This is a genomic window from Rhodococcus sp. NPDC049939 (assembly GCF_040656415.1).
Classification (GTDB): Bacteria; Actinomycetota; Actinomycetes; order Mycobacteriales; family Mycobacteriaceae; genus Rhodococcus_F.
In genome coordinates this window covers 57,672-115,342 of record NZ_JBFAMC010000007.1, presented here as the reverse complement: position 1 = coordinate 115,342, position 57,671 = coordinate 57,672, and the positions used below count along the sequence as shown (strand labels likewise).

The 57,671-nt window shown below is 64.2% G+C and carries 51 protein-coding genes and 1 pseudogene (2 of these 52 cut by a window edge); 17 read left to right on the top strand and 35 right to left on the bottom strand.

The window, feature by feature from the left end; translation table 11 throughout:
- From AB0I57_RS19540 to AB0I57_RS19515, 6 genes and pseudogenes are all read right to left on the bottom strand, one after another.
- Positions 1-804, bottom strand: partial view of an MFS transporter gene (locus AB0I57_RS19540; RefSeq protein ID WP_358339042.1) — the 5' portion only. It extends 390 nt beyond the left edge of the window; the window shows 804 of its 1,194 coding nt (coding positions 1-804); its start codon is at positions 802-804; the stop codon falls past the left edge of the window.
- Complete coding sequence (locus AB0I57_RS19535) at positions 805-957, bottom strand: hypothetical protein (RefSeq protein WP_358339039.1); 153 nt, start codon at positions 955-957, stop codon at positions 805-807.
- Between the two features lie 25 nt (positions 958-982).
- Complete coding sequence (gene hisB / locus AB0I57_RS19530) at positions 983-1,597, bottom strand: imidazoleglycerol-phosphate dehydratase HisB (protein WP_358339037.1); 615 nt, start codon at positions 1,595-1,597, stop codon at positions 983-985.
- The gene (locus AB0I57_RS19525; RefSeq protein WP_358339034.1) at positions 1,594-2,736 is read right to left on the bottom strand and encodes a histidinol-phosphate transaminase; all 1,143 of its coding nucleotides are present in this window, start codon (positions 2,734-2,736) and stop codon (positions 1,594-1,596) included. The genes hisB and AB0I57_RS19525 overlap by 4 nt, the downstream gene beginning before the upstream one ends.
- Positions 2,733-4,055 (bottom strand): histidinol dehydrogenase, encoded by a 1,323-nt coding sequence (gene hisD / locus AB0I57_RS19520; RefSeq protein WP_358339031.1) that lies wholly within the window; start codon positions 4,053-4,055, stop codon positions 2,733-2,735. Before hisD ends, AB0I57_RS19525 begins: the two co-directional genes overlap by 4 nt.
- Positions 4,056-4,223: 168 nt before the next feature.
- Positions 4,224-6,171, bottom strand: a pseudogene (locus tag AB0I57_RS19515) (acyl-CoA dehydrogenase family protein); the annotation flags it as partial.
- Positions 6,172-6,326: 155 nt separating this feature from the next.
- Here AB0I57_RS19515 and AB0I57_RS19510 point away from each other — a divergent pair.
- Together AB0I57_RS19510 and AB0I57_RS19505 are read left to right on the top strand one after the other, a co-directional pair.
- The gene (locus AB0I57_RS19510; RefSeq protein ID WP_358339028.1) at positions 6,327-6,956 is read left to right on the top strand and encodes a LysE family transporter; all 630 of its coding nucleotides are present in this window, start codon (positions 6,327-6,329) and stop codon (positions 6,954-6,956) included.
- 115 nt (positions 6,957-7,071) lie between these two features.
- A complete protein-coding gene (locus tag AB0I57_RS19505) occupies positions 7,072-7,701 on the top strand; it encodes a LysE family transporter (RefSeq protein ID WP_358339025.1) in 630 nt (209 codons plus the stop codon).
- A 16-nt stretch (positions 7,702-7,717) separates the two neighbouring features.
- Here the strand turns inward: AB0I57_RS19505 and nadC are convergent, their stop codons facing one another.
- Genes nadC through nadA form a run of 3 tightly spaced genes read right to left on the bottom strand, consistent with a single transcriptional unit; the run spans position 7,718 to position 11,192 of the window.
- Entirely contained in the window at positions 7,718-8,593 is an 876-nt protein-coding gene (nadC, locus tag AB0I57_RS19500) for a carboxylating nicotinate-nucleotide diphosphorylase (protein ID WP_358339022.1), read from the bottom strand.
- Entirely contained in the window at positions 8,593-10,158 is a 1,566-nt protein-coding gene (locus AB0I57_RS19495; RefSeq protein WP_358339019.1) for an L-aspartate oxidase, read from the bottom strand. Before AB0I57_RS19495 ends, nadC begins: the two co-directional genes overlap by 1 nt.
- Positions 10,155-11,192, bottom strand: coding sequence for a quinolinate synthase NadA (gene nadA, locus AB0I57_RS19490; RefSeq protein ID WP_358339016.1), 1,038 nt, complete (start codon positions 11,190-11,192; stop codon positions 10,155-10,157). Before nadA ends, AB0I57_RS19495 begins: the two co-directional genes overlap by 4 nt.
- 78 nt (positions 11,193-11,270) lie before the next feature.
- Between nadA and AB0I57_RS19485 the strand changes: the two genes are divergently transcribed.
- On the top strand, positions 11,271-12,002 hold the full coding sequence (locus AB0I57_RS19485) for an NUDIX domain-containing protein (RefSeq protein ID WP_358339013.1): 732 nt from the start codon (positions 11,271-11,273) through the stop codon (positions 12,000-12,002).
- A 977-nt stretch (positions 12,003-12,979) separates the two neighbouring features.
- On the opposite strand, the gene AB0I57_RS19480 is transcribed toward AB0I57_RS19485, so the two are convergent.
- From AB0I57_RS19480 to AB0I57_RS19465, 4 genes are all read right to left on the bottom strand, one after another.
- Positions 12,980-13,216 (bottom strand): hypothetical protein, encoded by a 237-nt coding sequence (locus AB0I57_RS19480; protein ID WP_358339010.1) that lies wholly within the window; start codon positions 13,214-13,216, stop codon positions 12,980-12,982.
- Positions 13,217-14,116: 900 nt separating this feature from the next.
- Entirely contained in the window at positions 14,117-14,353 is a 237-nt protein-coding gene (locus AB0I57_RS19475; protein WP_358339007.1) for a hypothetical protein, read from the bottom strand.
- Between the two features lie 1,105 nt (positions 14,354-15,458).
- Complete coding sequence (locus tag AB0I57_RS19470) at positions 15,459-15,695, bottom strand: hypothetical protein (protein ID WP_358339004.1); 237 nt, start codon at positions 15,693-15,695, stop codon at positions 15,459-15,461.
- A gap of 283 nt (positions 15,696-15,978) precedes the next feature.
- On the bottom strand, positions 15,979-16,578 hold the full coding sequence (locus tag AB0I57_RS19465; protein WP_358339001.1) for a TetR/AcrR family transcriptional regulator: 600 nt from the start codon (positions 16,576-16,578) through the stop codon (positions 15,979-15,981).
- A gap of 82 nt (positions 16,579-16,660) precedes the next feature.
- Between AB0I57_RS19465 and AB0I57_RS19460 the strand changes: the two genes are divergently transcribed.
- The gene (locus AB0I57_RS19460) at positions 16,661-17,473 is read left to right on the top strand and encodes an SDR family oxidoreductase (RefSeq protein WP_358338998.1); all 813 of its coding nucleotides are present in this window, start codon (positions 16,661-16,663) and stop codon (positions 17,471-17,473) included.
- A 3-nt stretch (positions 17,474-17,476) separates the two neighbouring features.
- Here the strand turns inward: AB0I57_RS19460 and AB0I57_RS19455 are convergent, their stop codons facing one another.
- From AB0I57_RS19455 to bioB, 3 genes are all read right to left on the bottom strand, one after another.
- Positions 17,477-17,992 carry a DUF2567 domain-containing protein gene (locus AB0I57_RS19455; RefSeq protein WP_358339075.1) on the bottom strand — a complete coding sequence of 172 codons (516 nt, stop codon included), beginning with the start codon at positions 17,990-17,992 and terminating at the stop codon, positions 17,477-17,479.
- A gap of 67 nt (positions 17,993-18,059) precedes the next feature.
- Entirely contained in the window at positions 18,060-18,287 is a 228-nt protein-coding gene (locus tag AB0I57_RS19450; protein ID WP_358338995.1) for a hypothetical protein, read from the bottom strand.
- 14 nt (positions 18,288-18,301) lie between these two features.
- Positions 18,302-19,315, bottom strand: coding sequence for a biotin synthase BioB (bioB, locus tag AB0I57_RS19445; RefSeq protein ID WP_358338992.1), 1,014 nt, complete (start codon positions 19,313-19,315; stop codon positions 18,302-18,304).
- A 177-nt stretch (positions 19,316-19,492) separates the two neighbouring features.
- On the opposite strand from bioB, the gene AB0I57_RS19440 reads away from it, so the two are divergent.
- The 3 genes from AB0I57_RS19440 (at position 19,493) to AB0I57_RS19430 (ending at position 22,759) form a co-directional block, all read left to right on the top strand.
- Positions 19,493-20,122 carry a TetR/AcrR family transcriptional regulator C-terminal domain-containing protein gene (locus AB0I57_RS19440; protein WP_358338989.1) on the top strand — a complete coding sequence of 210 codons (630 nt, stop codon included), beginning with the start codon at positions 19,493-19,495 and terminating at the stop codon, positions 20,120-20,122.
- A gap of 78 nt (positions 20,123-20,200) precedes the next feature.
- Complete coding sequence (locus tag AB0I57_RS19435; protein WP_358338985.1) at positions 20,201-21,331, top strand: lipase family protein; 1,131 nt, start codon at positions 20,201-20,203, stop codon at positions 21,329-21,331.
- A 297-nt stretch (positions 21,332-21,628) separates the two neighbouring features.
- On the top strand, positions 21,629-22,759 hold the full coding sequence (locus AB0I57_RS19430) for a lipase family protein (RefSeq protein WP_358338982.1): 1,131 nt from the start codon (positions 21,629-21,631) through the stop codon (positions 22,757-22,759).
- Between the two features lie 15 nt (positions 22,760-22,774).
- Here AB0I57_RS19430 and AB0I57_RS19425 read toward each other — a convergent pair whose 3' ends face one another.
- The 6 genes from AB0I57_RS19425 to AB0I57_RS19400 form a co-directional block, all read right to left on the bottom strand.
- Entirely contained in the window at positions 22,775-23,530 is a 756-nt protein-coding gene (locus AB0I57_RS19425; protein ID WP_358338979.1) for a succinate dehydrogenase/fumarate reductase iron-sulfur subunit, read from the bottom strand.
- 1 nt (position 23,531) lies between these two features.
- Entirely contained in the window at positions 23,532-25,466 is a 1,935-nt protein-coding gene (locus AB0I57_RS19420) for a fumarate reductase/succinate dehydrogenase flavoprotein subunit (protein ID WP_358338977.1), read from the bottom strand.
- A gap of 88 nt (positions 25,467-25,554) precedes the next feature.
- Positions 25,555-26,379 (bottom strand): hypothetical protein, encoded by an 825-nt coding sequence (locus AB0I57_RS19415; protein ID WP_358338974.1) that lies wholly within the window; start codon positions 26,377-26,379, stop codon positions 25,555-25,557.
- On the bottom strand, positions 26,376-26,657 hold the full coding sequence (locus tag AB0I57_RS19410; RefSeq protein WP_358338971.1) for a hypothetical protein: 282 nt from the start codon (positions 26,655-26,657) through the stop codon (positions 26,376-26,378). The genes AB0I57_RS19415 and AB0I57_RS19410 overlap by 4 nt, the downstream gene beginning before the upstream one ends.
- Positions 26,658-26,701: 44 nt before the next feature.
- The gene (bioD, locus tag AB0I57_RS19405; RefSeq protein ID WP_358338968.1) at positions 26,702-27,445 is read right to left on the bottom strand and encodes a dethiobiotin synthase; all 744 of its coding nucleotides are present in this window, start codon (positions 27,443-27,445) and stop codon (positions 26,702-26,704) included.
- Positions 27,442-28,584, bottom strand: a complete 1,143-nt coding sequence (locus AB0I57_RS19400; protein ID WP_358338965.1) for an 8-amino-7-oxononanoate synthase — start codon at positions 28,582-28,584, stop codon at positions 27,442-27,444. The genes bioD and AB0I57_RS19400 overlap by 4 nt, the downstream gene beginning before the upstream one ends.
- Before the next feature lie 77 nt (positions 28,585-28,661).
- On the opposite strand from AB0I57_RS19400, the gene AB0I57_RS19395 reads away from it, so the two are divergent.
- The 4 genes from AB0I57_RS19395 (at position 28,662) to AB0I57_RS19380 (ending at position 36,251) form a co-directional block, all read left to right on the top strand.
- Positions 28,662-29,954 carry an adenosylmethionine--8-amino-7-oxononanoate transaminase gene (locus AB0I57_RS19395; protein ID WP_358338962.1) on the top strand — a complete coding sequence of 431 codons (1,293 nt, stop codon included), beginning with the start codon at positions 28,662-28,664 and terminating at the stop codon, positions 29,952-29,954.
- Positions 29,955-30,005: 51 nt separating this feature from the next.
- Positions 30,006-32,282 (top strand): glycogen debranching protein GlgX, encoded by a 2,277-nt coding sequence (gene glgX, locus AB0I57_RS19390; protein ID WP_358338959.1) that lies wholly within the window; start codon positions 30,006-30,008, stop codon positions 32,280-32,282.
- A gap of 13 nt (positions 32,283-32,295) precedes the next feature.
- Positions 32,296-34,689 (top strand): malto-oligosyltrehalose synthase, encoded by a 2,394-nt coding sequence (gene treY / locus AB0I57_RS19385; RefSeq protein ID WP_358338956.1) that lies wholly within the window; start codon positions 32,296-32,298, stop codon positions 34,687-34,689.
- 176 nt (positions 34,690-34,865) lie between these two features.
- On the top strand, positions 34,866-36,251 hold the full coding sequence (locus AB0I57_RS19380; RefSeq protein WP_358338953.1) for a beta-1,3-glucanase family protein: 1,386 nt from the start codon (positions 34,866-34,868) through the stop codon (positions 36,249-36,251).
- A gap of 194 nt (positions 36,252-36,445) precedes the next feature.
- Here AB0I57_RS19380 and AB0I57_RS19375 read toward each other — a convergent pair whose 3' ends face one another.
- Positions 36,446-37,075 (bottom strand): antibiotic biosynthesis monooxygenase, encoded by a 630-nt coding sequence (locus AB0I57_RS19375; protein WP_358338950.1) that lies wholly within the window; start codon positions 37,073-37,075, stop codon positions 36,446-36,448.
- Positions 37,076-37,299: 224 nt separating this feature from the next.
- Positions 37,300-37,929, bottom strand: coding sequence for an antibiotic biosynthesis monooxygenase (locus AB0I57_RS19370; protein ID WP_358338947.1), 630 nt, complete (start codon positions 37,927-37,929; stop codon positions 37,300-37,302).
- A gap of 195 nt (positions 37,930-38,124) precedes the next feature.
- On the opposite strand from AB0I57_RS19370, the gene AB0I57_RS19365 reads away from it, so the two are divergent.
- Complete coding sequence (locus AB0I57_RS19365; protein WP_358338944.1) at positions 38,125-39,330, top strand: enhanced intracellular survival protein Eis; 1,206 nt, start codon at positions 38,125-38,127, stop codon at positions 39,328-39,330.
- A 115-nt stretch (positions 39,331-39,445) separates the two neighbouring features.
- Here AB0I57_RS19365 and AB0I57_RS19360 read toward each other — a convergent pair whose 3' ends face one another.
- Complete coding sequence (locus tag AB0I57_RS19360) at positions 39,446-39,634, bottom strand: DUF1918 domain-containing protein (RefSeq protein ID WP_358338941.1); 189 nt, start codon at positions 39,632-39,634, stop codon at positions 39,446-39,448.
- 145 nt (positions 39,635-39,779) lie between these two features.
- Here AB0I57_RS19360 and treZ point away from each other — a divergent pair, with 145 nt between their 5' ends.
- Positions 39,780-41,528: a malto-oligosyltrehalose trehalohydrolase gene (gene treZ, locus AB0I57_RS19355; protein WP_358338939.1), complete on the top strand. Its 1,749-nt coding sequence runs from the start codon at positions 39,780-39,782 to the stop codon at positions 41,526-41,528.
- Here the strand turns inward: treZ and AB0I57_RS19350 are convergent.
- Entirely contained in the window at positions 41,480-43,060 is a 1,581-nt protein-coding gene (locus AB0I57_RS19350; RefSeq protein ID WP_358338936.1) for an MFS transporter, read from the bottom strand. The genes treZ and AB0I57_RS19350 overlap by 49 nt on opposite strands.
- A gap of 125 nt (positions 43,061-43,185) precedes the next feature.
- On the opposite strand from AB0I57_RS19350, the gene AB0I57_RS19345 reads away from it, so the two are divergent.
- Positions 43,186-43,707, top strand: a complete 522-nt coding sequence (locus AB0I57_RS19345) for a TetR/AcrR family transcriptional regulator (RefSeq protein WP_358338934.1) — start codon at positions 43,186-43,188, stop codon at positions 43,705-43,707.
- Between the two features lie 7 nt (positions 43,708-43,714).
- Here AB0I57_RS19345 and ilvA read toward each other — a convergent pair whose 3' ends face one another.
- Both ilvA and AB0I57_RS19335 read right to left on the bottom strand, forming a co-directional pair.
- The gene (ilvA, locus tag AB0I57_RS19340) at positions 43,715-45,067 is read right to left on the bottom strand and encodes a threonine ammonia-lyase IlvA (RefSeq protein WP_358338931.1); all 1,353 of its coding nucleotides are present in this window, start codon (positions 45,065-45,067) and stop codon (positions 43,715-43,717) included.
- Positions 45,068-45,245: 178 nt separating this feature from the next.
- Positions 45,246-45,680, bottom strand: a complete 435-nt coding sequence (locus AB0I57_RS19335) for a nitroreductase family deazaflavin-dependent oxidoreductase (RefSeq protein WP_358338928.1) — start codon at positions 45,678-45,680, stop codon at positions 45,246-45,248.
- A 169-nt stretch (positions 45,681-45,849) separates the two neighbouring features.
- Between AB0I57_RS19335 and AB0I57_RS19330 the strand changes: the two genes are divergently transcribed.
- The gene (locus AB0I57_RS19330; protein ID WP_358338926.1) at positions 45,850-46,125 is read left to right on the top strand and encodes a hypothetical protein; all 276 of its coding nucleotides are present in this window, start codon (positions 45,850-45,852) and stop codon (positions 46,123-46,125) included.
- On the opposite strand, the gene dnaE is transcribed toward AB0I57_RS19330, so the two are convergent.
- From dnaE to lspA, 5 genes are all read right to left on the bottom strand, one after another.
- Positions 46,096-49,632 (bottom strand): DNA polymerase III subunit alpha, encoded by a 3,537-nt coding sequence (gene dnaE / locus AB0I57_RS19325; RefSeq protein ID WP_358338924.1) that lies wholly within the window; start codon positions 49,630-49,632, stop codon positions 46,096-46,098. The two genes, AB0I57_RS19330 and dnaE, sit on opposite strands and share 30 nt — an antisense overlap.
- Before the next feature lie 99 nt (positions 49,633-49,731).
- A complete protein-coding gene (rarD, locus tag AB0I57_RS19320; RefSeq protein ID WP_358338921.1) occupies positions 49,732-50,649 on the bottom strand; it encodes an EamA family transporter RarD in 918 nt (305 codons plus the stop codon).
- Positions 50,646-51,314 carry a hypothetical protein gene (locus AB0I57_RS19315; protein ID WP_358338918.1) on the bottom strand — a complete coding sequence of 223 codons (669 nt, stop codon included), beginning with the start codon at positions 51,312-51,314 and terminating at the stop codon, positions 50,646-50,648. Before AB0I57_RS19315 ends, rarD begins: the two co-directional genes overlap by 4 nt.
- 4 nt (positions 51,315-51,318) lie before the next feature.
- Positions 51,319-52,245 (bottom strand): RluA family pseudouridine synthase, encoded by a 927-nt coding sequence (locus AB0I57_RS19310; RefSeq protein ID WP_358338916.1) that lies wholly within the window; start codon positions 52,243-52,245, stop codon positions 51,319-51,321.
- Positions 52,242-52,793: a signal peptidase II gene (gene lspA, locus AB0I57_RS19305; protein WP_358338914.1), complete on the bottom strand. Its 552-nt coding sequence runs from the start codon at positions 52,791-52,793 to the stop codon at positions 52,242-52,244. Before lspA ends, AB0I57_RS19310 begins: the two co-directional genes overlap by 4 nt.
- A gap of 67 nt (positions 52,794-52,860) precedes the next feature.
- Here lspA and AB0I57_RS19300 point away from each other — a divergent pair, with 67 nt between their 5' ends.
- The gene (locus AB0I57_RS19300) at positions 52,861-53,814 is read left to right on the top strand and encodes a hypothetical protein (RefSeq protein ID WP_358338911.1); all 954 of its coding nucleotides are present in this window, start codon (positions 52,861-52,863) and stop codon (positions 53,812-53,814) included.
- The gene (locus AB0I57_RS19295; RefSeq protein WP_358338908.1) at positions 53,814-54,578 is read left to right on the top strand and encodes a sensor domain-containing protein; all 765 of its coding nucleotides are present in this window, start codon (positions 53,814-53,816) and stop codon (positions 54,576-54,578) included. Before AB0I57_RS19300 ends, AB0I57_RS19295 begins: the two co-directional genes overlap by 1 nt.
- A gap of 20 nt (positions 54,579-54,598) precedes the next feature.
- On the opposite strand, the gene AB0I57_RS19290 is transcribed toward AB0I57_RS19295, so the two are convergent.
- A complete protein-coding gene (locus AB0I57_RS19290; RefSeq protein WP_358339072.1) occupies positions 54,599-55,933 on the bottom strand; it encodes a DNA polymerase IV in 1,335 nt (444 codons plus the stop codon).
- A gap of 46 nt (positions 55,934-55,979) precedes the next feature.
- Positions 55,980-57,671 carry the 3' portion of an isoleucine--tRNA ligase gene (gene ileS / locus AB0I57_RS19285; RefSeq protein ID WP_358338905.1) on the bottom strand. It continues 1,473 nt past the right edge of the window, so 1,692 of the gene's 3,165 nt are visible here — the last part of the coding sequence; its start codon lies beyond the right edge, outside the window; it ends in the stop codon at positions 55,980-55,982.

Below are 57,671 nucleotides of genomic sequence, written 5' to 3'. Positions count from 1 at the left end.
CACTCCGATCCGGTCGGAGACGAATCCTGCCGTATACCGTCCGAGGAGTGTCGCCCCGCTCGAAACCGCGAGAATCACCCCGGCGAATGAGGCCCGATCGTCGAGTGCGATCGGCAGCAGGCTGGACAGCCCACCAAACGCGGCCGCAGCGACCGCAATCGCCAGCCACGGCGTGAGAAACACCCGCAGTGGAATGCGGCCGTCGGACACGCGGTCGGGGCGGGTCTCGATCGCGGGCAATCGTGCGATCGCCACCACAGCGACCACCGGAATCAAGGCCCCGATCACGAACACCGGGGTAGCGGACCATCGCTGCATGATCGCAAGGCCCGCTGGCAGACCCACCATCTGCGAGCCGGCGACCGCGATTCCCTGAGCACCCGTCGCTCGCCCGAGCATTTCGCGCGGCACGAGTTCGGCGACCAACGCGGACCCGGCGACGGTGAGCATTCCGAAGCCCGTCCCTCGCACGGCAGACACCGCGAGCACGGGAACAGCGTGGACCGAAAGCAAGAGCAGCAGTGAGGGTGGACCCAGCAGCACACACCCGATGGCAAGTACCCACCGGTGTCCCCACCGGCGCAAGAGCAAGGGCACTGCCAGTTGTGTAAGAACGGTAGCGGCCATGAAAACGGCGGTCACACCGCCTGCCAGTGCATCCGAACCGCCGGACAAAGAAACGGCCAACGGAACGACCGGAAGCAACACCGCCCAACCACCGAACGCGGCGGCGCCCATCACCATGGCCGTGGGTAGACCGGCTACGCGGAACAGGCTGGGGCGTGGTTCCACGTTGAGCAGCACCTATACCAGCCTGACAACGCCTGCCAGCGCCGCCAGCACGGCCAAAGCCAAGAGCACACCCGAGAACAGCTTGTTGATCTTCCACATCGAATAGGCGCCGCCCAACGCGATTCCGGCCGCGATGAAGAAAACGTAGACCAGGACGACACTCACGACCGGGACTCCATCACGAGAGGGATCACAGGCTGCCCTTGGTGGACGGCACGCCGGTGACTCGGGGATCCGGTTCGACTGCCTCGCGCAGTGCACGGGCAACAGCCTTGAATTCGGCCTCGGTGATGTGGTGTTGATCGCGACCGTAGAGCACCCGCACGTGAAGGGCTATGCGGGCGTTGAGGGCGATCGACTCGAACACATGACGATTGATCACCGTCGCGTACGGCACCCCTGGGTACCCACCGATGACGGCGTGCATGAGGTGCTCCGGTTCACCGGTGTGCACGCAGTAAGGGCGACCGGATACGTCGACCGCCGCGTGGGCGAGTGTCTCGTCCATCGGAATGAAGGCGTCTCCGAACCGGCGAATGCCCTTCTTGTCTCCAAGCGCCTGGCCGAGTGCCTGACCCAGCACGATCGAGGTGTCCTCGACAGTGTGGTGCGCCTCGATATCGATGTCACCCTTCGCGCGGACGGTGAGATCGAAGCTCGCATGGGAACCGAGGGCTGTCAGCATGTGGTCGAAGAATGGGACGCCGGTCGAGACATCGACGACGCCGGTACCATCGAGGTTCAGTTCGACGCTGATGTCGGATTCTTTGGTTGCACGTTTCACCTTGGCTTTGCGATCGGTCATGCTCGGTCTCCTGCACTGGTGAGTTCGGTGGCAGCGATTTCGTCGCAGGCCAATATGAAGGCATCGTTCTCGGAGGCTAGTCCGATGGTGACCCGAAGGTAGCCCGGAATGCCGACGTCCCGGATCAGCACCCCCCGATCGAGGTAGGCCTGCCAGGCCCGGGCGCTGTCGGTGAATTCTCCGAACAGAATGAAGTTCGCATCACTGGGTATGACGCGGAAACCCTTTTCCTCCAGCGCTTTCGAAACCCGAATCCGTTCCTCGGCAAGCGCATGCACGGTACCGAGGGTCTCTTCCGCGTGTCTCAGAGCCGCCCGGGCCGCTGCCTGCGCGATCACCGACAGGTGGTATGGCAGCCGAACCAGCAGAACTGCCTCGATGAACGCCGGTGCCGCTGCGAAGTATCCGAGCCGGCCGCCGGCGAATGCGAAGGCCTTGCTCATCGTCCGCGAAACCACGAGCTTCGACGGGTACTCATCGATCAGGGTCAATGCGCTCGGCTTATCCGAGAACTCGGCGTACGCCTCGTCCACGATGACGATGCCCGTTGCGGCATCGAGGATCCGGCGCAGGTCCGCGATCTCGATGCTGTGTCCGGTCGGGTTGTTCGGGCTGGTGACGAATATGACGTCGGGCCGCTGTTCACCGATCGCCGAGATGGCGGCATCCACGTTCAGGCGGAAGTCCGCGCGACGGAATATCGGCAGCCAGTCGGTCTGAGTGCCGTCCGCGATGATCGGGTGCATCGAGTACGACGGCACGAAGCCCATCGCGCTGCGACCGGGACCGCCGAACGCCTGCAACAGCTGTTGAAGGATCTCGTTGGACCCGTTGGCCGCCCACACGTTCTCGACGGTTACGGGAACGCCGGTCTGGCGGACGAGGTACGCCGCGAGATCGGTGCGGAGTGCGACAGCATCCCGGTCCGGGTAGCGATGCAGCTCCCGCGCCGCATTTCGAACGAACTCCGCGACATCGTCGACCAGCGCCTTCGAGGGCGGGTGCGGATTCTCGTTGGTGTTCAGCCGCACCGGGACGCTCAGTTGCGGGGCACCGTATGCGGACTTGCTTCGCAGGCTCTCCCGGATCGGCAGCGCCTCCACACCGATGGAGGCGCCCGGGATGTCCGCCGCCGTCACTGCAGTGCCTCGAAGCGCAGACGCACAGCCTCACCGTGCGCAGGCAGGTCTTCGGCATTCGCGAGGGTGATGACGTGACCGGAGACCTCCTTCAACGCGGCTTCGGAGTAGTCGACGACATGTATGCCCCGCAAGAAGGTTTGCACGCTCAGACCGGACGAGTGCCGGGCACAGCCCGCGGTGGGCAGCACGTGGTTCGACCCGGCGCAATAGTCTCCGAGGCTGACGGGCGCCCACGGACCGACGAACACCGCACCGGCACTGGTCACCTGAGCGGCCACTGCGGATGCGTTCTCGGTCTGGATCTCGAGGTGCTCGGCGGCATAGGCGTTCACAACGCGCAGTCCCGCCTCGATATCGGAGACAAGCACAACGCCGGACTGGGTACCCGACAACGCGGTAGTGACGCGCTCCCTGTGTTTGGTGATCTCGAGCTGGCGAGCCAAGGCTGCCTCGACGGCGTCAGCCAACTCGACGCTGGTGGTGACGAGGACACTGGCCGCCAACACGTCGTGTTCGGCCTGGCTGATCAGATCGGCGGCAACGTGTACGGGATCCGCGGTGGCGTCGGCAAGGATGGCGATCTCGGTGGGGCCTGCCTCGGCGTCGATCCCGACGAGACCACGGCACAGCCTCTTCGCAGCCGTGACGTAGATGTTGCCCGGTCCTGTAATCAAGTCGACCGGAGCTAGTTCTTCAGATGAGGTGTCGGTGCCGCCGTAGGTGAGCAGCGCAACTGCCTGGGCGCCACCGACGGCCCACACTTCGTCGACTCCGAGCAAGGCTGACGCGGCGAGGATCGTCGGGTGCGGAAGGCCACCGAAGCCGGATTGCGGCGGAGATGCCACGACCAGGGACCGGACGCCTGCCGCCTGCGCGGGCACCACGTTCATCACCACACTCGACGGGTAGACCGCCGCGCCTCCGGGCACGTAGAGGCCGACGCGGTCGACGGGAACCCATCGCTCGGTGACGGTGCCACCAGGAACCACCTCGGTGGTGGTGTCGACGCGCCGCTGATCGGCATGCACCTTGCGGGTCCGCTCGATCGCGACCTCGAGCGCGCTGCGGACGGCGGGATCGAGTTCGCGAAGTGCGCGATCCAGTTCGGACTGCGGCACTCGTACGCGCGCCGGCCTAACGCCGTCGAACTTCTCGCTGAATTCGAGCGCCGCTTCGGTGCCGCGCTCGCGGACCGCCTCTACGACCGGGCGAACCTGATGCAGGACCGCATCGACATCCACTCCACCCCGAGGCAATGTGGCCCGAAGTTCGGCCGTGGAAGGTGTACGACCACGAAGGTCGGTGCGGGCGAGCATGAGAGGTCCTCTCTGCGACTGGCGAGACAAGGGGTGGCGGACACGGCGGCATTCAAGGTGTGCACGTTCCCCAGGAATCGTGCACACCGATTATCCAGGATAGGCGCGCCATTCGAACCGGTCGACGGCAGAGGGCGGATTCGACGTACCTGCGAAGGGGACCGCGGATGCCTCACTTGCGGGTGGAACGCAAGAACCTCCGCGCCAGGTTCTCCTCGACAGACGGCCCGGGAGCCCATTCGGCGATCCACGGCCCGGTGCCTTCGCTCTGATCGATCACGCCGCGCTCCAGCCAGGCATACCGGCCCTCGAGGACGGACCGCGCGAGCTTGCGGTCGCCATCATCGGTGTTGTGCCATAGACCGTCGAACAGGTGCTCGACCCTCAGCGCCGCCTGTCGGCAGAACAAGTCGGCGAGTTCGTATGCTGCAGCACCCTCGGCCTCGTTCTCCTGGCGTTGCATCTCGGCTTTGACACACGTGGCCGACATCGCGAACAGTTCGGCGCCGATATCGACGATCCGGCCGAGGAATCCCTGCTGCTTCTCCAACCCCGCCTGCCAGCGGCCCATACCGTAGAACGTCGAGCGGGCCAGCTTTCGGGAGTGCCGCTCTATGAAGCGCAGATGCTTGGCCAGGACGCCGAACTCGCCGTAGGAGGTTGGCACCTGCCCCTTGCCCGCAACGAGTTTCGGCAGCCACTTCGCATAGAAGCCGCTGGCCTTCGCTGCTGCTCGAGCCTTCGCACCGGTATCGGCGTTGGGATCGGCGAGGTCGCCCGCAGCGGTGAGGTGCGCGTCGACGGCCTCCCTGGCGACAAGCAGACGCATGATTTCACTCGAACCCTCGAAGATCCGGTTGATGCGCAGATCGCGGTCCAGCTGCTCCGCGGGCACCGCGCGTTCACCGCGGGCGGCAAGGGACGCGGCGGTCTCGTAGCCACGACCACCACGGATCTGGATCAGCTCGTCGGCGATGACGCAGGCCATTTCGGATGACCACAGTTTTGCCATCGCCGCCTCGATCCGGATGTCGTTGCGACCCTCATCGCTCATCTGCCCCGACAGATCCACCACGGCGTCGAGGGCATATGTGGTCGCGGCCAGGAACGACAGCTTCTTTGCAACGGCCACATGCTCGCCAACCGGCTTGCCCCACTGCACACGCATCCCGGACCACTCCCGGGCGATTTTCAGCGACCACTTCCCAGCGCCGGCGCACATTGCCGGAATCGCAAGCCTGCCGGCGTTCAGCGTGGTAAGTGCAATCTTGAGGCCGTCGCCTTCACGACCGATCAGATTCTCTCGGGGTACGCGCACCTTGTACATGCGGGTGACGCCGTTTTCGATGCCCCGCAACCCCATGAACGCGTTCCGTCGTTCGACGGTGATGCCGGGTGACTCGGCTTCGACGACGAATGCCGAGATACCCCCGCGGTGGCCCTCGCTCTTCGGCACGCGCGCCATGACGACAAGCAGTTCGGCGACGACACCGTTGGTGGTCCAGAGCTTCGTCCCGTCCAACTCGTAGGCGGCACCATCTTCGATGGGGATCGCCGACGAGGCGAGACGCGCCGGGTCGGATCCGACGTCCGGTTCGGTGAGCAGGAACGCCGAGATAGCGCCGCGGGCACAGCGCGGCAAGAACTCGCGCTTCTGCTCAGGCGTGCCTGCGAGCTTGAGCGGCTCGGGAACACCGATCGATTGATGGGCCGACAAGAGCGCGCCCACGCTCGGATGCACGGAACTGACGAGCATCAGCGCCCTGTTGTACGCCACCTGGGAAAGGCCGAGGCCGCCATACTCCTGCGGAATCTTCAGCCCGAAGCATCCGAGGTCGGCCAGTCCGCGGACGTACTCGTCGGGAATGCGCGACTCGGCTTCGATTACAGCGCCGTCGATCTGCTCGCAATACGCGCGGAGGCGGTCCAGGAACTCTTCGGCCTTCGCCGCATCTTCGGGCGAAGGCATCGGGAAAGGATGAATCAGATCGAGCCGGAACCGCCCGAGAAACAACTCCTGGGCGAAAGACGGCTTTTCCCAGCCGGACTCCCTCGCTTCCTCCGCGACGGCTCGTGCCTGTTCCTCGGTGACCTTCGGAGCAAATGTGTCGACCATTCCGCGCCTCCTACTACCGGGTAGCCCTACTCACGAGTATCCCCCAATTCACGCACTTGGAACAGCGTTTTGGGTCTCGTCCCGTAGCAAATTCACCTCTCACCCGAACGATCTGGGGCAAGGGGTGGCCATCGGGCCGCCGGTAGCATGACGTGGTGTCGTGGCAAGTGTGGTACGCAGTGTTCGGAGCTTGGTGCCTGATCAGCTTGTCCCCGGGTGCGGGCGCGGTTGCGTCGATGGCCACAGGTATGCGATTCGGCCTAGGACGCGGCTACTGGAACATCGTGGGTCTCGAACTCGGATTACTGCTACAGCTCGTGGTGGTCGCCGCCGGGTTGGGTGCGCTGCTCGCGAACTCGACACACGCGTTCACGGTGATCAAGTGGTTCGGCGTCGCATACCTCGTGTATCTCGGGATTCGGCAGTGGCGAGCCAGCGCGACCCATGTGCCCGACGACGGCGGCGAGATCGGACAGACCAGCGGGGCGGCGATCGCCCTGCGCGGCTTCCTCGTCAATGCCAGCAACCCGAAGGCCACCGTCGTCATGCTGGCCGTGATCCCCCAATTCATCGCCCCGCACGAGCCGCTACTCCTGCAGTACGCAATCATCGCCATCACCATGATTGCGGTCGACATGACCGTCATGATCGGCTACACCGGGCTGGCTTCGAGGGTCCTTCGGCTGATGCGGTCGCCGCGCCAGCAGCGCGCCACCAACCGAACCTTCTCCGGTTTGTTCTTCGCGGCGGCCACTCTCCTGGCCACGGTGCGCCACGCCGTCTGAGTTTCCCAATCGGCGCGCTCAGAGCAGGATTTCGGTTCCATCCTCTTGAAACTTGGCCTCCTACCTGCACGAATCCCGCACAGCGGGTCTCGCCAGGCGTCGGTACGATGGTCCGGTGCCTTGGCAGATTTGGTACGCATGGCTCGGGGCCTCGATCGTGATCAGCTTGTCCCCGGGGGCAAGCGCGATCATGTCGATGGCCACGGGCATGCGATTCGGTCTACGTCGCGGCTACTGGAATATCGCGGGTCTTCAGTTGGGATTGCTGCTACAGATCGCATTGGTCGCCGCCGGACTCGGGGCTCTGCTCGCGAGTTCGGCAGTTGCGTTCACGGTCATCAAGTGGCTAGGCGTCGCGTACCTGCTGTATCTCGGAATTCGGCAATGGCGGGCGAGCCCGACCGATATGTCCAAGCTCGATGGCGAGGTCACCGAGACAAGCGGGCCGGCGATGGCGCTGCGCGGCTTTCTCATCAACGCGAGCAACCCGAAGGCCATCATCTTCATGCTGGCCGTACTCCCCCAATTCCTCGACCCGTCGGCCCCACTCGTGCCCCAGTACCTGATCATCACCGCCACCTTGATAGTGGTCGACATCGTCGTCATGACCTTCTACACCGGACTGGCGGCAAAGGTTCTGCGACTTTTGCGTTCACCCCGACAACAGCGCGCCACCAACCGCGCTTTCTCCGGGCTGTTCTTCGGCGCCGCGACCTTCCTCGCCACGGTGCGCAACGCAGTCTGAGCGACGCGGCAACAGATCAGAGATCGAGGCCGAGATCCAGCGCTGTCACCGAGTGGGTCAGCGCACCGACGGCGAGATAGTCGACACCGGTACCGGCGTAGTCCGCCGCGGCGGCGAGCGTCAATCCACCGGATGACTCCAGCTTCGTGTCCGGCGCGACCGCGTCCCGACGTTGAACAGCGACCTGTGTCTGCCACAGTGGAAAGTTGTCGAGCAGAACCAGTTCCACGTTTTCTGCAAGGACCGCGTCGAGTTGTTCAAGGCTGTCGACCTCGACCTCGCACACGACGTCCGGTGCGGCTTCCCGGACCGCGCGCAATGCGACGACCACGGAACCGGCGGCCGCGACGTGATTGTCCTTGATCAGCGCCGCGTCGCCGAGTCCCATCCGGTGGTTCACGCCGCCACCCACCCGGACGGCGTACTTCTGCAAGGCACGCAGCCCCGGCAGAGTCTTACGGCTGTCGCGGATCTTCGCCCCGGTGCCTTCGACCGCATCCACCCAGGCGGCTGTCGCGGTCGCAATGCCGGAGAGGTGGCAGACCAGGTTGAGCATCGTGCGCTCGGCCGTGAGCAGCCCGCGGGTGGGTGCCGACACCGCCAGCACCGACTGACCGGGGCTGACGCGGGTGCCGTCCGCGACACGGCCGAGGACCTCGTATTCGCCGTGACCGATCACCTCGTCGAGCACGAGCAGCCCGACATCCAGACCGGCGACCGTACCGTGGGCACGCGAGACCACCGAGGCCTTGGTGACTGTGTCGACCGGAATCGTCGACGCCGACGTCACATCGGGGCCGTACCGGAGATCTTCGTCCAGGGCCACCCGGACGAGGGTGCGCACCTCGTCCACACCCAGACCCTGCGCGGCGATGTCGGCGTGGGCGGGCATCAGCACACTCCCGTCAGTTGAGGTTCGAGAAGCTCGAGTTCACCGTCCCGGAGCCGGATGTGAGTGCTGCGATCCCAATCGGCCGACATTTCCGGGTAGTCGAGACGCGTATGGCAGCCGCGGCTCTCGGTGCGAGCACCCGCTGCGAGCACCAGGGCCGTCGCAGTGATCGTGAGGGCAGCGTCTTCGAAGTCGGTGATGTCGCTGGGCGCGGCGGCCACAGCCACAGCGAGTTCCGCAGACAATGTCGACAGGCCGGTACGGTCGCGGACTACTGATGCATTGTCGGTCATCGACTGCTGCAAGACGTCGCGAGGAACGCGCGGCAGTGCGGGCAGGTCCGGGTCTGTGACCTCGACCCTGAGACCGGATCGCTCTACGGCAGCGGTGCCTGCCCGTTCTCCGACGACGAGGCCTTCGAGGAGACTGTTCGACGCGAGCCGATTGGCGCCGTGCAGCCCGGTGCGGGCGACTTCACCGGCTGCGAGCAGACCTGGCACCGTGGTGCGCCCAGAGACGTCCGTGACGATGCCTCCGCACGAGTAGTGGGCGGCAGGGGCCACCGGGATCAGTTGCTCACGCGGATCGACCCCTGCGGCCAGGCAGGAAGCTGTGACTGTCGGGAAGCGCCGCGCGAAACCCGACAGTTCGCGCGCATCGAGGTACACGTGGTCTCGACCCTGTTCCCGAAGCCTCGACGCGATCGCCCGAGACACGACGTCGCGGGGTGCGAGATCGCCTAGCGGATGCACTCCAGCGGTCACGGAATCGCCGTCGGCGTCGACGAGGATCGCACCCTCCCCGCGCACCGCCTCGCTGATCAGTGGACGTCGCCCGCGTCCGCCCGGAGTGAACAGAACCGTCGGATGGAACTGTACGAACTCGAGGTCGGCTACTGTTGCACCCGCATCGAGGGCGAGGGCGAGACCGTCCGCAGTCGACCCCTCGGGATTGGTGCTGGACGCATACAGCTGACCGAGTCCACCCGTCGCCAGTAGCACCGACGGGGCATGCACAACGCCGAGTCCGCGAGCCGACTCGACGAGAACACCGGTCACCCCACGAGCGTCCGTCAGCACCCGAAGCGCGGCGGCGCCGAACAGTACCGACGAGCCTGCAGCGCCGAGAGCGCGCTGCACTTCGGCGCCGGTCGCGTCCCCACCGGCGTGAATGATCCGGCGGGTGCTGTGCCCGCCCTCGCGGGTGCGGGACACGTCTCCGTCCTGGCCGCGGTCGAACACCGCACCGAGTCCAGCAAGTCTCGTTACCGCGTCCCGGCCGCCTGCCACGATCGAGCGCACGGCAGCCTCGTCACACAGCCCGGCCCCCGCCACGCAGGTGTCGGCGACGTGCGAGTCGATCGAGTCACCGGCGTCAGCCACGACAGCGATACCGCCTTGCGCGTACTGGGTGGCGGTGTCCGCTGGCCCGCCCTTGCTCACGGTGAGCACCGTCAGGCCACATAGGGCGGCGGTGCGGGCAGCCGTGAGACCGGCCACCCCACCCCCGATCACGACGAGGTCGGTGTGCTCCTCCCAGGCGATCCCCCGAACGGGTCCCGTCACTCCCCGCCGCCCGGGTTCCCGATTTCGATCATGCGCTGCACCGACTTCCGGGCGCGCTCGGCGACCGCCGGGTCGACGTGGACTTCGTCCTTCTCCTCGAGTAGGCAGCGCAGCAGAGCGGCTGGCGTGATCATCTTCATGTAGGGGCACGACGCGCGGTCGTTGACAGCCTGGAAGTCCACGTCGGGCGCGGCCTTGCGCAACTGGTGCAACATTCCGACCTCGGTGGCGACCAGAACCTGCTTGGCGCCTGTCGCGCGGGCCGCGTCGAGCATGCCTCCGGTCGAGAGGATCTTCACCTTCTCCTCGGGCACGAATCCCTCGCCGGCAAGGTAGAGCGCGGAGGTGGCGCAGCCGCACTCGGGGTGAACGTACAGTTCGGCGCCGGGGTGCGACTTGGCCCGAGCGGTCAGTTCGTCCCCGTTGATTCCGGCGTGCACGTGGCATTCACCCGCCCAGATCTGCATGTTCTCGCGGCCGGTGACGCGCTTGACGTGAGCTCCGAGGAACTGATCCGGCAGGAACAGCACCTCGCGGTCAGGGTCAATCGACGCGACCACGTCCACGGCGTTCGACGACGTGCAGCAGATGTCGGTCAGACCCTTCACTTCGGCTGTGGTGTTGACGTACGACACCACGACCGCGTCGGGGTTCTCGGCCTTCCATTCGCGCAGTTGGTCGGCAGTGATGGAATCGGCGAGCGAGCATCCAGCACGCTCGTCGGGGATGAGGACGGTCTTGTCCGGGCTGAGGATCTTCGCGGTCTCCGCCATGAAGTGAACACCGCAGAACACGATCGTGTCTTCGGGCGCCTCCGCGGCGATCCTGGACAGTGCCAGGGAGTCACCGACGTGGTCGGCGACGTCTTGGATCGCGGGTAGCTGGTAATTGTGCGCGAGCAGGGTCGCGCCCCGCTGCCGCGCCAGCCGCTTGATCTCGGCCGCCCACTCTTCACTCGCCTCGACACCGGTGTAGCCGCCGGGACCGTCCTGAATCTGTGGGCGGGTTCCCGCCCACAATGTGGTGGCCGTCATGGCTTGCTCCTTCGCTGTGGACTCGGGCGAGCCGGTCCGAATTTCCGAAATCACGGTTTTCGACTTATGATCGAAAACATGCCCAATGGTAGCACCACCCATGAAGTTCTCACCGCGGTGTTCCAGGTTCGGCACTTCCCGGCAATCGATACAGGTCAGTCCGGCGAGCTGAGGCACGGAGGCGGACCCGGAGAGTTGGCGGTGTTGCTGTGGCAGCGAGCCCTCGATCCGCAGGCGGGCAAGTGGTCGCTGCCGGGCGGTCTGCTCCGCGAAGACGAAGACCTCACCACTTCGGCTCGGCGCCAACTGGCCGAGAAGGTGGACGTGCGAGAGGTCTCGCATCTCGAGCAGTTATCGGTGTTCAGCGATCCTGACCGGGTACCCGGTCCGCGCACGATCGCATCGACGTTCCTCGGACTCGTCCCCCTTCCAGCGGATCCGAAGGTACCGGCGGACACCGCCTGGCATCCGGTGTCCTCGCTGCCCGAGATGGCGTTCGATCACGGCACCGTCGTCGAGCACGCACGCACACGGCTGGCTGCCAAGCTGTCTTACACGAACATCGCGTTCGGCCTGGCCCCAGAGGAATTCGCCATGTCAACCCTGCGTGAAATCTACTGCGCCGCACTCGGTTACCAAGTGGACGCAACCAACCTGGCTCGCGTGCTCGGTCGGCGTGGCGTACTGACCCCGACGGGCAAGACGGCGCGATCTGGACGAACGGGTGGACGCCCGGCCGCGCTCTACCGCTTCAGCGACTCCTGCCTGCGCGTCACAGACGAGTTCGCGGCGCTGCGGCCTCCGGGCTGACCACGCACGATCGCGCGGCCGTCCACGATCATAGACTGCCCGTTGCGGTATCCAGCGGACTCCGTAGTCCCGCGACGAACGTGCTTTGCGCGCAACATATTCCGGAACAGGCTTCTGCGCCGCATCGGAGCGCAGATCGCCTCGAAGAACGGCGCCGATGACTGGCCGCCACGCCGGCGTACCACGGCAGAAGACCATGACGGCGCCGGGAGGGGCAAACCCCTGGTCGGGCCTGTGAACGGAATGCAGTGGGGGATAACACCGTAGGCAATCGGTGAGAATCGAGAAAACCTTTCGGGAATATTTCTATTCCGACTCCCCTTTCGTATTCGCTGGGGTACAAAAGATACGCGCTCCCAAGGGCGCGATCGGAACACACATAACTAGTCAGGAGACTGCATGTTTTCATCGGACATCGTGGAAAGCGCCGTTGAGCAGATCATCAAGATCATCAGCGACAACCTGAACTCCTAGTCCGAGAGTTCCGAAACTCAGTGAAACTGGGGCCCACACGCGATCCCGTGGGCCCCAGTTTCTGCTCTCGAACGAAAAACAATCACCGGTCACGAGACGGCACATGTTTTCATCAGACATGACTCCAGGAAGCCTGCCAGGCAGGCTTACCGCTGAAGCCCTCGAGTTTCCAAACTCTCCCGGGCAGATCTCCTCCTAACGGTCGCACGGTCACCCAGTGCTGGGGTGCATTCAATCGCTGCAGCGCCCGTAGCGGGACTCGCCTACTGTGACGGGCGCACGGGTACCAGACGAGTTCGCGCCACGGCTCGAGCTCGAGAAATTGTGAGAAGCAACAAATTGAAGAATTGTGCGAGGTGTCGTACTGGCGAATTATGAGAAGGAACGAACCATAGAATTGTGACGAGTAACGAAAACGACAATGTGCATCAATCGATTGAAGTACTTGTCGCTGCTCGATCACGATCTTCGTTTGCGTCATTCAGCGCCGGAAGTGAGAACCGTCAGGCGGCGGTCTCGACCGGAATGCGACGGGGAACAACAGGTAAACCAAGAATGGAGTGGCTCCACTTTCTCGGGGGTTTGCCTTGATTCTGGCCCAGTGCCGTTTCCGCTCGGCTATAAAGAGACAGCGCCATCGAGTGGCGCGAGCCGAAACGCACATGACAGCCAGGAGACCACATGAGTTCATCGGACATCTCAGACAGCGTCGTCGAGATGGTCATCCAGATCTTCACCATCAACATCAACTCCTAGCCCGCTAGACGATTCCTAGTCCTCGACTCCGACCTTCACTCAGAAGGTCCCCCGCACGATGCGGTGGGTCCCGGGGTCTCAGCGCCCGAGGGAAGGCTTGGGCTGCGCTGATCTAGGCCGTCGCCTACCGATACACCCATTCGCTGCTTCCCAAAAGCAATCGGCCCCCGTGGATCACCCATCCGTGGGGGCCGAACCTATGACCCGACAGGTCCCGGATTCCCCTCACACCCTCAACGCGTCCACGAGGACTCTCGGGGCGCCCAGCCACTCCGCCATCGCCTCCACATGGGACCCCGAGTGTTCGAATGGGTGGCCACACACGACGCCGGCACTCTGATGTGTCTCTTGACCCTCGTGTGCTCGCCAGCGTGTGTAGCCCCGGCATGGTCACCGAGTCCTTCTGACAGTCTCAGCTTTGCCAGTCCAGGCGGTAGCGCCGAGAACTTCAGGCCCGCAACCGCATTCTCCGCGACCTGAGGATGAAGCCACCCAACCCCCGCGATAGCGCCCGACATATCGCGTGGTCCGCTGCGAACAGCACTCGAGGATCCGCTCTTGTGGACACCAACATCGCCTCGAGGGATTCGGAGCGGTGGGAGGCATCTATTCGATCCACCACTCCACGGTGACCTCGGACCCTTCCTGCGAGACGACCCTACTCAGCTCGTCGGTGAGCATAGCGAGATCGTCGGGGCCGGTTGGTATCTCCCGATCGGTCACCCATGGCGCTATCGATGGTCCTGATACAACCCAGTCCACCACGCGGCTTTCGACGCGCGAGGTCGTTGGAGAGTGACCAACCGGGGGTGACGATCAGCTCGCGCAGATCCGTCGGCATCCGGCCTGCGGCCTGGGCGCGCAGTCCCGGGCACCTTGCGCCGTCAACAAAGTGTGTCGAGCGGCTTCCACTCGAAGGAGCGCAGCGCGCCGAAGAACCTGGCAAGTTCGCGGGCGGCGTTGAGGCGGTCCACCTCCGGCGCATTGATGCCCACGGCGGCGTACGCGCCGTCGAGCAACTCGATCAGACCGCACAGTTCGGTGACGTGCTTCCTGGCCTCGGGATCCGAGGTCTGCGCGAACTCGGCGACGTCGGCGGTCGTGAGATCGACGCGGGCCATCGTGTACCCGAACAGGTGAGTGGCGGGGAGGCGGGCAGTATTCGATGCTTTGCGGCTCGGGCAGCTGTTCCTGCAAACTCCAAAGCCTCGGAACGAAAGCGCCTCGCACGCAACACATACCGGAACAGATTACTGCGCCGCATCTGATCGCAGATCGCCTCGAAGAACGGCGCCGAAAGCCGGCCGCCGCAACGTCGGCGTTGCCGTGACCACGCCAGGCGACCATGACGGTGCCAGGAGGGCAACCCCTGGTCGAGCCTGTGAACGGAATGCAGTGGGGGATAACACCGTAGGCAATCGGTGAGAATCGAGAAAACTTTTCGGAAATATTTCTATTCTGACTCCCCTTTCGTATTCGCTGGGGTACAAAAGATACGCGCCCCAAAGGGCGCGATCGGAACACACATAACTAGTCAGGAGATTGCATGTTTTCATCGGACATCGTGGAAAGCGCCGTTCAGCAGATCATCAAGATCCTCAGCGACAACCTGAACTCCTAGTCCGAGAGTTCCGAAACTCAGTGAAACTGGGGCCCACACGCGATCCCGTGGGCCCCAGTTTCTGTTCTCGAGCGAAAAACTCAATCACCAGTCAGGAGACGGCACATGTTTTCATCAGACATCACCTCAGGAAGCCTGTCAGGCAGCCTCGCGGCTGAAGCCCTCAAGTTTCTGAACTCTCTCGAGAAACTACTCTCCTCCTAACCTAGAGGCTCTGCGCCTCACTGAAACTGGAGCTCACGCGCGACCCCCGGGACCACAGTTTCTGCACCTCAGGGCAAGAGCTGTCGGGCTCCAGAATCGGCAACGCGGTCGCCCAATTCAGAGGCGCATTCAATCGCTGCAGCGCACGCAGCGGGACTCGCCTACTGTGACGGACGCACGGGTAACAGACGAGTTCGCGCCACGGCTCGAGCTCGAGAAATTGTGAGAAGCAACAAATTGAAGAATTGTGCGAGGTGTCGTACTGGCGAATTATGAGAAGGAACGAACCATAGAATTGTGACGAGTAACGAAAACGACAATGTGCATCAATCGATTGAAGTACTTGTCGCTGCTCGATCACGATCTTCGTTTGCGTCATTCAGCGCCGGAAGTGAGAACCGTCAGGCGGCGGTCTCGACCGGAATGCGACGGGGAACAACAGGTAAACCAAGAATGGAGTGGCTCCACTTTCTCGAGGGTTTGCCTTGATTCTGGCCCAGCGCCGTTTCCGCTCGGCTATAAAGAGACAGCGCCATCGAGTGGCGTGAGCCGAAACGCACATGACAGCCAGGAGACCACATGAGTTCATCGGACATCTCAGACAGCGTCGTCGAGATGGTCATCCAGATCTTCACCATCAACATCAACTCCTAGCCCGCTAGACGATTCCTGGTCCCCCGACTCCAAGTCCCTCGACTCCGCCCCCTCCGAGAAGGGCCCCCGCACGATGCGGTGCGTCCCGGGGTCTCAGCGCCCGAGGGAAGTCTTGGGCTCCGCTGATCTAGGCCGCGGCCCACCACTGCGCCCGCGCGCCGCAGTCCCACAAGGCAATCGGACCTCGTGGATCACCGATCCACGAGGGCCGAACCTTCTGGTCCACAGGCATCGAATGCCGCACGTCGTCAACGCTGTGGTGAGGCGTCACCCCTGAGAAAGACCTCGCCAGAACGTGTCGGATGCCGCGGCAACGACGTCGTCGACCGGGGCACCGTAGAGCATTCCGCCCGCTGCGAGGGTCGCGATGCCGTGAAAGGTCGCAAACGCGACGAGGGCGATGTGCAACGGGTCGCCGGGACCGACATCGCCCGCGGCCTGAGCCTCGGTGATGATCCGGACCGTCAGGTCCATCGGCGTGCGGCCGGCCTCCACGACCTCAGTGGCGGCCCCAGGTGCCAACTTGCTGCTGTACATCAATGCGAGGAGTTCGCGGTGAGTGAGTGCGAACGTCACGTAGGTGCCCGCGACCGCACCCAAGCGGGCGCGGGGATGTGAATCGGCCTCTTCGAACGCCTGCTCGAGCGCCTTGGTCAGACGATGGAACCCCTGTTCGACGAGCGCGTCGAGCAGGGCCTGCCGATCCCGGAAGTGTTTGCTCGGTGCCGCATGGCTGACCCCAGCCTCTCTGGCCAGTTGCCGCAGGGAGAGGCCGTCGACGCCGTCTTGCTCCAGCGTGCTCTCGGCGCGAGCGAGCAGCACCTGCCGCAGACTCCCGTGGTGGTAAGGCTGTTCGGCGGCGGACATGGCATCAGCCTAGCGCAATGTTGACATTGACTACATTGGTGACAGTGGCTACATTCGGGGGCACTCAACGACTAGGAGAATCATGTCTGTCGACGTATCCGGATCGACCGTCCTCATCACCGGCGCCAGTGCGGGCCTCGGCGCCGATTTCGCCCGGCGATTCGCCCAGCGGGGGGCAAACCTCGTTCTCGTCGCCCGCCGCGCGGACCGACTCGAGCAGCTTGCCACCGAGATCCGCGACAAGCACGGTGTGTCGGTCACTGTCCTCCCGTTCGACCTTGGCACCCCAGGTGCCGCCGAACGGTTGAAGGACGAACTCACCGCGCGTGACATTCGCATCGATTCCCTCGTCAACAACGCCGGATTCGGCACGCACGGAGACTTCGCGTCCGCTGACCTGGACAGGCTCACCTCTCTCATTCAGCTCAACGTCACCACGCTCGTCGAGTTGTCCCACATCTTCCTGCCCGATCTCCTCCGCGGGCGCGGCCTACTGATGAACATCGCGAGCAGCACCGCGTACCAGCCGGTTCCCGGCATGGCCGTGTACGCGGCAAGCAAGGCGTTCGTCCTCCACTTCACTGAGGCGTTGTGGGCGGAGGCCCGCGGCACGGGACTTACGGTGCTCGCGGTCTCCCCTGGCCCCACAAAGACCGAGTTCTTCGACGTAGTCGGCACTCAGGACGCGGCCGCCGGGTACATGCAAACAGCAGAGCAGGTGATGAACACCACGTTCCGGACTCTCGACCGCCGCAACTCTCCGCCGAGTGTCATGTCCGGATGGACGAACAAGATGTCCGCACTCGGTCCGCGACTGGGGACCCGGCGGCTCACGACGCTGGTCGTCGGACGCATGCTCGGTAACGTGCGGATGCGCGCATCGGCCGACAAGTGACGGTTACGACGTAACTGCTGCGTCGCGCTTTTCCGGGTCCCCTTTCTCCGGCTCGGCGAGTTCGGTCGGATGATCGCTGACACCGAGATCGTCGTAGGGATTGAGCGCAGCGAGCACGAGCGTCACAACGCTGGCGGCTAGGGGCTGGAAGATCAGCGCCAGCAAGGTCCCGATCCCCGGCGCGACCGCAACGATTGTTCCGGTTGCCGTCGCGGCGGGGTGAGGAAATCGCAATGCAGCCACTCCGAGGCCGGCGAGCGCCATGACGCCGGCCCCGACTGCGCTTCCGGCGAGGACGGCGCCGAACGTGACCGGGCCGCGGCTACGTCGCAGAGTCCATGCCGCGACCGCGGTGAGAATGCCTACCACGAGACCCGCGCACACGAACATCCCGATCGCATCGAACCTGTGCAGGCTCTCCCCCGTCAGCGCCACCCCACGGTCGGGCGCGACCACCAGCAACCGTTCGGGCGGCGCGAGTATGCCCCACAGCACTCCCACGAGCGCACTCGCCGTCACTGCACCGCAAAAGATTCCCGCGCCCGATCGGAGCCGGAGTTGCCGAAGTGAGGTCACCTCCCAGACGCTACCGCCGCCCGAGCGCAGTCGAGTCGACGACACCGTGTCGAGAGCATTTCGCCCACCACCCGTCCGGGCTGACCTGCACGACCATGCGACGGCCACACGCCTCGCAGAAGCGTGGCGGTTCCAGACCCAGCTGGGCTGCAGTAGGAACGGTGTCGTCCACTCCGGACACCATCCGTCGGCCGGTGTAGGGGTTGTAGCGCTCTTCGGGGTCGCTGCCCGCTGCCATCTCCACCATGGTCGCTAGAGGGTGTCGTTCAGGGCTTTGATCGGCATCTGCAGGTCGACGAGCAGGTCCAGGTCCTTCTCGGCGGGACGCCCCAGAGTCGTGAGGTAGTTGCCGACGATGACGGCGTTGATACCACCGAGAATGCCCTGCTTGGCACCGAGGTCCCCAAGCGTGATCTCCCGACCACCGGCGAAGCGGAGGATCGTGCGCGGCAGCGCGAGCCGGAAAGCGGCGACGGACTTGAGTGCCTCGCTCGCCGGCAGGACCTCGAGGTCACCGAACGGAGTACCCGGGCGCGGGTTGAGGAAGTTCAGGGGCACCTCGTCCGGCTCGAGCTCAGCGAGGTTGGCTGCAAACTCGGCTCGCTGTTCGAGGCTCTCGCCCATGCCGAGGATGCCGCCGCAGCACACTTCCATGCCCGCGGCGCGGACCATGCGGAGAGTGTTCCAACGCTCGTCCCAGGTGTGCGTGGTGACGACATTCGGGAAGTGCGACTTCGCGGTCTCGAGGTTGTGGTTGTAACGGTGGACGCCCATCGCGGCGAGCTGGTCGACCTGCTCCTGCGTGAGCATGCCGAGCGAGCACGCGATCTGGATGTCGACCTCGTTGCGGATCGCCTCGATTCCGGCTGCGACCTGCGCGAGCAACCGCTCGTCGGGACCGCGGACCGCAGCGACGATGCAGAACTCGGTAGCGCCGGTTTTTGCCGTCTGTTTGGCCGCCTCGACGAGGCTCGGGATGTCGAGCCATGCCGCACGCACCGGCGACTGGAAGAGCCCCGACTGCGAGCAGAAGTGGCAGTCTTCCGGGCAGCCGCCGGTCTTGAGGCTGATGATGCCCTCTACCTCGACCTCAGGGCCGCACCACTTCATACGCACGTCGTGGGCGAGCCCGAGGAGTTCCTCCAACCGTTCGTCAGGTAGCCGCAGGACCTCGAGCACCTGGCTCTCGTTCAGTGCTTCACCGCGATCGAGCACCTGCTCCCGCGCCTGTGCGAGGATATCCGTCTGTACTGAGGCCGAGGTCACACGCATCTCCTGGGAACCGGGCCGATCACGTGGCGTGAATCGACTGAGACAAGAATTGAACGGCAAGAATTGAACACTGTACAAGTTGAACGGCGTTCACGTTAGATCCGTGATGGATTACTGTCAAAGCCAGGCAGAGTTTCGTGGGCCCGTCCAGACGAACCAGGAGATCACACAGTGCAGTTGCGACGCGGCGACGTTCTCGACGGCGCAATGGCAATCCTCGACGAGTTCGGCCTCGCCGACCTGACGATGCGCAGGCTAGCCTCCTCCCTCGATGTACAGCCGGGCGCGCTGTACTGGCACTTCCCCAACAAGCAGACCCTCCTCGGGGCGCTGGCCGACAAGATCCTCGAGGACGTCGACGCCCCCGTCGACACCCGAACCTGGGATGGGGAGTTCCTGGAACTGGCTCACCGTCTGCGGTTGGCGCTGCTTGCACACCGTGACGGCGCGGAACTGGTATCGGCCACCTATGCCTCCCGGATGACCAACGCACGGGTGCGCGAGAGCTTTGCCACCGCCGGAAGGCGATCGGGCTTGTCCCGCGAGCACGCCGAACTCGCGTCGTATTCGCTGCTCTACTACGTCCTCGGACACACAGTCGACGAACAGTCGCGGGCGCAGATGGAATCGGCCGGCGCGCTCACCCGGGCCGCACTCTCGCCCGATGCCCCGCATTCACCCATCGCGGCCTACGACGAGGATCTGCTGGACGGTGACCCTGTGATCCGGTTCGACTTCGGCCTCTCCCTCTTCATCGACGGCATTCGCGCACGTCTGAAGGAAACCACGCACCACCCCTGAGCATGCACAATGGAGTGGACCACGCTGCATCGGCCAATCGGCCGACGAAGCGGCCGTCGTGGCCAAGGGGGGCGCACGATGAGAATACGGTTCGTCCGACGCGCAAGCATCGCTGCCGTGGTGACAATCAGCATGTCGTTGCTCGGCCTTTCCGTCCCTGTCGGCGCGCAGACCGTACTCGACGCGCCAGGCACCGTCGTCGCCTCGTCCCCTATGCCTGCCGACGCGCTGCCCGAGGGAGTAGCGTCCGGCACGTACGTGACCTACTGGACCGTGGGCCCGCAGAATCAGCCGGCGTTGAGCACCGGGGCGGTCCTCCTGCCGCCGGGCGAGCCACCACCCGGCGGATGGCCGGTGATCTCATGGGCACACGGCGCCGTGGGAGTCGCCGACAAGTGCGCCCCGACGGTCACCGGCCAGATCGTCATCCCGTACGTGCAGTCCTGGCTCGAGCAGGGGTATGCCATCGTCGCGACGGATTATGTCGGGCTCGGCACGCCCGGAATCCATCCGTACCTCGATAGCCCGTCCGAGGGGCACAGCGTGATCGACATGGTTCGCGCAGGCCGGGCCGTGACACCCTCGCTGTCGGATCGGTGGATGGCGATCGGGCATTCGCAGGGCGGCCACGCGGTCCTCGCCGCCGCTTCGATGGCCACGACGTATGCGCCCGAACTCGACTTCCGCGGGACCGTCGCAACCGGTGCGCCGTCGAACATCGAGAAGCTGGCCCCGCTGCTCGGCCCGAACTTTCCCGCGCTTCCGCTCACCGGGAGCACGGTGTTCATCGCATACGCGATAGCCGGCTTCCGGGCGGCATATCCCGACCTGAACGTGGACAGCTACCTCAGCCCGCTCGGCCAAGACGTTCTCAGCGGTGTCGAGTCGCTCTGCTACCAGGACGCGGAGGCGCAGTTCGGCGATCTGACCATCGGCCAGCTCTTGTCACGACAGCTCGATGATCCCGTCATACTGGCGACGCTGCAGCGTTCACTGGCGGTGCCCGTCACCGGCTACGACCGCCCGCTCTTCATCGGCCATGGACTCTTCGACGAAATGGTGCCTGTGGTGTTCACGTTCGCTCTCACCTCGGAGTTGACGGCCGCAGGCCAGAACTTCGTGTTCCGCACCTACCCAACCACTCACGTCGCGACGATGTACGCCGCCCTGCCCGATGCCACTGAGTTCGTTCGGTCGGCCTTCGGGTAACAGGCGGTTGGTCTCTAGCCTCGCCCGCGCCGAAAGAGCTTGTTACCCAACCAGACCAGAGAATCGTTAGGCTGGTCTGCCACCCGCTCCTCCATCGGAATATGGGCGCTGTCGGTGATCGTGATGGTCGCGCACCACGTGACAGGTGTTCTGGCACAAGAAGCATTCGACGGACTTGCGAGACATTCACATACGCCCGATGATCGGCGCACCGCAACTGAGCATGCACAATGGAGTGGAGCCGTCGACTCGACCCAATGGCTTGCAAGGCGGCCTCGACGGCCAAGGGAGCGCACGATGAGACTATGGTTCGTCCGACGCGCAAGCATCGCCCTCGCCCTGACACTCGGCATGTCGCTGCTCGGCGTCTCCGTTCCTGCAGGTGCGCAGACCGTACTCGACGCTCCCGGTACCGTCGTCGCCTCGTCCCCCATACCGGCGGCCGCGCTGCCAGAGGACGTAGCGTCCGGCACGTACGTGACCTACTGGACCAAAGGCGCGCAGGATGAACCGGCGCTGAGCACCGGGGCAGTCCTCCTGCCGCCGGGCGAGCCACCACCCGGCGGATGGCCGGTGATCTCATGGGCGCACGGCACCGTGGGCATCGCCGACAAGTGCGCCCCGACGGTCACCGGGCCGATTGCCGGCCCGTACCTGCAATCCTGGCTCCAACAGGGGTATGCCATCGTCAAAACGGATTATGTCGGGCTCGGCACGCCCGGAATCCACCCGTACCTCGACGGCCCGTCGGAGGCACACGCCGTGATCGACATGGTCCGCGCAGGCCGGGCCGTCACACCCTCGCTGTCGGATCGGTGGGTGGCGATCGGGCAGTCGCAGGGTGGACAGGCTGCCCTGTTCACCGCCTCGATGGCCACGACGTACGCGCCCGAACTCGACTTCCGCGGGACCGTCGCAACTGGTGCGCCATCGAACATCGAGAAGCTGGCACCGCTGGCCGGCCCGAGCTTTCCCGCGCTGCCGCTCACCGGGAGCACTGTGTTCATCGCATACACGCTGGCCGGCCTTCGCGCGGCACATCCGGACCTGAACGTGGACAGCTACCTCAGCCCACTCGGCCGCGACGTTCTCAGCGGTGTCGAGTCGCTCTGCTATCAGGACGCGGAGGCACAGTTCGGGAACCTGACCATCGGCCAGCTCTTGTCACGGCAACTCGATGATCCCGCCATACAGGCGGCGCTGCAGCGCTCACTGGCCGTGCCCGTCACCGGCTACGACCGCCCGCTCTTCATCGGCCAGGGACTCTTCGACGACATGGTTCCGGCGGTGTTCACGTTCGCTCTCGTCTCGGAGCTGACGGCCGCGGGCCAGAACTTCGTGTTTCGCACCTACCCGGACGGTCACCTCGGGGCGATGTACGCCTCCCTACCCGATACCACCGAGTTCGTTCGGTCGGCCTTCGGGTAACCGGCGGTTCGCGGCCTAGCTCCGTCCGCGCCGAAAGAGCTTGTTACCCAACCAGACCAGAGGGTCGTAACGCTGGTCTGCCACCCGCTCCTTCATCGGAATGATGGCGTTGTCGGTGATCGTGATCCCTTCCGGGCACACCTCGGTGCAGCATTTGGTGATATTGCAGAGTCCGAGACCGTACTCATCCTGCGCAGCGTCGCGACGGTCGCCGGTGTCGAGTGGGTGCATCTCCAGCTCTGCGACCCGGATGAAGAAGCGGGGACCGGAGAACGCAGTCTTGTTGTCCTCGTGGTCGCGCACGACGTGGCAGGTGTTCTGGCACAAGAAGCATTCGATGCACTTGCGGAACTCCTGTGAACGTTCAACGTCGATCTGCTGCATCCGGTACTCGCCCGGCGCAAGGTCCGGTGGCGGACTGAACGATGGAATCTCGCGCGCCTTCTCGTAATTGAACGACACATCGGTGACGAGATCACGGACGATGGGAAACGCCCGCATCGGCGTCACCGTCACCACCTCGTCCTCCGCGAACGTCGACATCCGTGTCATGCACATCAGCCGTGGCCGACCATTGATCTCTGCGGAACAAGACCCACACTTGCCGGCCTTGCAGTTCCAGCGGACCGCCAGATCGGGGGCCTGCGTCGCCTGGAGTCGGTGGATGATGTCGAGCACCACCTCACCTTCGTTCACGGGAATCACGTAGTCCTCGAGTGCGCCGCCATCGGAGTCGCCGCGCCACACCCGGAACCGTGCGTCGTATCCCATCTCAGCCCTTCCTTCCCGGATGCTCTGCGAGTTCGGCGTCTGTGTAGTACTTGCGCAGTTCGTCGATCTCGAAGAGTTCCAACAGGTCCTTACGCATCGGAGCCTGATGTTTACGCGTGACCAGGACGTCCGGGACAGCCGCGGTGGGGTGCGCGGACATGTCCCCGACCGCACTGCAGACGAGAAGAATCTCGCGCCACTCGGCCTCCATGTCCGGGTGATCGTCGCGGGTGTGCCCACCGCGACTCTCGGTGCGCATCAGCGCCGCTCGTGCGACACACTCACTGACCAGCACCATGTTCCGCAGGTCGACCGCAAGGTGCCAGCCCGGGTTGAACTGGCGGTGTCCCTCTACTTCGACGCTCCCGATACGCCCCTTGATCTCATCGAGCGTGGCAAGCGCGCGCACGATCTCGTCTTCCTTCCGGATGATGCCGACGAGGTCGTTCATCGTCTGCTGAAGCTCTGTGTGAAGGGTGTAGGGATTCTCGGAAGTGCCACCACGTTCACTCGCGGAATCGAACGGCGACAACAACATCCGAGCCGCCGCATCCACGGCGGAAGAAGAAACGACCGGTCGCTCCGACAGCGACTTCACGTATCCGGCCGCACCCAGACCCGCTCGTCGTCCGAACACCAACAGGTCCGATAGTGAATTGCCGCCGAGTCTGTTGGAGCCGTGCATGCCGCCCGAGCACTCACCTGCGGCGAAAAGTCCTGCGACGCTGGACGACCCGGTGTCGGGGTCGACTTCGATGCCTCCCATCACGTAGTGGCAGGTCGGCCCGACCTCCATCTGCTCCTTGGTGATGTCGACGTCTGCAAGCTCCTTGAACTGGTGGTACATCGACGGGAGTCGGCGAACGATTTCTTCTGAGGGCATACGTGAGGCGATGTCGAGGTACACACCGCCGTGCGGAGTCTGCCGTCCGGCCTTGACCTCCGAGTTGATGGCGCGCGCAACTTCGTCGCGGGGAAGCAGATCCGGCGTCCTGCGATTGTTGTCGGAGTCTTTCAACCAGGCGTCGGCTTCCTCCTCGGTCTCCGCGTACTGACCTTTGAAGACCGCGGGAATGTAGGAGAACATGAAACGATCGCCTTCGGAGTTCTTCAGAACCCCGCCGTCGCCACGCACGCCCTCGGTGACGAGGATGCCCTTCACGCTGGGCGGCCACACCATTCCGGTCGGGTGAAACTGGACGAACTCCATGTTGATGAGGTCGGCGCCGGCACGAAGGGCGAGTGCGTGACCATCTCCGGTGTACTCCCACGAATTGGACGTCACCTTGAACGACTTGCCGATTCCGCCGGTCGCCATCACCACTGCGGGCGCCTCGAACAGCACGAAACGTCCACTCTCACGCCAGTATCCGAAGGCACCCGATATCCGGTCGCCGTCCTTGAGGAGTTCGGAGATGGTGCATTCCGCGAAAATCTTGATTCTGGCCTCGTAGTCGCCGGTGGCGGCGAAGTCTTCCTGCTGAAGCGAGACGATCTTCTGTTGCATGGTGCGGATCAGTTCGAGACCTGTCCGGTCGCCGACGTGCGCGAGACGAGGATACGTGTGACCACCGAAATTGCGTTGGCTGATCCGGCCGTCGGAGGTTCGATCGAACAGCGCGCCATAGGTTTCGAGTTCCCATACCCGATCGGGCGCTTCACGCGCGTGCAGTTCGGCCATTCGCCAGTCGTTGAGGAACTTGCCGCCGCGCATCGTGTCTTGAAAATGTGTCTGCCACGTGTCTTTCTCGTTGGCATTACCCATTGCGGCAGCGCACCCACCCTCCGCCATGACGGTGTGTGCCTTACCGAACAGCGACTTGCAGACCACGGCAACGGACATACCCTGTTCGCGGGCCTCGATAACAGCTCGCAGCCCGGCACCACCGGCACCGATCACCACGACGTCGTAGCTGTGCCGTTCGACTTCCGTCATTGCACTCCCTCTTTGTCGGCAACTGCCCATGGTCTTCGCCTGCACGGCGTCTTCCGACTCCCGCGCGACTCGACTACTCGGTGGCCGGTCAATTGATCAGGCGGAGGTCGGTCAGGGTTCCGCTGGCTACGAGCATCACGTAGAAGTCGGTGATCATCAGCGTGGCCAGGGTGATCCAGGCAAGTTGCATGTGGCGGGTGTTCAGCTTGCTCACCTGAGTCCACAGCCAGTACCGGATCGGGTGCTTCGAGAAGTGAGTGAGCCTGCCACCGGTGACGTGCCGACAGGAATGACACGACACGGTGTACGCCCAGAGCAGGGTCACGTTGCCGACGAGTATCAAGGTTCCGAGCCCGATGCCGAACCCGCCGTCCGCACCACGGAACGCGCCGATCGCGTCATAGGTATTGATCGCCGAGATGATCACAGCGAAATAGAAGAAGTAACGGTGTGCGTTCTGGATGATCAGCGGCAGTCGCGTCTCGCCCGAGTAGGTGCGGTGCGGCTCGGCGACCGCACATGCGGGCGGTGCGAGCCATACCGACCGGTAGTAGGCCTTGCGGTAGTAGTAGCACGTGAGCCGGAACCCGAGCAGCAGAGGCAGCACCAGAAATCCGAGCGGAATGAACATCGGCAGTTCGCCGATGGGAGTGCCGAAGTGGCTGGAGCCCGGCACGCACGAGTCACTCAGGCACGGCGAGTAGAACGGCGTCAGGTAGTGATAATCGTCGACCCAGTACGCGGTTCTCACCCACGAACGGATCGACGCATAGATCACGAAGACAGACAGGCCGAGCACTGTCAGCAGCGGCTCCTGCCACCATCGGTCGGTGCGGAGCGTGCGCTCCGCGATCCGGGCACGCGTCGGGAACCCGACACCGGAACTGCCGGGATTCATCGGCGGCGCGCTCATTCGCGCTCGTAGTGGAGTCCGCCTAGACCCTCATCATCGACGCCCCGCCACATGGACGCGTCGTATGGGGTATCAGGCACTTTGATCCGCTCCCCAGATTCGCTGGCGGCATGCGGAGGCGAGGAATCCAATTCTTGCGCGTCGATCTCGAGACGCTGCAGGTCGTTGTCCAGTCGCCGCACAGGTGCAGCGTCGCCGTACATCGAACGCAGGTTACCGACGCAGCGCCGCAGACGGTCGATCGTGCGATTCAATTCGAGCATTTCGGAGGTCGACATGACACCCCTCCCAACCCGGCCGTATATCCGTGATGTTTGTCACGTTACCGGTATATGGTCGGACCCGCGTTGATTTGAAGCCGTGGAGAGTCGTGACCAAACTTCAACGTCGAGGTCAACCATGTGGCGTCGAACCACGTAGGTGCCATCGCAGAAAATTCCTTCGAGTGCAGGTAGCCACTACCGGCGGGGACCGATCCGACGACATCGACACCGGTCACAGCTGGGAGATCGTCGAGGTTACAGCGTTCGGCGAGGCCGGGCTCGTCCGGCCACGATCCGATCACAATTCCGGCACAGGGGAGCCGCTCGGCCGTCAGAGCGCGGGTGGTGAGTTCGGTGTGATTGAGAGTGCCGAGCTCGGCTGCGGCGACCACCACGGTCGGTGCGTCGAGTGCCCGCGACAGATCGACGAGCGTGAACCCATCGACTCCCAGACGCACGAGTAGGCCGCCTGCCCCCTCGACAAGGACCAGGTCGTACTCTGCGTCGAGCGCTCTCACCCTGTCCACGACCTCGGTGCACCGCACCATCGGCAGACCGGCGCGGCGGGCCGCGGTATCGGGGGCGAGCGGATCCGGGTAGCGGGCGAATTCGAACACCGCCGTGACATCGGAGAGCCTCGTCACCTCGGCGAGATCGCCCGGCTCCCCCGTAGCAACACCGGTCTGCACGGGCTTGCATACCGCGACGGACAGGCCCGCCGTACGCGCCGCAGCGGCGAGCGCCGCTGTGACGACGGTCTTGCCCACGTCGGTCGACGTGCCGGTGATCAGGAGGATACTCACGCGAACGCTCCCGTCAGGACCTCACCGAGGACCGTCTCTATTCGTGCCAGTTCGTCGGGACCGAGCGTCGCCCGTGCGGTGAGCCGCAGACGGGACGTGCCCTCCGGCACGGACGGAGGTCTGAAACAACCGACATGCAGTCCTCGTTCCCGGCAAGCGGCGGCGGCATCGAACGCCAGCTGAGGATCACCGAGAATCACCGAAACCACGGCGGATTCGGGTGTCTTCGCGCCGGTGTACCGGGCGAGATCCTGCGCGCGGTCCAGTACTGACTTCGCTCGATGAGGCTCGCGCCGCAGAATCATGAGAGCCGCGCGCGCTGCTCCCACCGACGCCGGGGCAAGACCCGTGTCGAAGATGAAGGTGCGGGCGGCGTCGATGAGGTGTGCGCGGACCCTTTCCGACGCGAGAACCGCGCCGCCCTGGCTGGCGAGGGATTTCGACAAAGTGGCCGTAACCACGATGTCGGGTTCGCCCGCAAGCCCGACCTCATGCACGAGACCGCGTCCCCCGACACCGCGTACGCCGATGCCGTGCGCCTCGTCCACGACGAGAAACGCACCGTATTCGCGGCATACCCGGTGCAGTCCGACCAGCGGGGAGAGATCGCCATCGGCGCTGAACACCGAATCGGTGACTACGAGCGCGCGCTCCTCGCCCCTCGTGGCCAGTGCGCTGCGAACGAACTCGATGTCCGAATGCGGCGATACCGCGACGCGAGCGCGGGACAACCTGCAGGCGTCGACCAGCGAGGCATGGCTTCCGGCGTCGGAGACGATGAGCGAGCCCGGACCGGACAGTGCAGTGACGGCGCCAAGGTTCGCGGTGTACCCCGAGGAGAACACCAGCCCGGCCTCTGCCCCGACGAAGTCCGCGAGCTCCGACTCGAGCCGATCGTGGTCTGTGGTGGACCCCGTGACCAGACGTGAACCGGTTGCCCCCGCCCCCCACCGGCTCAGCGCCGACATCGCACCACGCACCACCTCTGGATGGCGCACGAGTCCGAGGTAGTCGTTGGACGCCAGATCGATCAATGCGGTACCGGGCGTCCGGGGACGCAAATCGCGGTGCAGTCCGGCGCCGCGGCGCCGGTCCGCGACGTCGTCGAGCCATGTGGACAGGGTGCTGTCGATACTCACCCTCGGCACGATACGGGACTTGAACGGTGTTCAACCCGGAGTGGGTCGACTTTCCGTGTGTGGTTAGGGTCGAGCCCGTGACAAACCCGAGCCTGTCCGTCGACGACATCAGTGCCCTCGATGCCTCGCTTCTGTGGCATCCGTATGGGGCATTCCCCTCCTCGACGGTTCCTCTCGTGGTGGCTTCGGCTTACGGGACTCGGCTCACCCTCGCCGACGGGCGCGAACTCGTGGACGGTATGAGTTCCTGGTGGGCAGCGGTGCACGGCTATCGACACCCGAGCCTGGATGCTGCGGCCACCGCGCAACTCGGACGGATGAGTCACGTCATGTTCGGGGGACTCACGCACGAACCAGCCGCCAGGCTGGCGCAGCTGCTCGTCGAAATCACCCCGACCGGACTCGACAAGGTCTTTCTCGCCGACTCGGGTTCGGTGTCCGTCGAAGTAGCGGTAAAGATGAGCCTGCAGTACTGGCGAAGCCGTGGCATGCCGGGCAAGCATCGCCTACTCACGTGGCGCGGCGGCTACCACGGCGACACGTTCGCACCGATGAGCGTCTGCGACCCCGATGGCGGCATGCATTCACTGTGGACGGACGTACTGGCACGGCAGGTGTTCGCGCCGCCGCCGCCGCGCGAGTTCGACCTGAGCTACGTCGCGGATTTCGAACGCCTGGTGGAGTCACATTCGAGCGAACTGGCGGCCGTCATTGTGGAGCCGGTGGTGCAGGGTGCCGGCGGCATGCGTTTCCACGATCCCCGGTATCTGTCAGAACTTCGACGGATCTGCGATGAGCACGAATTGCTGCTGATCTTCGACGAGATCGCCACGGGCTTCGGACGAACCGGCGAGTTGTTCGCCGCCGATCACGCCCGGGTCAGTCCTGACATCATGTGCGTCGGCAAAGCCCTCACCGGCGGATACATGACCCTTGCAGCGGCCCTCTGCTCCACCGAGATCGCGGAAACCATCAGTTCCGGAGAAGCCGGTGGGCTGATGCACGGTCCGACGTTCATGGCCAATCCGCTCGCGTGTGCTGTCGCTGTGGCGTCCATCGAACTGCTGCTGTCCCGGGACTGGCGAGGCGAGATCGCAAACGTGAACGGCGCGCTCGAATCGGGCCTCGAGCCGGCCCTCGAGATCCCCGGTGTCCGGGACGTCCGGGTGCTCGGTGCCATCGGAGTAATCGAACTAGCGGACCCCGTCGACATGCGGACCGCTACCGAAGCTGCAGTTGCCTCCGGGGTGTGGCTACGGCCCTTCCGAAACCTGATCTACACCATGCCGCCATATGTGAGCACCACCGAGGACGTAGGCATCATCACAGCCGGAATGTGCGCTGTCGCACGAAGCCAGAGTGCGCACTGACCTCATTGTCGAACCGGGAACGTGCCGGACGCGAGAGCTAATGTTCTCGGTATGGACGCGAGCAACTCGACCGACACCACGCACATCCCTGTGTGGCCCGGTAGCGCCTATCCCCTCGGAGCCACCTACGACGGGGCAGGGACGAATTTCTCGTTGTTCTCCGAAGTCGCCGAGGCTGTCGATCTGTGCCTGATCGCCAAGGACGGCACGGAAACCAGAGTCCGCCTCGAAGAGGTCGACGGGTACGTGTGGCATGCGTATCTGCCAACCGTCGTTCCCGGTCAGCGCTACGGCTACCGGGTCCACGGACCGTGGAATCCGGCAGCCGGACATCGCTGCGATCCGAGTAAACTCCTTCTCGACCCTTACGGCAAGGCCTTCGACGGCAACTTCGACGGAGATCGCTCCCTCTACTCCTACGATGTCGAAGAAACGATCGGCCACAGCGAAAAGGTCGACACCGATGACGTGAAACGCGAGAAGCGTCTGGTAGGGCATGCGGACGCCGAGATTGCACCAGTAGGCGAAAAGCTTGCGGAGTCCGACAAGCCTGCGAAACCTGTCTTGCCCGGGCATGATTCACTCGGTCACACGATGACCACCGTCGTGATCAACCCGTTCTTCGACTGGGCCTTCGACCGTGCTCCCAAACGCCCCTACCACGACACAGTGATCTACGAGGCACATGTCAAGGGCATGACGGCAACCCACCCCGGCGTCCCCAAGCAACTCCGCGGCACGTACGCGGGCCTGGCGCATCCAGTGATCATCGACCACCTGGTCGGCCTCGGTGTCACAGCGATCGAACTGATGCCCGTGCACCAGTTCATGCACGACCAGCCCCTGCTCGACCGTGGGTTACGGAACTACTGGGGGTACAACACGTTCGGCTTCCTCGCACCGCACACCGAGTACTCGTCGGCGGACAAGCCGGGCGCTGCGGTGTCGGAGTTCAAGGCGATGGTCCGCTCGTTCCACGAGGCGGGTATCGAAGTGATCCTCGACGTCGTCTACAACCACACGGCCGAGGGCAACCATCTCGGCCCGACCATCTGCTTCCGCGGCATCGACAACGCCGCCTACTACCGTCTCGTCGACGGGGATGCCGAATACTACAAGGACTACACCGGCACGGGGAACAGCCTTGACGCTCGGCACCCGCACACGCTCCAACTGATCATGGACTCGCTTCGGTACTGGGTCACGGAGATGCACGTCGACGGATTCCGATTCGACCTGGCGTCAACACTCGCGCGCGAGCTGCACGACGTCAACCGGCTGTCCGCGTTCTTCGACCTCGTCCAACAGGACCCGATCGTCAGTCAGGTCAAGCTGATTGCCGAGCCGTGGGACGTCGGCGAAGGTGGCTACCAGGTGGGCAATTTCCCTGGCCTGTGGACGGAATGGAACGGCAAGTACCGGGACACCGTCCGCGACTACTGGCGTGGTGAGCCTGCGACTCTCGGCGAGTTCGCGTCCCGCCTGACCGGCTCGTCCGACCTCTACGAGGCGACCGGCCGGCGTCCCAGCGCGAGCATCAACTTCGTGGTCGCCCACGACGGGTTCACGCTGCGCGATCTGGTGTCCTACAACGAGAAGCACAACGAGGCCAACGGCGAGAACAACAACGACGGTGAGAGCCACAACCGCTCTTGGAACTGCGGGGTCGAGGGGCCGACGGACGATCCGGAGATCCTCGACCTGCGGGGGCGGCAGAGCCGGAACATGCTGGCCACGCTGATGCTGAGCCAAGGCACTCCGATGCTGGCACACGGCGACGAGATGGGCCGCACCAAGCACGGCAACAACAACGTGTACTGCCAGGACTCGGAGCTTTCCTGGATGGACTGGTCGCTGGCGGAATCCAACGCAGACCTGGTCGAGTTCACCAAACGGGTGATCGCACTGCGGATGAAGAATCCGGTGTTCCGTCGACGACGATTCTTCGAGGGCACACCAATCCGTAGCGGAAATCAGACCCGCGACATCGCCTGGCTCACCCCGTCCGGCGAGGAGATGACTCCCGAGGACTGGGACAGTGGATTCGGAAGATCTCTGGCGGTCTTCCTCAACGGGGAGGGCATCCACGAACCCAACCAACGGGGTGAACGGGTTGTCGGTGACTCGTTTCTCTTGTGCTTCAACGCGCACCACGAGGGAATCGGGTTCTCCACTCCGGATTCGCACTATGCCGGCGAGTGGACCGTCGTGCTCGACACGTCCGTGCCGACAGGAGAGCCGACGGGAGAGACGGAGTCGGTGATCAAGGCCGGAGATCCGCTGCAGGTCGGCGCCAGATCACTGGTTGTGCTGCGTCGGAGTACATGAGCCGAGGAAGTCGATGTCGATCACGGCAACTTACCGACTCCAATTGCGTGGCGACCATTTCACGCTCGACGACGCCACCGCCATCGCCGACTATCTGGACGATCTAGGGGTCTCGCATGTCTACCTGTCGCCGATCCTGACTGCTGCCAGCGGATCGACCCACGGTTACGACGTCACGGACGTGACTCGCGTGGATCCCGCGCTCGGCGGGCGCGAGGCGCTGCTCGCGCTGTTCGAGGAGTTACGTGACCGGGGAATGGGGATTGTCGTGGATCTCGTCCCCAACCATGTCGGCGTTGCGAAACCGCGCGAGAACGCTTGGTGGTGGGACGTACTCACCCACGGTCGCCGATCCGAGTACGCCGACTTCTTCGACATCGACTGGCATGAGGAAAACGGTGTCGGAGGCCGTCTCGCGCTCCCTGTACTCGGGTCGGAAACTGATCTCGAATCACTCGAGATCGACCGCTCGGGCACCGAACCGCTGCTCGCCTTCTACGAGCACCGCTTCCCGATCGCTCCGGGTACCGATGCCGCGGACCCTCTAGCTGTGCACGACGCTCAGTCCTACCGCCTGGTGCCGTGGGATGCCGGGCTCGTCGGGTACCGCCGATTCTTCGCGATTAGTGACCTCGCAGGCGTCCGCCAGGAAGACCCGAAGGTGTTCGAGGCCGCGCACCGCGAACTCCGAAACTGGGTGAGCAGCGGGCTGATCGAAGGAGTGCGCATCGACCACCCGGACGGGTTGTCCGATCCGGCCCAGTACCTCGATCGGCTGCGCACCTTACTCGGCACGGACCGCTGGCTCGTGATCGAGAAGATCCTCACCAACACCGAACCGCTCGACGACCACCTGCCGATCGACGGCACCACCGGCTACGACGCGCTCGCCGAGATCGGCGGCGTGTTCCTGGACCCATCGGGGACGGCCGCCCTCACCGCGCTGTCAGCCTCCCGAACGGGCGACCGGGGAGACGCGACGTGGATCCGCGAGCAGGAGGTCGTGATCAAGCGCAGCGTCGCCACCACCGTTCTCGCACCGGAAGTCCGGCGACTGGCGCGCACGATCCTCGCGGAGACGGGCGTCGAATGCAGCATCGATCTTCTTCGCGACGCGGTGGTGGACGTCATCGCAGCCATGCCTGTCTACCGCTCGGACTACAGTCCGCTGGCCGGCCTGGCAGGGCGTGTGATCGGCGACATCGCCCGACACGAACCGGCCTGGGCCGAACCTCTGGACGCGCTTTCCGCTGCCCTGATCAACCGGGGTGAGGCGGCCACCCGCTTCCAGCAGGTCTGCGGCGCGGTGATGGCGAAGTCGGTGGAGGACTGTCTCTTCTACCGCACCGCCCGGCTGGTGTCACTTCAGGAAGTGGGCGGCAACCCGGCAAAGGTGGGCATCTCACCCGCCGAATTCCACCTCGCGAGCGCCGAGCGCGCCGCCAGGTGGCCAAGGGCCATGACGACGCTCTCGACCCATGACACTAAACGCGGAGAGGATGTCCGAGCTCGGATCGGCGTCTTGACGCAGGTGCCCGACCTGTGGGCCGGGTGCGTCGATCGGTGGGAGCAGATCGCCCCCAGCCCGGATCCCGTCACCGGCCTGTTTCTGTGGCAGACGCTGTTCGGGGTGTGGCCAGCGGACGGTCGGTCCGGGGCGGAGGTGCCTGACTTCCGCGACCGCATCCACGCCTACGCGGAAAAGGCCGCCCGTGAAGCCGGAATCCGCACGTCCTGGACCGACATCGACCCGGGCTTCGAACGCGATCTCCATCTCTGGCTCGACACGGTGATCGACGGAGCGGTCGGGAAGTCGATCGGTTCACTGTGCACCCAACTGGCCCCCCACGGATGGTCCGACGCCCTGGGCCAGAAACTCCTCCAACTCTGCGGCCCGGGAGTCCCGGACGTGTACCAGGGCACCGAACTCTGGGAGGACTCGCTCGTCGACCCTGACAATCGCCGCCTGGTGAACTACGACGCGCGGCGACGCGTCCTCGGGCACCTCCAGAATCCACCTGTCGATGCGACGGGCGCGGCGAAGATGCACGTCGTCCGAACGGCTCTGCGACTGCGACGAGAACGCCCGGAGTCCTTTGTCGGAGGATCGTATACCCCTGTTTTCGGGACCGGGCCCGCCGCGGCCCACGTGGTGGGGTTCGCACGTGGTCCCGAAGGTGTGTCCCCGGATGTCGTTGCGGTAGCGACTCGCCACAGCATCAGACTCGGTGAACGAGGCTGGGGCGAAACCACCGTCATCCTGCCCGCGGGGACGTGGACCGACCGTCTCACAGGCGAGACCGTCGCCACGGCCGCCGACGCCGACACGGAACGTGGCCCCCGAGCCGACGTCCTCTTCGCCACCTACCCTGTCGCCCTCCTCACACTCCCAGAACGAAACCGCTGACAGCGGCCGGGCGACTGCCCATCCGGTCGACCGTGCACGTATAGCGCACGTATAGCGAGTATCCACCTTGGTTCAAGCGTGAGTTCGCTCCAATCCCTGTTGCATTCGCTCGAGACTTCTGCAAAACTCTCCGCTCGATAACAGATCAGTAACGGATCAGTAACGGAGTGCAATAGATGTTGAGTAGAAGAGCCTTCCTCGGAAGTGCACTCGGGGCGGTCGCTCTCGGGGCACCAATTCTGTCTTCAGTCGCTCCAGCTCTCACCCCTCGCGCCTCGGCCGCTGCCACCCTCCGCACGAGCGTGGTCAACGCCACCGGCGCCTTCAGCAACAGCGCAATCAAGATGTACATTCCCGGGGTCAACCTGGCCGGGCAGCAAGGATTCGTCAATTCCAGCGGGGTTTTCGTTCCGGTTCCCCAGGATGCCGCTCACGGCACAGTCCTCGACATGGCGATTCCGCTGTCCAACACCGGAAACACAGATTTCGTCCTACCCAAGATGTCGGGGCGCATCTACTTCGCGATCGACGGCGAGTTGAGTTTCAAGGCCGTCGTCGATGAGCAGGGCGTTCGGAGAATGCAGTACCCGGCTGGGTGGGTTGAGAGCGATGACAGCTACTCGGTGATGCACGACTGTGTCGAGTTCACCTACAACGACATCGGAATGTTCTGCAACACCACCATGGTCGACAAGTTCTCCGTGCCGTTGGCAATCCAGTTGGAGGGACAAGCGTCGCAGACCGCAGGCGAACTCGTCCCCGGTGGCCGAGAGAGAATTTTCTCCACTGTCGCTGATCACCCGGACTTCGCGAATCTCGTCATCGGTGACAAGCGCGTGATCGCCCCCGGCCACGGCATCGACGCCGGACTGTTCTCGCCCACCTACTACGACGAGTACATCAACGAGGTGTGGAGGAAGTACTCGAGCACCGACTTGTTGGTGACCGACCACCTCAAGAGCATTACGTACACCGGACGGGTCATCGATGACGTGCTCATCTTCGATAAAGGCGTGGCACCGATCCGCAAACCAAGCACCCGCGACGTGTTCTTCTGCGACGGGGCCCTTATAGCTCCGAACGACGGCGTTACCGGACCGGTCGCCGCGATGCTGGGTGCCGCCTTCAACCGAGGGACGCTACTCGACCATTCCAATCAGCCGATCACAGACACCGCGCTCCACTACAACAGCGAGATCGCCAACCACTACTCGCGGGCCCTCCACGAGAACACTGTCGACGGCAAGGCGTACGGGTTCGCTTTCGACGACGTGAGCGACTTGGCGGCGTTCATCCAGGACCACAACCCGAGCTCCTGGACGATCACACTGACCGACCTCTCATCAGGGCCGGCTCCAACCGAGCCCGGCACGGACGACGGAACTGACCCCGGCACGGGCGGCGGCACCGACCCCGGCACGGGCGGCGGCACCGACCCCGGCACGGGCGGCGGCACCGACCCCGGCACGGGCGGCGGCACCAACCCCGGCACGGGCGGCGGCACCAACCCCGGCACGGGCGGCGGAACCAGTGGCAGCACAGGAATGAACTTCGGGTCGTAGCCCAACGGCTTTAGAAGAAGGTCGCGGCGGCAATCGGGCCATCGTGTGACCTCGAGGAGGCTCGCACCACATCAGGCGACGGGCACTGCCAGGGGGAGACCGGCACTACGCGGTGCAGGTCTTCCCCTGGTAGCCAGGGTTCCGCTCAGGACACGCTCTTACACATTTCCTGTGCTAATCAGTTCCTTTGGTGGTCAGGCCATCTCGGGGACGTGCAGGTGCGCGATGACCAGCTCGAACTCGCCCGTCTCGAGCACCTCGGCGTTCGCCTCGCGCAGAGCAGAGGCCCTGATCTCGTTGATGTGTTCCATGTTGCGCTCCATCACCTCGCGGCTGTCGTAGGTCAGCGACGAGACCGCGCGGCCGGCAGCGTGGTCGAGAAGCAGGCTGGCGCTGCAGAACCCTTCCAGTTCCTCCATCTTGGGTATCCCGCCCAGCTTCCACACGTCAACGACACGATCCATGTGAGCCGGCTCCGCCTTGGCCCATGTGACCCGGCAGTAGGCCCCGCGATCCGAGGGGTGATTGCGGTGCAGCGCGGCGATGTCCCACCTCGACACCTCGGCCGTGCCGTGGAAGGTCTTGGTGGCCTCGTCACGCAACTTCTGCACGGGTCCCTCGCTGGAGCGCAGCGATTCCTCGTCCCGCCACGAACTGGTCGCGATGCAACGGCCTGAATCGCGATCGACCAGCAGGGACAATCCGAGGCAACCCTCGACTTCCGCCAGCGCAGGCATCACGACATCCCGCACGTGCTTGATCCCCTCGTCGATGAACGAGGGATGCGCTTGAATTGTGGTTGAGCGTGCAAACACGATCGTCACCCTTCCTTGTCGAGGGCGGCGCCACGGGCGGCGTCGCCCGTTGATCCCACGTGTTTTACACTCCTCCGTAACGGTGGCGATGGCAACGCCCGACCACCGAACGCCGGTACGGACAGGCACCTACTCACTCCCGTAAGGGCGGCGGAATCACTGGCAGCGCAGGAATGAGCTTCGGGTCGCCAGGGTTCCGCTCGGGACACGCTCTTACACATTTCTCTTGGTGGTCAGGCCATCTCGGGGACGTGCAGGTGCGCGATGACCAGCTCGAACTCGCCCGTCTCGAGCACCTCCGCGTTCACTTCGCCGAGAGATGCGACCCTGATCTCTTTCATGCGTTCCACGTTGCGTTCCATCGCCTCACGACTGTCGTAGGTCAGCGACGACACGGCACGACCGGTCGCACGATCGACTAGCAGGCTGGCGCTGCAGAACCCTTCCAATTCCTCCACCTTGGGTATTCCGGCCAGTTTCCCCACGTCGATGACACGGTCCATGTGGCCCGGTCCCACCTTGGCCCAAGTGACCCGGCAGTAGGCCCCGCGATCAGAGGGGTGATCGCGGTGCATCGCCGCAATCTCCCACCTCGACACCTCGGCCGTGCCGTGGAAGGTCTTGGTGGCCTCGTCACGCAACTTCTGCACGGGTCCCTCGCTCGAGCGCAGCGATTCCTCGTCCCGCCACGAACTGGTCGCGATGCATCGGCCTGAATCGCGATCGACCAGCAGGGACAATCCGAGGCAACCCTCGACTTCCGTCAGCGCAGGCATCACGACATCCCGCACGTGTTTGATCCCCTCGTCGATGAACGAGGGATGCGCTTGAATTGTGGTTGAGCGTGCAAACACGATCGTCACCCTTCCTTGTCGAGGGCGGCGTCACGGGGGGGGCGTCGCCCGTTGATCCCACGTGTTCACACTCCTCCGGAACGGTGGCGCGGGCAACGCCCGAGCAGTTCAATGCCGAGATGTTCGCAATTGCGCACCCGTGAATACGGCGGGGCGAAGGAAATCGAATGAGACGAACAATCGGGTGTGCCAGGCTCTTGAGGCATGAAGACCAGCACAAGGATCACTGTCCGGGCCGCCGATGAGCGGGACTGGCGCAATCTTTTGCTACTGCACGAAGTCGGTTTCGGTACCCCGTACACCCCGGAAGCCATCGATGTGCGGCGCGAACTCGTCGGCATCGACCGCTCGATCATCGCGGTCGACGGCGAGGCGGTAGTCGGCGTGACCATGGATCTTCCGATGACCGTTACGGTCCCCGGCGGGGTCGCGGTAGGCGCGGCAGGGGTCACCGGTGTCTCCGTCGCACCCTCGCACCGACGCCGGGGGATCCTCCGCGCCCTGTACGCCGAGCAACATCGGCGGATTCAGGCGTCCGGCGCGGTGCTGTCCGTGCTCATCGCCAGCGAGGGTGGGATCTACGGCCGATTCGGATACGGCCCCGCCACCATCGAGTCGGCGGTGACCATCGACCGCCGTCTCGCCGCATTCCATCCGAAGACCCCCGACCCGGGCGGCGTACGCGTCGTACGCCCGGCCGATGTCCGCACCACAATCACAGCCGTCTACGACCGCTGGCAACGGATCACGCCCGGCGCACAGGTTCGGCCCGAAGTCCTGTGGGATCGGCTGTTCGCCGATCGAGAGAGCGACCGCGGCGGCGGTACCACCCTGTTCGCCATGCTCCACGACGATGGCTACGCGCTGTATCGCCGGGTCGACGGGGAGGACGGGATGATCGCCCGGATCCAGGAAATGCGTACGGTCACCGACCGTGCCCACGCCGCACTCTGGCGCGCACTGTTCGGCCTCGACCTGATGCACGGCATCGAGACGACCCTTGCACCCGACGATCCGCTACCTCAACTACTCACCGACAGCCGTGTGGTCCGCACACGGTCGCGGCGCGACGGATTGTGGGTGCGGATCATGGATGTGCGGGCCGCACTCGAGGCGCGCACCTATCGATCCGACCTCGACCTGGTTCTACAGGTCGACGACGGATTCCTCGATGCCGGCGGGCGCTTTCGGCTGTCGGTCCGGGACGGCCACGCTACGTGCACGCCCACGGATGACGACCCCCGGGTTGTCGTCGACCTGGATGCACTGGGCAGTCTGTATCTCGGAGCGCACCAGGCACGCACATTCGCTGCGGCCCATCGGCTCTGGACTGACACACCCGAAGCACTCTGGGCCGTCGAGCACGCATTCAGCTCGAACCGAGGCGCCCAGGTGGGCTGGCCGTTCTAGGCACACCGCTCTCGATGCATTCGGCCCTGGGCTATCGCCGAGTACCGATCTTGCTCGAAGCGGGAACGATAGGCCCCTCGCAGAGCCTTCCCCTGCAACCCAGCGCGTTCCGGCCCTACGACTTGGGGTGCTCAACCCACGCGTCGGAACCTGGAAAGACGAGCGCCTCGTGACCGTCTTCGTACCGGACGAGGTACGGCGGTTCCCCGTTCTCTCCGTGCACTTCCACCACCTCGGCGGTCTGCGCGTGAGCCCCTACAACTCGGCCCTGAACGTGCAACCTGTCTCCCACTGCTACGTGCATGATTGCTCCTCGCGATGCTCCGACTTCCTCCTTCCAGCTTGCTACTTCGAGGCGGCTCGCGAAAGGGTCCGACGCCCGAACCAATCGAAGAGCTCCGGAAGCCTGCTCCGCTGCAGGCGACGCCCAAAGCAGGCATCCTGATCGAGTGCGCACCTTCGAGGTTTGGGCCCCCGCCCCGGATACCGTTCGTGTCGTCGTCGACGGACGACGCCACAATATGACTCCATTGCCGGACGGATGGTGGAGTGCGGACATCGATGCAGCCCCGGACGCGCGGTACGGCTTCCTGTTGGACGACAGCGAAACCATGCTCCCGGACCCGCGCTCACCGCGGCAGCCCGAAGGGGTCCACGCGCCGTCCCAGTTGCATGTGCTCGACGAGACTGTGTGGACCGACGGGAATTGGACAGGGAGGCAGCTCGCCGGGTCGGTGGTCTACGAACTGCACGTCGGAACCTTCACCACCGAGGGCACGTTCGCGGCTGCCGTCGGCAAGCTCGACCACCTCGTCGACCTAGGCGTCGATTTCGTGGAACTGATGCCTGTCAACGGCTTCAACGGCACCCACAACTGGGGCTACGACGGCGTCCTCTGGTACACGGTCCACGAGGTATACGGCGGTCCGGACGGGCTGCAAGCCTTCGTCGACGCGTGTCACGCCCGCGGACTCGGCGTGGTCCTCGACACCGTCTACAACCACCTCGGGCCGTCGGGAAACTACCTCGACCGGTTCGGCCCATATCAGACGCAGACCGTCAACACATGGGGCCAGGGCATCAATCTCGACGGTCCACAATCCGGCGAAGTGCGGCGCTACATCATCGACAACGCGCTGCGCTGGTTCCGCGAGTTCCACATCGACGCCCTGCGACTCGATGCCGTCCACGCACTCGTCGACCACACTGCCACTCACCTCCTCGAGGATCTGGCCATCGAGACCCGCCGAATGTCTGCTCACCTGAGGCGACCCCTGACACTGATCGCCGAGAGCGACCTCAACGACCCACGACTGATCACGTCACGGTCCGCGAGCGGTTACGGCCTCGACGCCCAGTGGGACGACGACGTGCACCACGCCATCCATTCGGCCGTGTCGGGTGAGACACAAGGCTACTACGGAGATTTCGGTTCGATGACATGCCTGGCCGATACCCTGCGCCAGGGCTGGTTTCATGCGGGCACGTACTCCTCGTTCCGCGGTCGCATGCACGGCAGACCCCTCGACACCCGTCGTACCCCCGCGAGTTCGCTCGTCGTCTATACGTGCACACACGACCAGATCGGGAACCGCGCGGTGGGTGACCGGCCCGGTACCTACCTCACCGCCGGGCAACTCGCGGTGAAGGCCGCGCTCGTGCTGTGCTCACCGTTCACGCCGATGCTGTTCATGGGCGAGGAATGGGGGGCGAGCACGCCGTTCCAGTTCTTCACCTCGCATCCAGAGCCGTCGCTCGCGCGAGCGACGGCGGAGGGACGCAAGGCCGAGTTCGCCGATCACGGCTGGACCACGGATGATGTGCCCGATCCGCAGGACCCGGAAACGTTCACGAGATCGAAGCTCGACTGGGACGAGCGCGGGCGCGAACCGCACGCCCGTCTACTCGAGTGCTACCGCTCTCTCGTCCGCCTGCGACGCGAACGCTGGGAACTCACGGATCCTTGGCTCGAGAATCTGTCGGTCGACTATGACGAGACCCTCTGCTGGATCGTCGTGTACCGCGGCCAACTTCGTCTCGCGTGCAATCTCAGCGCCGAGTCCGTGACCGTCCCCGTCGGCGGCTCCCCCTTGCTCTGGTGGGAAGCGCCGATCCAGGACGAAACAGCATCCGTGACGGTGCTGCCGGCTCACTCGTTCGTTGTACTCGACGGTGCGACGGCAGCACGCTCGTCCTGACGGCTGCGCAGCAGACGCAGAACGAGGATCGCGGTGACGAACAGGATTGCCGCGGTGGCGACGGCGGCCACGTGCATGCCCGCGACGAACGCGGTCTGTGCAGATTCCAGGAACACCGTGCTCGCGGTCTCCGGAAGGTGCTGCGCCTCGGCGATTGCGGCGCCGAGGGTCCCCTGGGCCGGCGCGACCCGATCAGGGGCCAGCAGGGAGGTGTCGAGGCCGTTCCGGAAGATCGCCATGACCACGCTGCCCAGCACCGCAACACCGAGCGCGATACCGAGTTCGTACGCGGTTTCGGACACCGCCGAGGCGGCGCCCGCACGTTCGGGTTCGACCGCACTGACGACGAGATCGGACGCCAGAGTCAAAGCGATACCGACACCCGCACCGACGAGTCCGAAGCCGATCACGAACATATTCGGCCCACTGTCGACACGCAGGGCGAACAACATGGCCGCACCCACACCGCCGACGACCAGCCCGCCGCCGAGGACGTGCGAGGTCGCCCAGTAGCGGACCATCCAGGCCGCCGCCAAGGCCGTGACCGCGCTCATCAGCATTCCGGGCAGCATCAACACCCCCGCTTCGAGCGCCGTCTTGCCCAAGACCAGTTGCAGGTACTGGGATCCGAAGAACAGAACACCTGCCAGCGCAAAGACGGAAAGCAGGTTGGTGAGGACGGCCGTCGAGAACGCCGGCTTGGCGAACAAACCGAGGTCGATCATCGGATCCTTCATAACCCTCTGCCTGCGCACGAACCCAACGCCAGACGCGACACCGGCAAGACCAACGGCAATGAGCACTGGGGAGATCCCGTGCACCACAGACTCTTTGACGGCGTAGACGAGTGGCAGCATCGTAGACATCGACAGCGCCGCACTGGTCAGGTCGAACCGTCCCGGGTTCGGATCCTTCGACTCCGGGATCAGCACAGGTCCGATGCCGATAAGCATGAGCATTACCGGAATATTGACCAGGAACACCGAACCCCACCAGAAGTGTTCGAGCAGCCAACCACCAATGAGCGGGCCAGCCGCGGCGCCACCACCAGCCATCGCGCTCCAGACTCCGATCGCGAGGGTGCGCTGGCGAGGGTTGACGAAGATCGCCCGGATCAGGCCGAGGGTGGCGGGCATCAGCGTCGCCCCCGAGATTCCCTGCAGCACACGGGCTGCGATCAGCATCTCAGGCGACACGGCCCATGCTGCGATCAGCGAAGCAATCCCGAACCCGGCGGCGCCGAAGAGTAGGAGACGGCGACGCCCCACTCGGTCGCCGAGCGTGCCCATCGTGATGAGCAGACCGGCCAGCACGAACGAGTAGACGTCGATGATCCACAACAACTGCGTGCTACTGGGTTCGAGGTCTGCGCTGATGAACGGCAGCGCGAGATCGAGCACGGTGGCGTCTACCGCGATCAGGAGAACCGCAAACGCCAAGACGATGAGCCCGAGCCAGTCTCGGCGCGATGCGGAGGCTCGACCCGGCTCACCAGAGGCTTCGTTGATCCCGCGATCCGTGGACACAGACAATTGACTTCCTGCGACTTTCCGATTCGAGAGCTGAGACATACGGTACACCGTCCAGCCGGTATAGTTTCTGTACATTACCGTGAACCGTCCAGCCGGTAAAGTTATTTCCGGTACAGTCGCTCCTCATGACGGCCGGTACTCGCGATCGCATACTCGACGCTCTCGAGAAGCTGCTACTCGAAGTAGGAATCGCCCAGGTGACCCTCGAAGCGGTCGCCGCGGAAGCAGGGGTATCCAAGGGTGGCCTGCTCTATCACTTCCCCAGTAAGGAAGCACTCCTCGCAGCGATGGTGCGACGACTCGGCGAGCGAGCGGATGCGCATTTCGCCGACGCCATCTCCGGCGGCACCTCGCTATCGGAGTGGTACCTGCAGGTTCCCGACGCCAATACTGCCGAGGAACTCGCCCTGTACCGTTCCACGATCGCAGCGCTTCGCAGCGTAGACGGTCAGCACGACGAAATTCAGAAGGCCGTCACCGAGGTCATGCGCGGGTGGGACGAAGGCCTCCAGAACGAAATCGCTGATCCCGTACAGGCCGAGATCGTGCGCCTGGTCGGCGACGGCATCTACCTCGCCGCCCTACTCGGGCTCCCCATGCCCGAGCCTGAGCTGTACGCCAAGGTCGTCGAGCGCCTGCTCCAATGAGAGCGGCTCAGGTCAGGTAGCGGTACGCGGGACTTCCCGGTTCGAGACGCTCCACCTGAATCCGAGACTGCTCCATCCGGTCGAGCAACTCACCCAGCCCCTCGGCCTTGCCGAGTTCGATGCCGACCAGCGCCGCGCCGGTCTCCCGATTGTTTCGCTTCACGTACTCGAACAAGGTGATGTCGTCCTCGGGCCCGAGCACCTCGTCGAGAAATCGGCGCAGTGAGCCCGGCTCCTGCGGAAAGTCCACGAGAAAGTAGTGCTTGAGGCCTAGATTTACGAGGGAGCGTTCTAGAATCTCGCCGTACCTCGAGATGTCGTTGTTACCGCCGGAGATCAAGCACACCACTGTCGAACCGGGTTCGAATGAGATGTTGCCCAGCGCCGCCACCGACAAAGCACCCGCCGGCTCCGCGATGATGCCCTCGTTCTGGTACAGCTCGAGCATTGCGGTGCAGACCGCACCCTCGTCGACGTTGGTAACCACGAAGGACTCGGCGTCGAGTCGGATCGTGGAAGGCCGACCGGGTTGTCGGGCAGAAGTATGCGAGATGACCTCGGCGTTCAAGGCGGAGACGACAGCGAAGGGAAGGTCGCCGACTCGTTTCACGGACGCCCCATCGACGAAGGGGTCGATCTCTGTCAGCGTCACAGGTGTGCCTGCCACCAGCGCCGCCGTCATCGACGCCGCGCCCGTCGGTTCAACGCCCACGATGGCCGTCCCGGAGGCGTTGGCGCGCAGGTATGTTGCGATACCGGCGATGCATCCGCCGCCACCGACCGGAACCAGTACTGCATCGGGCGACGCGCCTAGCTGCCCAAGGATCTCGGCCGCGATGGTGCCTTGCCCGGCAGCCGTACGGGCGTCGTCGAACGGCGGAACCATCGTCGCACCCGTGCGCCGAATGTCGGCCTCCGCGGCCTCTGCCGCCGCGTCGTACGTCTCCCCTGTCAGGATCAGTTCGACGAACTCGCCACCGTGAGCGCGGATACGATCACGCTTCTGCTTGGGGGTGTTCGACGGAACATAGATTCGCCCGCTGATCTCCATCGATCGACAAGCGAACGCGACGCCCTGCGCATGGTTGCCCGCGCTGGCGGCCACGACTCCGGCGGTGCGCTCCTCGTCGTCGAGTTGGGCCATGAGGTTGTAGGCGCCGCGCAATTTGTATGAGCGGACCACCTGCAGGTCCTCCCGCTTCAGGTAGACATTCGCTCCGGTCAGGGCCGAAAGCCGATCGCTTCGCTGCAGCGGGGTCGCAGCGATCACGTGGGAAATTCGCTCGATGGCGGCGTTGATCTCGCCCACGGTAAGGGGCGGTATTACATTCTGGGCTGCTGCATCGGACGATGTGGGCACCTGAACATATTCGCACTCTCCGGCCATCACGTACCAGCCGGGCTCAGAGGCACGAACCGAATGGCGACTGCCTCGGACCATTCTGGAAGTTCATTTTCCGCATCCACAGGCGCGCGGTACGCCTCGCCGACATCGGGTTCTCCGGATGTCGGCGAGGGGATCGACCTCGGACTCGACATCACGCCGGTTCGAGAACGAACACGGGGATACGCCGGTCGGTCTTCTTCTGATACTCGGCGTAGTCCGGGTACACGGCCACGGCACGATCCCACCACTTGGACTTTTCGTCACCACTTACCTCGCGGGCCACCATGTCCTGCGTCAACGACCCGTCGCGCAACTCGACGAGAGGCTCGGCCTTGACATTGTGGTACCAGTCGGGATTCTTGGGGGCGCCGCCGAGCGAGGCCACTACCGCGTACGTTCCTTCGTATTCGACACGCATCAGCGGGATCTTGCGAAGCTTCCCAGTCTTCACGCCGCGAGTGGTCAACAAGACCACGGGCATACCCTCGATCGTCGTCCCCTGTGCCCCTTCAGTGGACTCGATCAAGTCGGCCTGGTCTGCGGACCATTTCAACGAACCGGGCTCGTAGTCACCTGTGAGTGGCATACCTCCAGTCAACCCGGTTGTGTGCGAACCCGAAGCGGATTCGCCAATCGCGTACGCATCCAAGCCTTCATCCAATTGTTCGTTGCATCGAACTTGGGTTTTCGAGTACCCTCATCAGACGCGGGGTCATGCACGCCTCCCAACCACCGAGCAATGAGGGTGACCTGTAATGACGACAGATTTCGCCAGGATGCGCCGCAATGTGCACAGCAACGACACCATCCGGACGGTCGACATAGCGGGCACGGACTGGCCCCTCTACAAACTCGAGGCCCTCGGCGTTGCTCTGATGACCTTCGCGATCGTGCTGGTGGTCACTCAGACATTGCAAACGGCGGTACTCACCGCCGCCGCGATCGCTGTCGTGGTCTGGTGGGCGCGACGCTATTATTCACGCCACGCTACGGCCGAATCGTCACACGGACAGGCAGCTCGGCCCCAGTAGTGCCTTGAGGTCGCCCATCAACGCCGACGATGGTTCCACGCGCAACACGTCGTCGACCTTCCATAGTGTGACCTCGGTTCCACCGAGCAACCGAACGTGTACGTCGGAGGTTCCCGGGTGCCGTGTGAGCACCTGCCGTAACGCCGTCAGTCTTTCCCTCGTGCACTGACGCAGCGGCAAGCTCACAGCCAGCGGCTTCGCGACACCCACCGCCGAAAGGTCCGGCACGACAAGATCGTTGGCAATCAACGAAATCCTGTCGTCACGAATCGAAACGCGTGCCTTGACCAGAACGACGGAGTCCTCCGTGACATCCATCCCGTATACCGAGTAGGCCTGTGGGAAGAACAACACCTCGATACCACCGGCCAGATCCTCGAGTTGCGCAGACGCCCAGGTGAGACCGTTCTTGTTGATCCGCCGGTTCACCGCGGCGAGGATGCCACCAACAGTCACCTGGGTTCCGTCTTTGATGTCGCCCTCGAGAATCGTTGCTATTGCGGTATCGGACTGCGCCGACAGCACATGTTCGACACCGTTGAGTGGATGCCCGGAGACGTAGAGTCCGAGCATCTCCCGCTCCAACGCCAACCGGTGCTTCGAGTCCCATTCCTCCTCGGGAACTTTCATCTTGAACACCGACGCGATCGACTCGTCGGCATCTGCACCACCGAAGAGGTCGAACTGACCGACCGACTCTGCCTTCTTGGTACCCATTACAGCGTCGATGGCATCGGCGTGGATCAGGAGAAGACCCTTCCGCGGGTGACCGAGCGAGTCGAAACCGCCTGCCTTGACAAGGGATTCGGTAACCTTCTTGGAGCACGCCGCGGTGTCGATCTTGTCGAGATAGTCGAAGAAGTCGACGAACTTGGACTTCTCCTTGCGCGCCTTGATGATCGAGCCCACGACGTTGGCGCCGACGTTACGAACAGCACCCAAACCGAAGCGGATGTCATCGCCGACAGAAGCGAAGTCGACCTCCGACTCGTTGACGTCGGGCGGGAGCACAGTGATCCCCATCTTGCGGCAGTCGGCCAGATAGACCGCGGCCTTGTCCTTGTCGTCACCGACCGACGTGAGCAGCCCTGCCATGTACTCGGCGGGATAGTTGGCCTTCAGATACCCGGTCCAGAACGACACCAGCCCGTATCCTGCTGCGTGCGACTTGTTGAACGCGTATCCGGCGAACGGAAGAATCGTGTCCCACAGCGCCTTGATCGCCGGCTCGGAGAAGTCGTTGGCCAGCATGCCCTCGCGGAAACCCGCGTAGGCCTCCTCCAGCACCGACAGCTTCTTCTTGCCCATGGCCCGGCGGAGAATGTCGGCCTGTCCGAGCGAGTAGCCCGCCACCTTCTGAGCGATCTGCATGATCTGCTCCTGGTAGACGATCAGGCCGTACGTGTCGGCCAGGATCTCCTTCAGGGGTTCCTCGAGCTCCGGGTGAATGGGTTTGACCTCTTGCCGCCCGTTCTTACGGTCGGCGTAGTCGTTGTGCGCGTTCATCCCCATCGGACCGGGCCGGTACAGCGCGAGCACCGCCACGATGTCCTCGAAGCCGGTGGGCTGCATACGGCGTAGCAGGTCGCGCATTGCGCTGCCGTCGAGTTGGAACACGCCGAGCGTGTCGCCGCGCGAAAGCAGTTCATAGGTGGCCGGATCGTCGATCGGGAGGGTGTCCAGATCCAGGTCGATGCCCCGGTTGGCCTTGATGTTGTCGATGGCGTCGCCGATGACCGTAAGATTCCGCAGACCGAGGAAGTCCATCTTGAGCAGGCCTATTGCCTCACACGACGGATAGTCCCAGCCGGTGATGATGGCACCGTCCTGGGCACGCTTCCATACAGGTATGGCGTCCATCAGCGGCTCGGACGACATGATCACGGCACAGGCGTGGACGCCGGCGTTCCGGATCAGTCCTTCGAGCCCCTTCGCCGTCTGGTAGATCTTCGCCACATCGGGATTGGAGTCGATGAGGGCGCGAACCTCCGCTGCCTCCTTGTAGCGCTCATGGTTCGGGTCGGTGATTCCGGACACCGAGATGTCCTTGGCCATGATCGGCGGGGGCAGCGCCTTCGTGATCTGATCCGCGATCGCGAATCCCGGCTGACCGAACTGCACTCGGGCGGAATCCTTGATAGCGGCCTTGGTCTTGATGGTGCCGAACGTGATGACCTGGGCGACGCGGTCACTCCCCCACTTCTCGGTCGCGTAGCGCACCATCTCGCCACGACGACGATCATCGAAGTCGATATCGATATCGGGCATGGATACGCGCTCGGGGTTCAGGAACCGCTCGAACAGCAGACCGTGTGGGATCGGGTCGATATTTGTGATACCCATCGCATAGGCGACAAGTGATCCGGCGGCCGAGCCGCGACCGGGTCCGACCCTGATACCGACCTCGCGGGCGTGGTTGATGAGATCGCCGACGACGAGGAAGTACGCGGGAAAACCCATCTCGAGGATGACGTTGATCTCGTAGTCCGCGCGATCCAAGTATTCCTGTTTCGGTCCATCCGGGAAACGGCGGTCGAGGCCGCGTAGCACCTCCTGGCGGAGCCAGGTTCCCTGAGTCTCGCCCTCGGGAACAGGGAAGATCGGCATCCGGTCGCGGTGTTCCCATACTTCGTCGTACGACTGGACACGCTCGGCGATCAGCAGGGTGTTGTCGCAGGCGCCGGGCACCTGGTCGTCCCAGAGCTCACGCATCTCGGCGGCGGACTTGAGGAAGTAGCCGTCGCCGTCGAACTTGAAGCGGGTCGGGTCGGACAGCGTCTTGCCCGTCTGAATGCAGAGCAGCGCCTCGTGGTTCTCCGCGGCGTCCTTGGTGACGTAGTGGCAGTCGTTGGTCGCAAGCGGGGGGATTTCGAGCTTCTTGCCGATCTCGAGTAGACCCTCGCGGACCCGGCGTTCGATCGACAGACCGTGGTCCATGAGCTCGAGGAAGAAGTTGTCCTTCCCCCAGATCTCCTGCCACTTGGCTGCAGCCTCCAGCGCCTCACGGTCGTGCCCGAGACGCAGGCGCGTCTGGATCTCGCCGGACGGGCATCCAGTGGTCGCGATGATGCCCTCATGATGGGCGGCGATGAGTTCCTCGTCCATACGAGCCCACTTGCCGAGTTGTCCCTCGATGGACGCGAGCGAGGACAGCTTGAACAGATTCCGTAGCCCTGTGGCGTTCTCGGCGACCATCGTCATGTGGGTGTACGCACCACTACCGGAGACGTCGTCGGACTTCTGACTGCGATCACCCCAGAGCACTCGTTTGGTGTTGAAGCGGGACTCTGGAGCGACATACGCCTCGATGCCGATGATCGGCTTGATTCCCTGCTTCTTAGCAACGTTGTAGAACTCGCTGGCGCCGTACATGTTGCCGTGGTCGGTCATACCCACCGCCGACATACCCAATCGCTCCGCCTCTTCGAACATGGCGCCGACCTTGGCCGCACCGTCGAGCATCGAGTACTCGGTGTGGTTGTGCAAATGTACGAACGAGTCAGCCACGTGCGCCTCTCTCACTGTCTGGGGAGCTTCCCGAGTGTATGCCGTTCCACCGACAACCCCAGCGCCCGACGGCCGGTGTCGGAGAAGTCGTGACGCGAGCTAACCGGCGCGCACCGGCGCCGAACCCACAGTGCGCTTGACGCGCCTGGCCCGTACCAACGCGTCGGTAGTGAAGATCACGAGGGCCAACCAAATCAGAGCGAACCCGATCCACCGGGATAGTGGCATGTCCTCGTGCAGAACAGCGACGCCCCACACCATCTGCAACGCGGGTGTCAGGTACTGAAGCATGCCGATCGTGCGCAAAGGCACGCGTTGTGCCGCGGCACCGAACAGCAGGAGCGGCAGGGCCGTTACAGGTCCCGCGGCCATCAGCAGCAGGCTGTGTCCCGGGCCGTTTCCGAAGAACGTACTGGCGCCGGTGAAGGTCAGGAAAACCAGGTAGCCGACCGCGATCGGCGCGGCCACGACTCCCTCGGCGGTCAAGCTCGTCCGCGGGTCGAGCGGCATCACCTTCTTACACAGTCCGTACAGCGCGAACGAGCCGGCCAGAACGAGGGCGATATAGGGCGGACTGCCGTAGTCCACGGTGATCACGAGCACGGCCGTGGCAGCAAGCGCGAGGGCCACGACGTGAGCTGGATACAGTCGTTCCCGGAAGATCACCACACCGAGCAAGACGCTCACCAGAGGATTGATGAAGTAACCGAGCGCCGCCTCGACGACACGGTCGGAATTCACCGCGTAGACGTAGGTCCCCCAATTCACCGTGATAGCCGCTGAAGCCGCCGCGACCAGCAGCCACGTCCGCACTCCGAGTCCGCGCATCGAGGCGATGCGACCCGACACCGCGAGCACCACGAACATGATGGCCAGAGTCCACACGATTCGGTGAGCCAGGATCGCTCCCGATCCAGCCGGGCCCAGGAGACCGAAGAACGCCGGGAACATGCCCCACAACGCGTAAGCGCCGACCCCATAGGCGGTGCCGACCGCTTCGGTCCTCCTCTCCGTCACCTCCCACCACCGGGAACGAAGCCGTCGTCGGGTCCGGGCAGCGCGATCTCGACCTGTTCCGGAAGAAGCGGCCGTACGGCAAACCGCCCGAAGACCGCGTCGGCGGCGAGCGCCTCGACAACCCGGACTTCCGACTCGGCCTGCAGCCCCGCCAACCGGGCTCCATCGGCGCGCACGACGACACCGATGACACAAGCACAATTGCGGGCCAGTTCTTGCGCAGACACCGCCGCAATGTTCGCCTGCCGCTCGGTCTCGCCCGCCACCATCTGGACGCGTCCGGCGGCCAGGACACTCGCTCGGGCGAGGGCAGCGTCACCGGCCGCGACCGATACCGCGACGAGAGGCGTCTGCACGCGGTCGAGGGGCACACGGAACAGAACTTGTGACACGCGCACGCCTGAGGCGAGTTCCCGTACGACCTCGGTGGTCACCGCAGTCTCGAACGAGACCAGCGCCCAGCGCTCACTCGACGGCGGCTGCTCGAGCGATCGAGACGATCGGGCCAGGTAGTCGGATACTCGTTCCCCGTTTTGCGGGCCCAGGGCGTCCGTCGACACGGGCACCTTTGGAACCGGATTGGCGACTCCGAGTAGTACGACGATTACGACGAGGGCCGCTGCCGCGACAACGGGAACCACGTACCCCCCCTGACGCCGGAGCATCACCTCAACTCGACCGGAGAACCTCGAGGGCGTCCTCGAGGTCCTTCGGGTACTTGGAAGTGATCTCGACCCATCGGCCATCCGCGGGATGCGCGAAGCCCAGGGACCGGGCATGCAGCCACTGGCGCTCCAGTCCGAGACGTTCAGCCAGGCGGGGGTCGGCTCCGTACGTCAGGTCACCACAGCAGGGATGCCGCAGTGCAGCGAAATGCACCCGGATCTGGTGGGTGCGTCCAGTCTCGAGGTGGATATCCAGCAGGCTCGCCGCTTGGAACGCCTCGATGGTGTCGTAGTGGGTGACGCTCGGCTTTCCGTCGGCTGTGACCGCGAACTTCCAGTCATTGCTGCGATGCCTGCCGATCGGCGCGTCGATGGTTCCACTGCTCGGATCAGGGTGGCCCTGGACCAGGGCGTGGTATCGCTTGTCGATGGTCCGCTGCTTGAACGCTCGCTTGAGGAGTGTGTAAGCGCGTTCCGAGGTCGCAACCACCATGACGCCGGACGTGCCGACATCCAGTCGGTGCACGATGCCTTGGCGCTCATGGGCACCGGAGGTGGAGATCCGGAAACCGGCCGCAGCAAGACCGCCGATGACTGTCGGCCCGGTCCAACCCACGCTGGCGTGCGCGGCCACACCCACCGGTTTGTCTACGGCGACCACGTCGTCGTCCGCGTACAGGATCTCCATGCCCTCAACGGGTTCCGCCTCGATGGTCAGCGGTCGCGGCGGTTCCGGCAATTCCACCTCGAGCCATGTTCCGGCTGACAGACGGTCCGATTTACCGACGGCTACACCGTCTACGAGTACCGAACCCTCCTCGGTGAGATGGGCCACCACATTGCGCGACAAGCCCAGCAAGCGAGCGAGGCCTGCGTCGACCCTCATCGCTTCGAGCCCGGCGGGGACCGGCATGGACCGTGTTTCCCTCACTTCTTCGCCCCCTTACGCTCTCCGCCGGGTTCCACGCCAATCAGTGTGAGCACGACGAGTAGGACGGCGCCGCACACGATTCCCGAGTCGGCCACGTTGAATACGGGCCACCAGCCGACCGAGACGAAATCGACGACATGCCCCTGCATTACTCCCGGTGCGCGGAAGAAGCGGTCGACGAGGTTACCTAGGGCACCGCCGAGTACGAGTCCCAGACCGAGTGCCCACAAGGGTGACCGGAGCGTGCGCCCGATCCTGATCACACCGATGACCACACCCACCGCAACTAGAGTGAGCAGCCAGGTCATGCTCGTAGCCATGGAGAACGCCGCACCGGGATTGCGGACCAGCCGCAGCGACACGATGTCCCCGACCAGCCAGATCGGGCGGCCTGGCTCGATATAGGCGACGGCGAGGATCTTGGTCAGCAGATCCAGGGCGAGTACGACACCCGCGATCACGAACAGAAGCAGCCTCCGTTGATGCCTCGGGGTCTCCGTTCGATCCTCGATGTCGGTCTCATTTTCGGCCGTGGGGTCTGAACTCACACTTTCATCATCCCCTACGTGCCACAGCTGACGCTCACGCGCTCCCGAACAGCACTAGCCTGGGTGCGTGCCACTGTTCTCCAAAGCCCCCCTACCCGGATTCCGACTAGTCGGGGCAACCATTTCTCTGCTTGTATTCACCGCGGGATGTGGAGCTGACGTGGGCTCCCCGGATTCGAGTCCCGCGGCGTCTTCGTTCGCCCCCGTAGAAGTGACGGTTCCGATCTCGGCCTCCACCGTCGAAGTGACCTCGCACGGCGAAGAACCGCATGAGGTAATTCGTCCTCGACTGCCGGACGGGGTCTCACAGCAAGTGACGCTGACCACCGAGGCACAGGTGTTCCAGCAGATCGACGATCAGCCAACTCAGGACTTCTCGTCTCCGCCCATCACCCTGCCACTCGACGCGGTCGTCAATCAGCGCCCGGAGGATACCGATGGCGAGACCACCGTCGATCTCACCTTCGGCGACGTCACCAGTCCGAACGAGCGCCTCGGACTTGCCCTCGAAGCCAGTAAAGGGGCCGGGGCCGGGTTCACGATCGGGCCCACTGGCGCAATCACCGAACTACAGCTGCGGCCGAACGCGGCCGCCCAGGACATTGCCCGATCCGCGGTCGAGCAGGCCTTTTACCAGGCTGCCTACCGAACGATCTCGTTTCCCACGGAAGCGATCGGGGTGGGCGCCCAGTGGACGATCCATCAGCGGGTGATCGGCGGAATCGCGCTCGACCAGACAACCGTCGCAACTCTTACGGCTCGGGACGGCAACCTGGTGACCGTCGATTACACGATCGACCAGAAGCCGGATTCACCAATCTGGAACCTGCCCAACGGGGCAGGCACGCTCAACGTCGACCGGTACGTGATGCGGGGTTCGGGAACGGTCACTGTCGATCTAGACCTTCCACTGCCCGTCTCCGGCATCGTCACTGTGAATGGTGATCAGCAATACAGCGATCCGGATGGTCCTACGCGCCTGCGTCAGACCACCTCGAACCAGGTCGAGTGGACTTCCTGATGTTTCGTACACCCGCCGCTGCAACCTGCTCCCTGTTCGCAGCACTCTCACTGTCGGCGTGCTCGTCCATCGCGGGCGAAAACACCGACGAGTTGACGTCACTCGCGCCACTCGGGCCTGTGGTCACCGTGTCGCCGGACCCATCGGCGGCGCCTTTCGCTGATCGGGCGAAACTGCGTGCTGCCCTGCTCGACATCGGTGACCTGCCCGTCGGATTCTCGCCTGTCCCCAACCTCGAGGATCTCGGGCTGCAGCGAACCCCCGAGAGGACGGACCTCGGCGCACCACTCGCACCGGCGACGAACACGGACCCGGCTGAATGCGCCGCGATCCTGTCCCCGGTCGCCGACCAGCGAACCGGGGCGGTGGCCTCTGCATCGAATGCGTTCACGGGTCCGGGTTTCGTGAGCATCGACCAGGATGCCGCTAGCTATGAAACTGGCGCCGACGCTGCCGACGCGTTCGCGAAGATACAGGCCATCCTCCACGACTGCGGCGAATACTCGGGGACGGATGCAGACGGCATCGAGGTGCACAACCGAATCGGCGGACTGGCCCAGAAAACGGAAGGAGATGCGTCGGTCGCGTTCCGGCTCATCACATCGAGCGCCGGCCTCGATCTGGTCTCCGACGCCATGGTGGCCATCGTCGGGAACACCGTCACCCAACTCGTTGCAACAGGACAGGAACCGATAGACGCGGACGTCTTCGACGGCATGGCCCACACCGCGGTGGACAAGCTGGTTCCCGCCCCCGAAGGCTGAACCACCGGGGCCGGTGGTCTCTACTGGAGCGACCCTTCCATGTCTGCACGTTTCAGACTGGCTTCGTCATCCTTGAACGTGCGCGCAATCCCCGGTCCGGTTGTTCGCGTTTCGAATCGAACCGTCACGACTCCGTGCCCGGCACCCTGCACCCAGCCGTGGCCGAAGTCGGGGTGTGTCACATCGAGACCTGGATACCACCGACTGCCGATTTCGCTTGCCTGCGCCGGCAGGGTGGGAGCCACGTGATCGCTACTGTCCCAACCCTGAACTCGGGACTCCTCGTAGCCGGGGACGTCCAGTTCCAACTCCGGGAACAGTGAGCCTTGGCGCACGGCGGACAGACCGGCGAACCCGACACCGACCAATCGCACCGGTCCGAGTTCGATCGGGTCGATCACCTGACGCTGTGCCGCGGCCACCAGGATCTGACGGTCGAGCGTGGCGTATGGAAGTGTCACCGATCTCGTCACGATACTCATGTCCGCCTTCCTCAGTTTCAGCACCACAGTGCGAGCTGCCCTGCCGTCCCTGCGTAACCGCTCGAACGCCGACATTGCGCTCGATTCGACTGCACCACGCAGTTCTGCCAGTGTGACGATGTCGGTGGCGAATGTGGTCTCGGCGCTGACTTGTTTGGACTCCGCGCGCTCTGCCACGGGACGGTTGTCGATCCCCTGAGCCAGTCGGTGCAGACCCGGTCCGACGGTGGCGCCCAGGATGGACGCCACCTCGGATTCCGAGGTGCGGGCCAGGCCCCCGATCGTCTCGATGCCCAGCCGTTTCAGTTTTTCCTCTGCGACCGGACCTATGCCCCACAGCTTGCGCACCGGCAGTTCATCCAACAGCGCACGCTGCTGTTCCGGTGGAATCACCACGACCCCATTCGGTTTGGCCAGACCCGAGGCGATCTTGGACACCTGTTTTCCCGGCCCGGCACCGATAGAGGCGACCAGGCCCGTCTGCTCGGTGACGAGAGCCCGCAGGCCCTCGCAATAGCGATGGACCGTGGAGGCATCCGCACCGGCGAGTTCGGCGGGTTCTCCGAAGGCCTCATCCATCGACAATTGCTCGAGCACCGGCATCGATCCTCGGAGCACGTCGAACACGGACCTGCTCAACACGCCGTACAGCCGGCCGCGGGGCGGCAGCACGATGGCTCGGGCACCCACGAGACGCCGCGCCTGGTGCATCGGCATGGCAGAGCGCGCACCGAATACGCGCGCTTCGTAGCTGGCGCCGGCAACCACCCCGCGTCCACCGAGACCGCCGACGAGAACCGGGCGACCACGAAGCGTAGGCCGCGTGAGCTGCTCGACCGACGCGAAGAAGGCATCCATGTCGACGTGCAGCACCCACCGACGACTCACCTGGTGCAAAGTACCCGCCCGGTCCGACAGCTCACGCCTTTACGATCAGCGCCCGCACTCCCTCACCGAGTTCGATGGCATCGTCGGCCAGTTCGGCAAGTTTCAAGTCGACGGCAAGGATCTCGCCCGCGATCAATTCTCGGTGAGCCTCCGCCCAGTCCCGTCGCTCCGTCGGCACCTCGAGGACGACGGTGATCCGGTCGGACACATCGAGTCCGGCAGCGCGACGTGCGTCCTGAAGCTCACGGATGCGGTCCTTCGCCCAACCCTCAGCTTCCAGATCCTCGGTGATCGCCGAGTTCAGCACTACCAGACCTTCACCACCAGGCAGTGCCGCCGTCGATTCCGGTTCGGCGGCGACCAGCCTGCGCGTGTACTCCTCAGGCAGCAACTCGATCCCTGCCGCTACCACGACTCCGTCCGAATTCTCCGACCAATCGCCGGCTTTGACCGCCTTGATGACCGCCTGGACGTCCTTGCCGAGGCGCGGCCCCGCGGCCCGGGCATTGACTACGAGTTCGAACCGGCCGTGCGCGTCAACGTCCGTAGTGAGATTCACTTTCTTGACGTTCACCTCGTCCGCGATGAGACCCAGGTACGGATGCAGGCGGGTGGCATCGTGGGATGCCACCGTCACCTCGGGCAGAGGCAACCGCACCCGGAGGTTTTGGGCCTTGCGGAGTCCGAGGACGGTCGAGCACACCGACCGGACCTCGTCCATCTCCGACACCAGGGCAGGATCGCGGGGCAGGTCTCCCTCGGCAGGCCAGTCCGCGAGATGCACCGAACGACCACCCGTCAGCCCACGCCAGATCACCTCACTGATCAGAGGTAACAGCGGCGCGGCGAGCCGAGTGACGACTTCGAGCACGGTGTGCAAGGTATCGACGGCGTCCCGATCTTCGTTCCAGAAGCGTGAACGCGACCGGCGCACATACCAGTTCGTCAGCGCGTCACAGAACGTGCGCAGTTCGTCACAGGCACCGGCGATGTCGTTCGTCTCGAGCCCCTCGGTTATCACATCCCGAGTGCCTGCGAGCTTCGCGAGAATGTAGCGATCGAGGAGGTTCGGCGAATCAGCGCGCCAGCTACCAGGTTTGGGTGCGTACAGCTGCAGAAAACTCCACGCATTCCACAGCGGCAGCAGCGCATGCCGGACACCCTCACGAATTCCCTGCTCCGTGACAACGAGATTTCCGCCGCGCAGGATCGGCGAAGACATGAGGAACCATCGCATCGCATCCGAACCGTCGCGTTCGAATACCTCGTTGACGTCAGGATAATTCCCCTTGGACTTGCTCATCTTGAGACCGTCTTCACCGAGAACGATGCCATGTGCCGCAACGGTCTTGAAGGCGGGCCGATCGAACAGCGCAGTGGACAGTACGTGCAGGGTGTAGAACCATCCACGAGTCTGGCCGCTGTACTCGACGATGAAGTCGCCAGGGAAGTGACCCTGACCGTCAGTCGGACCCTCGAGCGACCCTCCGTCGAACCACTCTTTGTTCTCAAAGGGGTAGTGCACCTGTGCGTACGGCATCGAGCCCGACTCGAACCAGCAGTCGAGCACCTCGGGGACGCGTCGCATCATCGACCTGCCGGTCGGATCATCCGGATTGGGACGCACCAGATCGTCGATCATCGGTCGATGCAGATCCGTCGGACGCACACCGAAGTCGCGCTCGAGTTCGTCGAGCGATCCGTACACATCCATGCGCGGATA

What these genes read in the sequence shown, in the direction of transcription:
- hisB (WP_358339037.1), bottom strand. Translation starts at nt 1,597, where the DNA reads ATGACCGATCGCAAAGCCAAGGTGAAACGTGCAACCAAAGAATCCGAC.
- hisD (WP_358339031.1), bottom strand. Translation starts at nt 4,055, where the DNA reads ATGCTCGCCCGCACCGACCTTCGTGGTCGTACACCTTCCACGGCCGAA.
- nadC (WP_358339022.1), bottom strand. Translation starts at nt 8,593, where the DNA reads ATGCCCGCCCACGCCGACATCGCCGCGCAGGGTCTGGGTGTGGACGAG.
- nadA (WP_358339016.1), bottom strand. Translation starts at nt 11,192, where the DNA reads ATGACGGCCACCACATTGTGGGCGGGAACCCGCCCACAGATTCAGGAC.
- AB0I57_RS19485 (WP_358339013.1), top strand. Translation starts at nt 11,271, where the DNA reads ATGCCCAATGGTAGCACCACCCATGAAGTTCTCACCGCGGTGTTCCAG.
- AB0I57_RS19480 (WP_358339010.1), bottom strand. Translation starts at nt 13,216, where the DNA reads ATGGTGAAGATCTGGATGACCATCTCGACGACGCTGTCTGAGATGTCC.
- AB0I57_RS19475 (WP_358339007.1), bottom strand. Translation starts at nt 14,353, where the DNA reads ATGGCCCGCGTCGATCTCACGACCGCCGACGTCGCCGAGTTCGCGCAG.
- AB0I57_RS19470 (WP_358339004.1), bottom strand. Translation starts at nt 15,695, where the DNA reads ATGGTGAAGATCTGGATGACCATCTCGACGACGCTGTCTGAGATGTCC.
- AB0I57_RS19465 (WP_358339001.1), bottom strand. Translation starts at nt 16,578, where the DNA reads ATGTCCGCCGCCGAACAGCCTTACCACCACGGGAGTCTGCGGCAGGTG.
- AB0I57_RS19460 (WP_358338998.1), top strand. Translation starts at nt 16,661, where the DNA reads ATGTCTGTCGACGTATCCGGATCGACCGTCCTCATCACCGGCGCCAGT.
- AB0I57_RS19450 (WP_358338995.1), bottom strand. Translation starts at nt 18,287, where the DNA reads ATGGCAGCGGGCAGCGACCCCGAAGAGCGCTACAACCCCTACACCGGC.
- AB0I57_RS19435 (WP_358338985.1), top strand. Translation starts at nt 20,201, where the DNA reads ATGAGAATACGGTTCGTCCGACGCGCAAGCATCGCTGCCGTGGTGACA.
- AB0I57_RS19430 (WP_358338982.1), top strand. Translation starts at nt 21,629, where the DNA reads ATGAGACTATGGTTCGTCCGACGCGCAAGCATCGCCCTCGCCCTGACA.
- AB0I57_RS19425 (WP_358338979.1), bottom strand. Translation starts at nt 23,530, where the DNA reads ATGGGATACGACGCACGGTTCCGGGTGTGGCGCGGCGACTCCGATGGC.
- AB0I57_RS19420 (WP_358338977.1), bottom strand. Translation starts at nt 25,466, where the DNA reads ATGACGGAAGTCGAACGGCACAGCTACGACGTCGTGGTGATCGGTGCC.
- AB0I57_RS19415 (WP_358338974.1), bottom strand. Translation starts at nt 26,379, where the DNA reads ATGAGCGCGCCGCCGATGAATCCCGGCAGTTCCGGTGTCGGGTTCCCG.
- AB0I57_RS19410 (WP_358338971.1), bottom strand. Translation starts at nt 26,657, where the DNA reads ATGTCGACCTCCGAAATGCTCGAATTGAATCGCACGATCGACCGTCTG.
- glgX (WP_358338959.1), top strand. Translation starts at nt 30,006, where the DNA reads ATGGACGCGAGCAACTCGACCGACACCACGCACATCCCTGTGTGGCCC.
- treY (WP_358338956.1), top strand. Translation starts at nt 32,296, where the DNA reads ATGTCGATCACGGCAACTTACCGACTCCAATTGCGTGGCGACCATTTC.
- AB0I57_RS19380 (WP_358338953.1), top strand. Translation starts at nt 34,866, where the DNA reads ATGTTGAGTAGAAGAGCCTTCCTCGGAAGTGCACTCGGGGCGGTCGCT.
- AB0I57_RS19365 (WP_358338944.1), top strand. Translation starts at nt 38,125, where the DNA reads ATGAAGACCAGCACAAGGATCACTGTCCGGGCCGCCGATGAGCGGGAC.
- AB0I57_RS19360 (WP_358338941.1), bottom strand. Translation starts at nt 39,634, where the DNA reads ATGCACGTAGCAGTGGGAGACAGGTTGCACGTTCAGGGCCGAGTTGTA.
- AB0I57_RS19345 (WP_358338934.1), top strand. Translation starts at nt 43,186, where the DNA reads ATGACGGCCGGTACTCGCGATCGCATACTCGACGCTCTCGAGAAGCTG.
- AB0I57_RS19335 (WP_358338928.1), bottom strand. Translation starts at nt 45,680, where the DNA reads ATGCCACTCACAGGTGACTACGAGCCCGGTTCGTTGAAATGGTCCGCA.
- AB0I57_RS19330 (WP_358338926.1), top strand. Translation starts at nt 45,850, where the DNA reads ATGACGACAGATTTCGCCAGGATGCGCCGCAATGTGCACAGCAACGAC.
- AB0I57_RS19315 (WP_358338918.1), bottom strand. Translation starts at nt 51,314, where the DNA reads ATGCTCCGGCGTCAGGGGGGGTACGTGGTTCCCGTTGTCGCGGCAGCG.
- AB0I57_RS19295 (WP_358338908.1), top strand. Translation starts at nt 53,814, where the DNA reads ATGTTTCGTACACCCGCCGCTGCAACCTGCTCCCTGTTCGCAGCACTC.